This window comes from Paenibacillus sp. FJAT-27812, from assembly GCF_001273905.1.
GTDB lineage: Bacteria > Bacillota > Bacilli > Paenibacillales > Paenibacillaceae > Pristimantibacillus.
This window is the reverse complement of record NZ_LIGH01000001.1, coordinates 5,388,285-5,445,955: the sequence shown is the minus strand read 5'-3', so window position 1 is coordinate 5,445,955 and position 57,671 is coordinate 5,388,285. Positions and strand designations below refer to the sequence as shown.

Annotated in this window: 53 protein-coding genes, 1 pseudogene, 1 riboswitch and 1 other annotated feature (1 of these 56 only partly in view); of the genes and pseudogenes, 8 read left to right on the top strand and 46 right to left on the bottom strand. The window is 50.1% G+C overall.

Features of this window, described 5'->3' with window-relative positions; genetic code table 11:
- The 9 genes from ADU23_RS22975 to ADU23_RS22935 all read right to left on the bottom strand — a co-directional run.
- On the bottom strand, window positions 1-248 hold the 5' portion of the coding sequence (locus tag ADU23_RS22975) for an ABC transporter permease (protein WP_053375876.1). 682 nt of this gene lie to the left of the window's left edge; only the first 248 of its 930 coding nucleotides appear in the window; it begins with the start codon at window positions 246-248; the stop codon falls past the left edge of the window.
- A gap of 17 nt (window positions 249-265) precedes the next feature.
- The gene (locus tag ADU23_RS22970) at window positions 266-1,396 is read right to left on the bottom strand and encodes an ABC transporter permease (RefSeq protein ID WP_053375875.1); all 1,131 of its coding nucleotides are present in this window, start codon (window positions 1,394-1,396) and stop codon (window positions 266-268) included.
- Window positions 1,393-2,928: an ABC transporter ATP-binding protein gene (locus ADU23_RS22965; protein ID WP_053375874.1), complete on the bottom strand. Its 1,536-nt coding sequence runs from the start codon at window positions 2,926-2,928 to the stop codon at window positions 1,393-1,395. Before ADU23_RS22965 ends, ADU23_RS22970 begins: the two co-directional genes overlap by 4 nt.
- A 212-nt stretch (window positions 2,929-3,140) precedes the next feature.
- A complete protein-coding gene (locus ADU23_RS22960; protein WP_053375873.1) occupies window positions 3,141-4,298 on the bottom strand; it encodes a BMP family ABC transporter substrate-binding protein in 1,158 nt (385 codons plus the stop codon).
- Window positions 4,299-4,601: 303 nt separating this feature from the next.
- The gene (locus ADU23_RS22955; RefSeq protein ID WP_197286099.1) at window positions 4,602-5,210 is read right to left on the bottom strand and encodes an NTP transferase domain-containing protein; all 609 of its coding nucleotides are present in this window, start codon (window positions 5,208-5,210) and stop codon (window positions 4,602-4,604) included.
- Window positions 5,191-6,225, bottom strand: coding sequence for an XdhC family protein (locus tag ADU23_RS22950; protein WP_053375871.1), 1,035 nt, complete (start codon window positions 6,223-6,225; stop codon window positions 5,191-5,193). The genes ADU23_RS22955 and ADU23_RS22950 overlap by 20 nt, the downstream gene beginning before the upstream one ends.
- Before the next feature lie 46 nt (window positions 6,226-6,271).
- Complete coding sequence (locus ADU23_RS22945) at window positions 6,272-7,597, bottom strand: 5'-deoxyadenosine deaminase (protein ID WP_053375870.1); 1,326 nt, start codon at window positions 7,595-7,597, stop codon at window positions 6,272-6,274.
- Window positions 7,598-8,002: 405 nt separating this feature from the next.
- Complete coding sequence (locus ADU23_RS22940; protein ID WP_053375869.1) at window positions 8,003-8,956, bottom strand: serine hydrolase domain-containing protein; 954 nt, start codon at window positions 8,954-8,956, stop codon at window positions 8,003-8,005.
- 17 nt (window positions 8,957-8,973) lie between these two features.
- Window positions 8,974-10,377, bottom strand: coding sequence for an MDR family MFS transporter (locus tag ADU23_RS22935; RefSeq protein WP_053375868.1), 1,404 nt, complete (start codon window positions 10,375-10,377; stop codon window positions 8,974-8,976).
- 553 nt (window positions 10,378-10,930) lie between these two features.
- Between ADU23_RS22935 and ADU23_RS22925 the strand changes: the two genes are divergently transcribed.
- Window positions 10,931-11,548: a DedA family protein gene (locus ADU23_RS22925; protein WP_053375866.1), complete on the top strand. Its 618-nt coding sequence runs from the start codon at window positions 10,931-10,933 to the stop codon at window positions 11,546-11,548.
- A 267-nt stretch (window positions 11,549-11,815) separates the two neighbouring features.
- On the top strand, window positions 11,816-13,267 hold the full coding sequence (locus tag ADU23_RS22920; RefSeq protein ID WP_053375865.1) for a SulP family inorganic anion transporter: 1,452 nt from the start codon (window positions 11,816-11,818) through the stop codon (window positions 13,265-13,267).
- A gap of 67 nt (window positions 13,268-13,334) precedes the next feature.
- Here ADU23_RS22920 and ADU23_RS22915 read toward each other — a convergent pair whose 3' ends face one another.
- On the bottom strand, window positions 13,335-13,610 hold the full coding sequence (locus tag ADU23_RS22915; RefSeq protein WP_442950619.1) for a hypothetical protein: 276 nt from the start codon (window positions 13,608-13,610) through the stop codon (window positions 13,335-13,337).
- A 26-nt stretch (window positions 13,611-13,636) separates the two neighbouring features.
- Window positions 13,637-14,077 (bottom strand): DUF6376 family protein, encoded by a 441-nt coding sequence (locus ADU23_RS22910; RefSeq protein ID WP_053375864.1) that lies wholly within the window; start codon window positions 14,075-14,077, stop codon window positions 13,637-13,639.
- Window positions 14,078-14,199: 122 nt separating this feature from the next.
- Between ADU23_RS22910 and ADU23_RS22905 the strand changes: the two genes are divergently transcribed.
- Complete coding sequence (locus ADU23_RS22905; protein WP_053375863.1) at window positions 14,200-15,612, top strand: hypothetical protein; 1,413 nt, start codon at window positions 14,200-14,202, stop codon at window positions 15,610-15,612.
- Here ADU23_RS22905 and ADU23_RS22900 read toward each other — a convergent pair.
- Window positions 15,596-16,180, bottom strand: coding sequence for a hypothetical protein (locus tag ADU23_RS22900; RefSeq protein WP_053375862.1), 585 nt, complete (start codon window positions 16,178-16,180; stop codon window positions 15,596-15,598). The two genes, ADU23_RS22905 and ADU23_RS22900, sit on opposite strands and share 17 nt — an antisense overlap.
- Before the next feature lie 148 nt (window positions 16,181-16,328).
- Window positions 16,329-18,551 (bottom strand): MMPL family transporter, encoded by a 2,223-nt coding sequence (locus tag ADU23_RS22895; protein WP_053375861.1) that lies wholly within the window; start codon window positions 18,549-18,551, stop codon window positions 16,329-16,331.
- A 133-nt stretch (window positions 18,552-18,684) separates the two neighbouring features.
- Between ADU23_RS22895 and ADU23_RS22890 the strand changes: the two genes are divergently transcribed.
- Both ADU23_RS22890 and ADU23_RS22885 read left to right on the top strand, forming a co-directional pair.
- The gene (locus ADU23_RS22890) at window positions 18,685-19,311 is read left to right on the top strand and encodes a TetR/AcrR family transcriptional regulator (RefSeq protein ID WP_053375860.1); all 627 of its coding nucleotides are present in this window, start codon (window positions 18,685-18,687) and stop codon (window positions 19,309-19,311) included.
- 15 nt (window positions 19,312-19,326) lie between these two features.
- Window positions 19,327-19,620 (top strand): DUF3817 domain-containing protein, encoded by a 294-nt coding sequence (locus tag ADU23_RS22885; protein ID WP_053375859.1) that lies wholly within the window; start codon window positions 19,327-19,329, stop codon window positions 19,618-19,620.
- A gap of 61 nt (window positions 19,621-19,681) precedes the next feature.
- Here ADU23_RS22885 and cysI read toward each other — a convergent pair whose 3' ends face one another.
- From cysI to ADU23_RS22760, 25 genes are all read right to left on the bottom strand, one after another.
- Window positions 19,682-21,403 carry an assimilatory sulfite reductase (NADPH) hemoprotein subunit gene (cysI, locus tag ADU23_RS22880; RefSeq protein ID WP_053375858.1) on the bottom strand — a complete coding sequence of 574 codons (1,722 nt, stop codon included), beginning with the start codon at window positions 21,401-21,403 and terminating at the stop codon, window positions 19,682-19,684.
- A gap of 58 nt (window positions 21,404-21,461) precedes the next feature.
- A complete protein-coding gene (locus ADU23_RS22875) occupies window positions 21,462-23,324 on the bottom strand; it encodes an assimilatory sulfite reductase (NADPH) flavoprotein subunit (protein ID WP_053377782.1) in 1,863 nt (620 codons plus the stop codon).
- 312 nt (window positions 23,325-23,636) lie between these two features.
- Window positions 23,637-24,425, bottom strand: coding sequence for an undecaprenyl-diphosphate phosphatase (locus ADU23_RS22870; protein ID WP_053375857.1), 789 nt, complete (start codon window positions 24,423-24,425; stop codon window positions 23,637-23,639).
- Window positions 24,426-24,473: 48 nt separating this feature from the next.
- Entirely contained in the window at window positions 24,474-25,787 is a 1,314-nt protein-coding gene (locus ADU23_RS22865) for a hemolysin family protein (RefSeq protein WP_053375856.1), read from the bottom strand.
- Window positions 25,788-25,818: 31 nt separating this feature from the next.
- A complete protein-coding gene (locus ADU23_RS22860; protein WP_053375855.1) occupies window positions 25,819-26,178 on the bottom strand; it encodes a Lin0512 family protein in 360 nt (119 codons plus the stop codon).
- Window positions 26,179-26,225: 47 nt separating this feature from the next.
- Complete coding sequence (locus ADU23_RS22855; RefSeq protein WP_053375854.1) at window positions 26,226-27,374, bottom strand: DUF3900 domain-containing protein; 1,149 nt, start codon at window positions 27,372-27,374, stop codon at window positions 26,226-26,228.
- 432 nt (window positions 27,375-27,806) lie between these two features.
- The gene (locus tag ADU23_RS22845; RefSeq protein WP_053375852.1) at window positions 27,807-28,898 is read right to left on the bottom strand and encodes a nitric oxide synthase oxygenase; all 1,092 of its coding nucleotides are present in this window, start codon (window positions 28,896-28,898) and stop codon (window positions 27,807-27,809) included.
- Window positions 28,867-29,748: an EcsC family protein gene (locus ADU23_RS22840; protein WP_053375851.1), complete on the bottom strand. Its 882-nt coding sequence runs from the start codon at window positions 29,746-29,748 to the stop codon at window positions 28,867-28,869. Before ADU23_RS22840 ends, ADU23_RS22845 begins: the two co-directional genes overlap by 32 nt.
- 58 nt (window positions 29,749-29,806) lie before the next feature.
- Window positions 29,807-30,043 carry a hypothetical protein gene (locus ADU23_RS33300; RefSeq protein WP_053375850.1) on the bottom strand — a complete coding sequence of 79 codons (237 nt, stop codon included), beginning with the start codon at window positions 30,041-30,043 and terminating at the stop codon, window positions 29,807-29,809.
- Window positions 30,044-30,105: 62 nt separating this feature from the next.
- Window positions 30,106-32,187 (bottom strand): HelD family protein, encoded by a 2,082-nt coding sequence (locus tag ADU23_RS22830; RefSeq protein WP_053375849.1) that lies wholly within the window; start codon window positions 32,185-32,187, stop codon window positions 30,106-30,108.
- Window positions 32,188-32,268: 81 nt separating this feature from the next.
- Window positions 32,269-32,559: a DUF1294 domain-containing protein gene (locus ADU23_RS22825; RefSeq protein WP_053375848.1), complete on the bottom strand. Its 291-nt coding sequence runs from the start codon at window positions 32,557-32,559 to the stop codon at window positions 32,269-32,271.
- A gap of 66 nt (window positions 32,560-32,625) precedes the next feature.
- Window positions 32,626-35,157: an ATP-dependent helicase HrpB gene (gene hrpB, locus ADU23_RS22820; protein ID WP_197286098.1), complete on the bottom strand. Its 2,532-nt coding sequence runs from the start codon at window positions 35,155-35,157 to the stop codon at window positions 32,626-32,628.
- A gap of 27 nt (window positions 35,158-35,184) precedes the next feature.
- Complete coding sequence (locus ADU23_RS22815; protein WP_053375847.1) at window positions 35,185-36,009, bottom strand: hypothetical protein; 825 nt, start codon at window positions 36,007-36,009, stop codon at window positions 35,185-35,187.
- A gap of 26 nt (window positions 36,010-36,035) precedes the next feature.
- Complete coding sequence (gene corA / locus ADU23_RS22810; RefSeq protein WP_053375846.1) at window positions 36,036-36,986, bottom strand: magnesium/cobalt transporter CorA; 951 nt, start codon at window positions 36,984-36,986, stop codon at window positions 36,036-36,038.
- Window positions 36,987-37,259: 273 nt separating this feature from the next.
- Window positions 37,260-37,442: a GNAT family N-acetyltransferase gene (locus tag ADU23_RS32310; RefSeq protein WP_269433173.1), complete on the bottom strand. Its 183-nt coding sequence runs from the start codon at window positions 37,440-37,442 to the stop codon at window positions 37,260-37,262.
- Between the two features lie 99 nt (window positions 37,443-37,541).
- On the bottom strand, window positions 37,542-38,252 hold the full coding sequence (locus ADU23_RS22805) for an adenosylcobinamide amidohydrolase (protein WP_053375845.1): 711 nt from the start codon (window positions 38,250-38,252) through the stop codon (window positions 37,542-37,544).
- Window positions 38,249-39,862: a cobyric acid synthase gene (locus tag ADU23_RS22800; RefSeq protein ID WP_053375844.1), complete on the bottom strand. Its 1,614-nt coding sequence runs from the start codon at window positions 39,860-39,862 to the stop codon at window positions 38,249-38,251. Before ADU23_RS22800 ends, ADU23_RS22805 begins: the two co-directional genes overlap by 4 nt.
- Window positions 39,859-40,956 carry a threonine-phosphate decarboxylase CobD gene (gene cobD / locus ADU23_RS22795; protein WP_053375843.1) on the bottom strand — a complete coding sequence of 366 codons (1,098 nt, stop codon included), beginning with the start codon at window positions 40,954-40,956 and terminating at the stop codon, window positions 39,859-39,861. The genes ADU23_RS22800 and cobD overlap by 4 nt, the downstream gene beginning before the upstream one ends.
- Window positions 40,957-40,977: 21 nt before the next feature.
- A complete protein-coding gene (cobS, locus tag ADU23_RS22790) occupies window positions 40,978-41,790 on the bottom strand; it encodes an adenosylcobinamide-GDP ribazoletransferase (protein WP_053375842.1) in 813 nt (270 codons plus the stop codon).
- Complete coding sequence (cbiB, locus tag ADU23_RS22785) at window positions 41,772-42,752, bottom strand: adenosylcobinamide-phosphate synthase CbiB (protein ID WP_053375841.1); 981 nt, start codon at window positions 42,750-42,752, stop codon at window positions 41,772-41,774. Before cbiB ends, cobS begins: the two co-directional genes overlap by 19 nt.
- A complete protein-coding gene (cobU, locus tag ADU23_RS22780) occupies window positions 42,749-43,339 on the bottom strand; it encodes a bifunctional adenosylcobinamide kinase/adenosylcobinamide-phosphate guanylyltransferase (RefSeq protein ID WP_053375840.1) in 591 nt (196 codons plus the stop codon). The genes cbiB and cobU overlap by 4 nt, the downstream gene beginning before the upstream one ends.
- Window positions 43,340-43,349: 10 nt before the next feature.
- Entirely contained in the window at window positions 43,350-44,426 is a 1,077-nt protein-coding gene (gene cobT / locus ADU23_RS22775) for a nicotinate-nucleotide--dimethylbenzimidazole phosphoribosyltransferase (protein WP_053375839.1), read from the bottom strand.
- The gene (locus tag ADU23_RS22770) at window positions 44,426-45,241 is read right to left on the bottom strand and encodes a heme ABC transporter ATP-binding protein (protein WP_053375838.1); all 816 of its coding nucleotides are present in this window, start codon (window positions 45,239-45,241) and stop codon (window positions 44,426-44,428) included. Before ADU23_RS22770 ends, cobT begins: the two co-directional genes overlap by 1 nt.
- Complete coding sequence (locus tag ADU23_RS22765; RefSeq protein ID WP_231637508.1) at window positions 45,238-46,239, bottom strand: FecCD family ABC transporter permease; 1,002 nt, start codon at window positions 46,237-46,239, stop codon at window positions 45,238-45,240. Before ADU23_RS22765 ends, ADU23_RS22770 begins: the two co-directional genes overlap by 4 nt.
- 40 nt (window positions 46,240-46,279) lie before the next feature.
- On the bottom strand, window positions 46,280-47,266 hold the full coding sequence (locus ADU23_RS22760) for an ABC transporter substrate-binding protein (RefSeq protein ID WP_063846078.1): 987 nt from the start codon (window positions 47,264-47,266) through the stop codon (window positions 46,280-46,282).
- Between the two features lie 145 nt (window positions 47,267-47,411).
- Window positions 47,412-47,562: riboswitch (cobalamin riboswitch) on the bottom strand.
- A gap of 213 nt (window positions 47,563-47,775) precedes the next feature.
- On the opposite strand from ADU23_RS22760, the gene ADU23_RS22755 reads away from it, so the two are divergent.
- Window positions 47,776-48,219: a FixH family protein gene (locus ADU23_RS22755; protein WP_053375836.1), complete on the top strand. Its 444-nt coding sequence runs from the start codon at window positions 47,776-47,778 to the stop codon at window positions 48,217-48,219.
- Window positions 48,220-48,227: 8 nt separating this feature from the next.
- Here the strand turns inward: ADU23_RS22755 and ADU23_RS22750 are convergent, their stop codons facing one another.
- The 8 genes from ADU23_RS22750 to ADU23_RS22720 form a co-directional block, all read right to left on the bottom strand.
- Window positions 48,228-48,914 (bottom strand): sulfite exporter TauE/SafE family protein, encoded by a 687-nt coding sequence (locus ADU23_RS22750; RefSeq protein WP_053375835.1) that lies wholly within the window; start codon window positions 48,912-48,914, stop codon window positions 48,228-48,230.
- A complete protein-coding gene (locus tag ADU23_RS22745; protein ID WP_053375834.1) occupies window positions 48,911-51,211 on the bottom strand; it encodes a heavy metal translocating P-type ATPase in 2,301 nt (766 codons plus the stop codon). Before ADU23_RS22745 ends, ADU23_RS22750 begins: the two co-directional genes overlap by 4 nt.
- 66 nt (window positions 51,212-51,277) lie before the next feature.
- Window positions 51,278-53,152: an arginine--tRNA ligase gene (locus tag ADU23_RS22740; RefSeq protein WP_053375833.1), complete on the bottom strand. Its 1,875-nt coding sequence runs from the start codon at window positions 53,150-53,152 to the stop codon at window positions 51,278-51,280.
- Between the two features lie 49 nt (window positions 53,153-53,201).
- Window positions 53,202-53,437 (bottom strand) — a binding site (T-box leader).
- Between the two features lie 66 nt (window positions 53,438-53,503).
- Window positions 53,504-53,638: a hypothetical protein gene (locus tag ADU23_RS33965; protein ID WP_269433120.1), complete on the bottom strand. Its 135-nt coding sequence runs from the start codon at window positions 53,636-53,638 to the stop codon at window positions 53,504-53,506.
- 140 nt (window positions 53,639-53,778) lie between these two features.
- Entirely contained in the window at window positions 53,779-54,525 is a 747-nt protein-coding gene (map, locus tag ADU23_RS22735; protein WP_053375832.1) for a type I methionyl aminopeptidase, read from the bottom strand.
- 233 nt (window positions 54,526-54,758) lie between these two features.
- A complete protein-coding gene (locus tag ADU23_RS22730) occupies window positions 54,759-55,691 on the bottom strand; it encodes a phosphotransferase family protein (protein ID WP_053375831.1) in 933 nt (310 codons plus the stop codon).
- Between the two features lie 160 nt (window positions 55,692-55,851).
- Entirely contained in the window at window positions 55,852-56,079 is a 228-nt protein-coding gene (locus tag ADU23_RS22725) for a hypothetical protein (protein WP_053375830.1), read from the bottom strand.
- Window positions 56,080-56,286: 207 nt separating this feature from the next.
- The gene (locus tag ADU23_RS22720) at window positions 56,287-56,607 is read right to left on the bottom strand and encodes a rhodanese-like domain-containing protein (RefSeq protein WP_053375829.1); all 321 of its coding nucleotides are present in this window, start codon (window positions 56,605-56,607) and stop codon (window positions 56,287-56,289) included.
- A 166-nt stretch (window positions 56,608-56,773) separates the two neighbouring features.
- Between ADU23_RS22720 and ADU23_RS22715 the strand changes: the two genes are divergently transcribed.
- Together ADU23_RS22715 and ADU23_RS33695 are read left to right on the top strand one after the other, a co-directional pair.
- Window positions 56,774-57,412 carry a HutD/Ves family protein gene (locus ADU23_RS22715; RefSeq protein WP_053375828.1) on the top strand — a complete coding sequence of 213 codons (639 nt, stop codon included), beginning with the start codon at window positions 56,774-56,776 and terminating at the stop codon, window positions 57,410-57,412.
- A 126-nt stretch (window positions 57,413-57,538) separates the two neighbouring features.
- Window positions 57,539-57,671: pseudogene (locus ADU23_RS33695) on the top strand (IS3 family transposase); the annotation flags it as partial.

Sequence of the window (57,671 nt, the reverse complement as noted above, 5' to 3'; positions counted from 1 at the left end):
GATACGCTGAGAAAAGCGTGAATGCCGCCAAGCAGCATACTTATGCCGCAAACGGCAAGCAGCGTAATCGCCAAGCTTCCGGTTTGGAGGAAAGTGAGGCACGCCGTAACGGCGCCCATCAGCATAAGCCCTTCCGCCCCAAGCTGGATGATGCCTGAGCGTTCGATCAATATGCCGCCTAGCGTTGCGAACAAGAGCGGTGTACCAGAGGATATGGCGGCAAGCAGCATTTGATACACGATTTCCATCGCTTAAACGCCCCTTTTCAACGAATTCTGCGAAGGCGGAATTTACTGACCGTGCCGCCCGCAATCAGGAAAAACAAGATCGCTCCTTGGAGCATTTCGGAGATCGATGACGGCAAGCCGATCGTTTGTACGCTATAGCCCCCAACAATGAGTCCGCCGAATAAAAATGAGGATACGACAAGACCGATTGGATGCAACTTAGCGAGCCATGCCACGATAATAGCGGTGTATCCGTACCCCGGCGAGATGCCGTACATCAAGCGATGCGTCACGCCGGATACCTCAGCCATTCCCGCAAGACCAGCTAAGCCGCCGCTTATCAGCATAACCAGCAGGATATGCCGGCTTATCCGTATGCCCGCATTTTTGGCGGCTTCGGGATTGGCGCCAATCAGCCTCAGCTCATAGCCCCAGCGCGTGTATTTAATGAAAATGCCATACAGAACGATCGCGATGATGCCAAATAATAGTCCGAGATGAAGCCTTGTGTCACCTAGCACGGGTAGCGATTGCGCTTCCGTAAACATCGGCGTCCCCGGAAAATTCATCCCCTTCGGGTCCTTCCAAGGTCCAAACACAACATAATCCATCGCGAGCAAAGCAACGTAATTGAGCATCAGGGACGTGACCAGCTCATTGACTTGGAAATAAGTGCGCGGAATTGCCGTCAACAGCCCCCATATGCCGCCAGCAACGACGCTGAACACGATCATCGCAGGAATAATGAGAATGCCGGGCATATTCGGAAAATAAATCGTCACCGCAGTCGCGGCCATCGCCCCGGCTGCAAATTGTCCCTCTGCGCCGATGTTCCAGACGGATATGCGATAAGCAATCGCAACGCCAAGCCCGCAAAGCAGCAGCGGAATCGTCTTTACCAGCGTTTCGGTCAATCCGTAGGAAGTGCCGAAGGCGCCAGTGAACATTTTTTTATACACCGGAAAGGGATTCATTCCGTTCGCTGCAATAAAAATGCCGCATACTGCAAGTGCCAGCAGCACGGATACAAACGGAATCCACCACGAGCTGCCCTTCTTCGCGTTATCGATCTCTATTCGGTAGGATCGCCATTTCCATTTGCCAGAGGCTTGAACGGCTTCGATAGAAAGCGTCCCGCCTTTCGTTAGTACAGGCTTTTTCTCGCTCATCCCGCTTCCTCCTCCGCAGCGTGAACGCCTGCCATATACAGGCCGATCTTCTCCCGATCCGCTTCCTCCCTTGCCATTTCTCCTACGATTTGACCGTTAAAAATAACCAAAATACGGTCCGATAGCTGGATAACCTCATCCAAATCCTCCGAAATGAGCAAAACGCTTTTGCCGGAATCCCGCATCTCTGCCATGAGCCGATGTACGCCCTCCGTCGCTCCAACATCGAGGCCCTGCGTCGGATGCACAGCTACCATAAGCAAAGGCTCTTGATTCACCTCTCTGGCAAAAAGCAGCTTTTGCTGGTTTCCGCCCGATAATTGCTGAACAGGCGTATCAAGGCCAGCCGTTCTAACATCAAATTGTTTAACCAGCTCATTCGACCATGTGCGATTGGCGCCGATCCGCAGGAACCCAAAGCGTGAGCGCTCCGTGCTTCGATACGATTTAAACAATAAATTGTCGACGATGCCGAGGCTTCCCGCGAGACCGCTCTTCATCCGATTTTCAGGCACATGGGCGATGCCCATTTCGATCGCCGCCCTAACGGATCCATTTGTGAGCTCTTTGCCGTTAAAAAGAATCGTTCCGCGCTTCCACGGCCTCAGTCCCGTAAGCACCTCGGCAAGCTCCTTCTGCCCGTTCCCAGCCACTCCGGCAACTCCGACAATTTCGCCTTCTCTCATTTCCAGCGAGAAATGATCAAGCGATTTTCTGCCATGGTCGGCATACACATCAAGCTGCTGCACGGCGAGCAGCCGCTTCCCCCGCGGACGGGAGAGAAATGGACGGCTTTCGCCAAGCTCTTTGCCGACCATGAGCTTCGCAAGCTCGCGTTCATTGGTTTCGGTCTTAGCCATGGAATGAATCAGCTTGCCCTTGCGCATGACCGAGATATGATCCGAAGCAGCCATCACTTCCTTCAGCTTGTGGGTAGTCAGAATGACTGTTTTCCCTTCCGATTTCATGCGCTGCAGCGTCGCGAACAGCTGCTCGGCCTCGCCGGGCGTCAACACCGAGGTTGGCTCATCCAAAATAATAAGATCCGCGCCGCGGTACAACGTTTTGACGATCTCCACTCGCTGCTGCTCCCCAACCGAGAGCTGCCAGATCGGACGGTTAACCGGAAACGGCAAGCCGAAATGGTCTGCGATCTCTTCAATTTGCTGCTGTTTACGGCTCATCCATCTCGCACCTCGCCAAAACGACGATTTCTCGCCCAGCACGATATTTTCGGCTGCGGTTAACGTTTGAACGAGCCGGAAGTTTTGAAAGACCATGCCAACGCCAAGCTTCATGGCATCCTTCGGTGAACGAATCTTCGCAGGCTCCCCATGAATAAAAATGTCACCGCTGGTCGGACGGTATACACCGGATAACATGCACATCATCGTGCTTTTTCCCGCTCCGTTCTCTCCGAGGAGCGCATGAATTTCTCCGCGCTTCGCTCGGAAATCAACGAAGTCATTCGCCACGACCGAGCCAAAATGCTTTACGATTTGGCGCATTTCTACCGAATACTTTTCGTTCATTTTGACCCTCCTCCAAAGTTGCGTAGCAACCTACTTCGTAAGCATTGGCTTAAGGTTGCGTAGCAACCTACATCGTAAGCATAAGCTTAAGGTTGCGAAGCAACCTACATCGTAAGCATAAGCTTAAGGTTGCTTACCGAAATAGCTGTGAATAAATCAACAAATCCCTAAATTTCAGGGATTTGTTGACTTATCCATATGGCTAAAGCCGCTTATTTCGGGATCGTGCCCTCTACCCCTTTTACGAACCAGTCCATGACTAAAATATCCTCAAGCGTCAACGTTTTGCCTTCCTCAACCTTTACAGCGCCGGACGCATCCGTGATCGGACCGGTAAATACGCTAACTTCACCGCTAATGAGCTTCGCTTTTGCGTCGTTGACCAAAGTCTTAACGTCCTCTGGCACGCTTGGTCCAAGCGGCGCAATATCAACCATGCCGTCAGCGAGTGAGCCAGAATACTGTTCGCTCTTCCAAGTGCCGTCGATTACGGCTTGAACGGTCTTCGTATAATAAGGCCCCCAGTTCCAAATCGGGTTCGTTAAGTATGCTTCCGGCGCGAATCGCGTCATATCCGAATCATTGCCGCCAGCCATTGCGCCCCGCTCCGCCGCTGCTTGCAGCGTTGCCGGAGAATCCTGATAAGCGAGCAGCACATCCGCTCCTTTATCGAGCAAGCTTACCGCTGCTTGGCGCTCCGTCGTCGGATCATACCAGGTATTCGTCCATACGACGCTGACCTTCGCATCCTTGTTGACGCTTTGTACGCCAAGCGCAAAGGCGTTTATGTTATAAATCACTTCTGGGATAGGGAATGCGCCAACATAGCCGATGACGTTTTTCTTCGTCATTTTCCCGGCTGCAATGCCGCTTAAATAGCTGGCATCGAAGTTTTTACCGAAGAACGTGCCCATGTTGTCGTTTATTTTGTAGCCTGCGGTATGAAGAAATTTTACTTTTGGAAATTTTTTAGCGACGTTGAGGGTGTAATCCATATAGCCGAAGCTTGTCGTAAAAATGATGTCGTGGTTTTGCGCGAGCTCGGTAATGATCCGTTCCGCATCCGCGCTCTCCGGTACATTTTCGACCGTATCCGCTTTGATGCCCAGCTTCTCTTCCATGTACAATCTGCCCTTGTCGTGCTCGAAGGTCCAACCGCCATCACCCGGAGGCCCGATATAAACGAATGCGACTCGCGGCAGCTTCGCCGGTTCATCCGTTGCTGCTTCACCTGCTGGAGCTTCTGTAGCCGGGCTTGCTGTACCCGCATTCGAATCGTTTGTTTTGCTGCTTGAGCAGCCGCTAATGACGAAAACAAGTGCTAAGAGAATTGCCAAACTTGCCGACCATACTTTTTTGTGCTTTTTCATACCGTTCCTCCCCGACTCTCTATTTTTTTCTCGAAAGCTGACAAGGTACAAGTCTAGCAATTGTACGCTGTCGCTGACTCGGCACGAAATGACTGCGGCATGCCTTCTCTAAAAAAAAGCATCTGTCTATTTCGCTCGTTTTGGATTAAACCAATAACGTAATCTCAATATATATCCACGTTACCTTTACGTCAATATATATAACACAAATTAGTTAAATAGTGGAATATGCATAGCTTATCTCTTGAAATTTCGCTAAATATCTATATTATGTGTCATATATATTAACATTAAATTCATCTATCACTCCGTAAAAAAGCCTAAATAATGTTTTTTCGCTGTTTCAAAATCATCAGGAGTGTCAACATCTAACATCACTTTTTCATCTACAGCTAACAATCCATAACCTTTATAATTTGGATCGGTGAACAATTTCCGGGCACCCGCATCTCCCTCCAGCTTCAGAAGCGCTTCGAACATGGATGAAGACATAACAACAGGAGGCATCCACACAACCTTCCCGCCTTTTGCGTCCTGCAAGGCTGCAGCGACAAAGTCGAGCTCCGGCTGCGCAAGCCAATAAGCAATAAGCTCATCTACCATGGCAGACGTAATAAATGGCTGATCCGCGAGCGTAACCACAATAGCATCAAGCCCCTTTTCATGGCTCATAAGTTTTTGAACGCCATGACGGATCGAACGGCTCATCCCTTGCGAAGCGTCGGCACACGCTTCGATATAGACTGGCTTTGCAAGGGGAGCAGCTCCACGCAGATACTTCGGAAGCCACTCTAACGGATCCTCCGGATGCACGACGACCAGCACGCTCTTAAGACGGCTTCCCAAAAGAGCATGCAGTCCCATGCTTGCGATCGGTTTGTTTTTGCCCAGCTCAAGTGCCTGTTTCCTCATCCCCATCCGCTTGCTTAGACCTGCTGCTAAATAAAGGGCCGAAATAACCATTCCTCACCATCTCCCTCCTAGGAGCCGTTTTATTGCCCGCACGGATAGCGATCAGCTCTGCAGCGACACTAACAGCAATTTCAAGGGGACCATCCGCGCCAATTGAAAGTCCGATTGGCGCCCTCACATTCGATGGTATTAGAAACGTCTCAAACAGCATACGAATCCGCTTCTTCGAGCCCATAATACCGATATAAACTAGCTGGAGCGGCAGCGCGAGTCTAATCATTTCTTTGTCCTGCTGCAAATGGTGGCTGCACACGATTAAATAGTCAGAGGCTCGAAGCCCGATTTGCTCCGCGATTTGTCCCGGCGAACCAATAACGCATTGCGCTTCGGGAAACCGCTCCTTCGTGCATAAGGAGGGACGCCAATCCGCTGCCACGATATGGAAACCCAAGCTTTTGACAAGTGAATAAATCGCCTCAGCATCCTTGCCGGCTCCAAACAACACCAATCTTGGCTTTGGCTTAATCGAGATAGACAGATAATTGGTTTCGTCGCCTTCCGCACAAGAAGATTCGAGCTCTGTTTCCTCTTCATCAAGCAGCTCATAACGCATTGCTTGCTCATCCCAGCTTCGAATGAGCTTTACCGGCTTGCCCGCCTCGTTCTTTTCTTTTGCTTCCATTAGAACAGAAAACAAACGTCCAGTTACGGGCTCAACCAGCAATCGTATTTTTCCGCCGCAGCCGACAGCCTCCCCCCAAATCACATCCTCTTCCGAATTCAAGTTATAGTCGATAAATTCGAATTGGCCGGAAGCCGCAACAGTCGCAGCCCTCTCGAACAGATCATGCTCCAAGCAGCCAGGGCTTACCGTCCCAACTTGCTCACCGCTTTGCCTAAACAACATGGCCGCTCCCGCTTTTCGGTAAGAATGGCCTTCCACGCATACGATCGTCGCCAGCATGCCCTGCTCGCCGTCAGTCATTATCGCAGACAACACATCATGCATATCCATCCGTTATCCCTCCCCAAGCAATCGCCCAACAAGGTTGAAACGCCTATTAAAGTCTTTCAATTAATTTGCGCAAAGAACGATCCGCTTCCTTTAATACGACTTTCTTATCGACTGTTCTTACAAGCTTGCCCTCCATGACGATTTGGCCATCGATTAGGACGGTATCGACATCTCCTCTTGTGGCTGCATAGACGACTCTTGAATACCAGTCGGCATCAAATGACGGATACACGTGAAAGTCTTCAAGATCCAGAAGCTGCAAATCCGCAAGCTTGCCAATCTCGATGCTGCCGATCTCCTTCTCCAAACCAACGACCTTAGCGCCGCCCATCGTCGCCATCCGCAGCACTGTCTTGGCATTCATAACCGTCGGTCCATGCTTCACCTTTTGCATGTAGGCAGTCAATCGCATTTCTTGGAACATATCGAGATTGTTATTGCATGGAGCGCCATCCGCGCCGATCCCCACATCTATTCCTTGCTCCAGCAAGAGCGGAATTTCGGCTACGCCCGACGCAAGCTTCATGTTGGAGCCCGGGCAATGGGTTACTTTAACGCCCCGCTCTCGAATAATCCGTTTCTCCTCGTCATCAAGCCAGATACTGTGCGCGAGAATCAAATTTGGCTTTGCAAGCCCAATATGATCCAAATAAACAACGTTTCTCATCCCGCGTTCCGCTTCTACCATTGCGATCTCGCCTAAATTTTCCGAAGCGTGCGTGTGGACCATTACGCCGTATTCCGCGGACAGATCACGAACGCCAACAAGCAGCTCCTCTGTACACGAAACCACAAAACGCGGGCAAAACGCATACTGAATTCTTCCATTCTCCGCTCCATGCCATTTTTCCAATAAATCGACGCTGGCCTGAAGCGATTTTTCCGTATTTTCCTGCAAGGCAAGCGGCACCTCGGTACCATGATCCATCATCACTTTGCCTGAAAGAGCGCGAATGCCGCTTTCCTTAATCGCTTGAAAAGCAGACTCCGTATAATGCACCGTCTCCATATCCAAAATCGTCGTCGTTCCGCTCCGAATCAATTCCCCAATTCCGAGCATGGCGGAGTAATAAACAGAATCCTCGCTATGCGCCGCTTCGAGCGGCCATATTTTTTCTTTAAGCCATTCAATAAGCGACAAATCATCGGCTCTCCCGCGAAAAAGCGTTTGACAAAGATGGATATGCGTTTGTACAAAGCCAGGCAGCAGCACTTTGCCGCCCGCATCGATTATTCGATCAACCCCGCTCGTCTCCAGCCGCTCTCCCATTTGCGCAATTCGATTGCCTTCTATTAATACATCGCCAGTAAAAATGTGATCCTCCGCATTCATCGTCATCACTACGGCGTTTTGAATAAGTATCGTCGTCATAACTCTCTCCCCCTCATGCATATATCCATTCTGATTGCCCCATTAATTAACTTAATATTCTGACATTTAAATGGATTCATAAGATCTATTACTTATGGCACTACTCGAAAGCTACGCTCCATATCTATCTTTATGCGCCGATTTTCCGCTCAAATCGCTTAAAGCATCTGTTCACCAAGTGAAAGCCCATCCAGCCAAACAGAAAGGAAATGCGCGCTTTCGCTTTCGATGTGTAAGTTTATCTAACATCATAATGCAGAAAGATAAGTTAGGCAAGACGTTTCATGAAATATTTATATGCAAAAGCTTGTTTTTTGTCCATTCCTAACACATATATAACATTGAATACGCAAAAAAAGGCATCGATCATTGATCGATGCCTACGACTTTCAAGCTAGGCGTACTTTACGCTTGGCTTGGCTGCTTATTAGCCATGCTTGCAGGTATAATATGCTCGAACAAGAGCTGTCTCGACCATATCGCATCATTGCGCTTCGTCACTTGCTTTCGGATGACAACGACAAGCTCCTGCTCTGGGGCAATCAACAAATATTGACCGCCATGACCAAAAGCAAAATAACATTCGCACCGCCCATTATGGCTTTCAGGCGAATGCCACCAATGATAGCCGTATCCGCCATAAATCGGCGGCTCATAGTGCATCAAGCCGCGATGATGAAGCTTGGTCGATTTCTCTACCCAATCTGCGGACAGCAGCTGCTTGTTGTCAAAGCGACCTTTTTGCGCGAATAGGCTGCCAATACTTGCTAAATCCCTTCCATACAAGGAGAGTCCAGTCCCGCCTTCATTAACGCCGCCTCTCTCCATCCAGCGAGCGCTATGGAAGCCAAGCGGGCCAAACAAATAATCTTTGGCGAACGACAGCGCCGGCATGCCGACCGCTTTGGTCAAAATCGCCGACAGCAGGTGCGACCCCCCTGAGTTATAGGCAAACGCAGTCCCAGGCTCGGATATGAGCGGCTGCTCGAAGACGAATCTGATCGGGTCCTTAGCTTCCTTGAAAGCTTTATAAGGCTTATCAAAGTCCGGCCAGTCGAATCCAGGCGTCATCGTCAAAAGATGCTTAATCGTTACTTGGCTCAGCGCGCCGATAATTTCGGGAGGATGCTCCAAAAAATCCGTTATCGGCTCATCCACGCTCGCTATGAAACCCTTATCGATGGCAATACCGATTAACGCCGATAAAATGCTTTTGGTGCAGGAATAGAGCGGACCCATCGAATCCTTGCCGCTCTCATACCATTCGCCCAGAAGCCGCTCGCCTTTTAACACGATAACCGTCTTCATTTTCCACTCCGAAAGCTGCTTGCGGTAACCTTCCAAATCGATCGAATTCATAGCTGTAATCGACCTTTCTACGATGCATTTCTTTGCTGCTGTTCAGACTGTTTGAGCTTTGGCAGACCAAGGGAGACAAACACAACAAATACCGATAGAACGGCTACCCAGACGAAGATCGTATGCAAGCTTCCTGCGAGAACCGATGGTTCGATCGAATCGGCTTGCCCAGTATGCAGAAGCAAACCAAAAACGGTAATGCCGATCGTCTGCCCAAGCGTGCGAATAAAGTTATTGCTGGCAACAGCCGAGCCGCGAAGCTCCCAGCCTACAGCTGACGATACAGCAACGGTCAAGGAGGTCAATGACAAGCCGAACGATAGACCCGCCAAGAACGTATAAACGATAAACAAGACAATCGGAGTCGAGGCCGTCATAAATGCGAAGCCGATGCTGCTGGCGAGCAGGAAGAAAGCCCCAACAACGCCGATAAAGCGCAGCCCTTTTTTGGAAATCCAATTGCCAGCCAAAATCGAGCCAAGCGGCCAAGCAACCGAAAGCGGTATCATGGCAAGCCCTGAATAAGTTGCCGGTTTGCCGTATACGCCTTGTATCCACAATGGCAAGTAAAATATAACGACAACATTGATGACACATAGCAAAAAGCTGTCCAAATTCGCCATGCTGATAATCCGATTTCGAAATAGCTTAAACGGAATGATCGGTTCCGGTGAGCGCATCTCAATCCGGGCAAACAATGCAAAAAACAAGATGGAGACTATGATCAGCAAGCCAATCGTCCAAGCAGAGCCGCTCCCTGCCTCGCTTTCGCGAACGAGAGTCATCGCATAGAGCAAGCTGAACATGGCAATCGTGAAAGTAATAATGCCGGGGTAATCAATATGTTTTTTCTTCTTCTCAAGCTTCTCCCGCAGCGATGTCGACAATAAATAAATTGCCACGATGCCAAACGGAAGATTCATGTAAAAGATTGCTCGCCATGATATGTAATCGACCAATAGCCCGCCTAACAAGGGACCAGAGATGCCTGCAATGCCCCAAATGCTTGACATCCAGCCTTGTACTTTCGCGCGCTGCTCGAATGGATATAAATCCCCGATAATCGTATAGGGTATCGTCGTAAGCGCGCCAGCTCCCAAACCTTGCAGCGCACGGAACCATATGAGCTGATTCATCGTCTGCGCCACGCCCGATAACATCGAGCCTGCAAGAAAAATCAACGCTCCTACGATAAACATGTTCTTGCGTCCATACAGGTCGGATAACTTGCCGTATATCGGTGTCGTAATGACTGTAGCTAGTAAATAGATTGAAATAATCCAGCTGTACTGCTGAATGCCCTGAAGCTCCCCCGTAATGCTGGGCATTGCCGTACTGACGATCGTCCCCTCGATTGCGGCAAGGAATGTAGCGACAAAAAGGGCAATCGTTACTTTTTTGCGAGTTTGATTTACGTTCATTGTTCATCCTTTCCGTCATTCTGTGAGCAAGAATAAAATAAGTTATTATGATCCTTTCTATTATGATCGCTGTAAGCGTGAAATATCAACGTATATATTCAAAATTATGACGTTTGCAGCAAATTGACCCGTGTCCACTGCAAGCAGCCTCGTTTGCATAGTCGCAAAATATAGGACGGCCTTTCGGTTTCATTCATCAGCCAAAAATCTTGATCGCAAAATAGCTGGCACAGCGTTTCCTCAGCCATTTTGCAAGCAGCTTGTTCATCTATTAGTAAGGTAACGCATACCGTATAACATAATGATTCGTAACCCCTTAATATTTCAACCTTTTTCTGGAAATCAAGCATAACAATAGTCGCCCCTTCATACGCATTAAACCTACTCCCCTATTGTATCTGCTAGTTGTAACCAAGTTGTTACAGAATGGTAAAAGTTGAATCCTTCTCATTTGTCATACGTATGAATGATATCCTTTCAGATTTGAATGTGATAACATATTTGATGTGATTCAATCGAGATTCTATTTTTTGGAAAGTAAGGATGTTGGCTAATGTATGACTTATTATTGAATATAATAGATGAGATTGGTTATTTCGCACTCTTTCTCGTTTTATGCTTGGGCCTGATCGGTTTGCCCATTCCAAACGAAGCAGTTGTAATGACAGGAGGCGCATTAGGCGCATCCGGCATTTTATTGCCTATACCCGCTTTTATCATGACCTTCCTCGGCATTTGCTCGGCGATGACATTTGGATACAGCATCGGAAGGTTTGCGGGAAGCAAGCTGTCCGATTGGTTTAAAAGAAAAAAGAATATCGGCAAATTTGTCGCGAAGTCTGAACAGCTTAGCGAACGCTACGGCGGATATGCAATCAGCCTCAGCCTTTGCCTTCCTTTCTTGAGACATGTCACGCCTTATGTGATGGGCATGAACCGCATGCCCTACAAACGTTTTATCCTTTTCGCATATCCATCAGCATTGGTCTGGACGCTCATCTACTTCATTATCGGTTCCGTAGTTGGAGATCAAGTGCAGGATCTCTCCGATCACATATACCGCTACGGCATGTGGATCATATACGTTCTCGCGGCGGTCGTTGTCGGCTATATCGCTTATAGGTACATGAAGGGCAAAAACAAGAAGGATCAGATCGAACGGCCGATGTAGCCGCTCCTTATCAAGAACCATCGTAAATCGCGATGGTTCTTTTTGATTAGTTCAACATCTTATCCAAAGAGAAGCTATCGAGCGATAGAGGATGAAAGAATATGATGTAAGCGCTTAATTAGACATCCTACCTAAAATATCATACCTTCATTTGTTGTATAATTGTGCACAGTGTGCATCGGCCCTGACTTTCCTGAGAGTGGAACGTCAATATAAGCGAAATCAACTAAAGCTTTTCAAACAACAATCCAAGGAGGCTTCTTTGCTTTGCTCGAACAACTAAAAAAATCATGGTTTTCTAACGTGCGCGGCGACGTATTGGCTGGAATTACGGTTGCCTTGGCACTCATTCCCGAATCGATCTCGTTCTCGCTGATGGTTGGCGTAGGTCCGATGGTTGGCTTGTACGCATCCTTCTGTATCGCCGTCATTATCTCAATTGTTGGCGGAAGGCCCGGAATGATTTCTGCCGCAACAGGCGCGATGGCATTGCTCATGGTATCGCTTGTCAAAGACCATGGCATCGAGTACCTGTTTGCTGCTACGATACTCGCTGGCGTACTGCAATATGTAATGGGCGTTCTAAAGCTGGGGCAGCTCATTCAGTTCGTGCCGCAATCCGTTATGCTCGGCTTTGTAAATGCGCTTGGCATTCTCATCTTCACCACGCAGCTCGTTCACTTTGTAGGGGCGAGCTGGATCATGTACGCGCTCGTTGCGTTGACGCTTGTCATCATCTATACGCTTCCTAAGTTCACGAAGATCATCCCGTCGCCGCTCGCAGCAATTATTATCGTATCGCTCATTGCGGTCGCGATAGGCGCCGATCTTAAAACCGTTGGCGATAGGGGCTTAATCGAAAGTACATTGCCTTTGTTTCACATTCCTGATGTGCTGTTCTCGTTCAAAACGTTATGGATCATTTTACCGTACTCGTTCTCTCTATCGATCGTCGGCATTTTGGAGTCGCTGCTCACGGCTTCGGTGCTTGATGAAATGACGGATACGACCAGCAATAAAAATAAAGAAGTGCGGGGTCAAGGAATCGCCAATATCGCAACAGGCTTTTTTGGCGGAATGGCAGGCTGCGCTTTAATTGGACAATCGGTCATTAACACGAAATCCGGAGGCCGTTCAAGGCTATCCACTTTTGTGGCCGGCTCCTTCCTGCTCTTTCTCATTATGGTCTTAAGCGATGTCGTCAACAAAATCCCGATGGCAGCTTTGGTCGGCGTTATGATTATGGTCGCCATCAGCACCTTCGATTGGAAATCGGTGTATCAAATTCATAAAGTACCGCGCACGGATGCGCTGATTATGGTCGTAACGGTCGTGATCGTGCTGATCACGCATGATTTGTCCAAAGGCGTTTTTGCCGGCGTCGTGCTGAGCGCATTCGTTTTTGTTGGGAAGATGGCAAAAATACGCGTTTCTATCGCTGCAGACAAACCAAATGCTCGCACGTACCAAATAGCCGGCCAGTTGTTTTTTGGTACGACAAGCCGCTTCGTTTCCCTTTTCGATTATCAACAGGACCCTAGCAAGGTCACTCTTGATTTCAGCGGGTCGCATGTGTGGGACCAATCCGCTGTGACAGCCATTGCAAAGGTCAAGAGCAAATACGAGCAATTAAATAAGCAAGTTACGTTCATCGGTCTTAACGAAGAGAGCAAGCTCATTATCCGCAAGCTCGGCTTAACCTCTTCAAGCGGCCATTAAGCTCAAAAAAAGCTCATGCTTGTTCACCTCGAAGGTGTCCAAGCATGAGCTTTTTTCTTAGGGCATGTTATTCGTCTTTGACTAGCTTTTCTTTGGCTGTATCCACGAGGAAGTCAAACAGCTCGTCATCCTCTTCAAGCAAATCCTCTAAAGCCAGCAGTTGTTCTTCTTTGCCTGATTCATGCAGGAAAAACAAGCCATAACCCCACTCTTTGCCTTTCTTGCTGTGCAATGCGATTTCGTATTCATTTACATGTCCTTCTACTCCAAAATGAACCTTGCCTACGTAGCCGTCTTCCTTCGAATACGTCATGGATGCTTCTAATACATTGATGTTAATCACTGCTATTCTTCCTTCCTATCTGTTCGTTACGGCGTGAGCTGGTTGATTTGGCTTAACAGCTCGTTAATTTTGTTGATTGTATCCGGAATACCCGTTGATTCAAACACGGCTCTTCCTTGCTCTATATTCGTGAGAGCTTGATCGAGTCCCTTCTGAAGCGTCGTATTGTATTCGGCAATCGAATGATGAAGATCCTTGGCGTAGTCTGGCACCTGAAGCCCCTCATAATTCACGACCTGCTCCTTCAGAGCGAGCAGCCGCTCCTTCAAATCGGTTCTTGCATCAAGGTCAGTCATCGCCTTCTCCGCAAGTGCATTCATATCTTGTCCGAAGTCCGTTAACGATTGTAAGTAATCCGTCGTTTCTGTTGCAAAATTTACCGTTTGGCCTACTTCATTCATAATACCACAGCCGGCTGTAAGAAGCATTATCGATAGCATCAGCAGCGTTACGCTTCGTTTTATCATCCGAACCCTCCTTATTATCTGGCGGCGCCGCCGGGGGCGAACGCCTATCCCTGTTCATGCATACATTACAGTACGAAATGAGCTCATTCTGGTTTCGTGTATGTCACAAGGAGATGATCGGGATGGTTATTCAACTATCGGCGCTTCACTGGGTTTATTTAGGCTTTATCATCGCCATTATTGGATTTATGCTGATGCGGCGCGATACTACGCTTATTTGTATTGCGGGGATTTTAGGCATCGGCATACTTGCAACCACGTCGGCAAGCGGTTCTGTAAGCGGCATTTTTAACAGCTTTATTTTTGCCATAAAAGAATTGCTAGGCACAATCTTAATCATATCGATCATCGTTGCCATGAGCCGCGTGCTCATTCGGACCGGCATAAACGAAATTATGATATCACCCTTCACCCGTTTCCTCCGTACGCCTACGCTTGCCTTCTGGGGAATAGGGCTCATTATGATGGTCACCTCGTTCTTTTTCTGGCCTTCTCCGGCGGTTGCCCTCATTGGTGCCGTACTGCTGCCCGTTGCCATTAGAGTCGGCTTGCCGGCGCTTGGAGCCGCGGTAGCAATGAACTTGTTCGGTCACGGCATTGCCCTATCGGGCGATTATATTATTCAAGGAGCGTCAAAGCTTACAGCGGATGCCGCTGGCATACCTGTCAGCTCGGTCATGCAAGCCAGTATTCCACTAGTCATTGTAATGGGCGCCGTTACGACGGTAGCCGCTTTCTGGTTTATGCGGCGGGATCAAAAGCTAGGAACGTGGCGTGATGGGCTGATTGCGGCGGCGGATGTGAAAACAGGTGTCTCAGACAGCAGTGAAGAATCCGACCGCAATGCCTTGTCATTGGGAACCAAACGGCTGCTAGCTGCCATTATTCCCGTCCTGTTCGCGCTAGATGTGCTTGCCATGTTCATGCTAAATCTTCAAGGCGGTGATGCAACCGCTCTGATTGGCGGAACCGCTATTTTAATCATGCTTCTGATTACGATGATGACCCACAAAGGCAAAGGCTTCGAGAAAACGACCAGTTACTTGATAGAAGGTTTCCTATTCGGCTTTAAAGTGTTTGGCCCCGTCATTCCGATTGCGGCATTCTTTTATTTGGGCGACTCGGGATTTATCGCAATGTTCGGCGAGAAGCTGCCCGAAGCATCCCATGGTATCGTCAATGATTTAGGTCTCGCCCTTGCTCATGTCGTACCGGTAAACGGTGTCGTCGGCTCCATCACCTTAACAATCGTAGGCGCTGTCACCGGCCTTGACGGCTCCGGCTTCTCCGGCATATCGCTGGCGGGCTCTATCGCTCAGCTATTCGGGCATGCCATCGGATCAGGCTTAGCTACTTTAACCGCTCTTGGGCAGGTTGCGGCCATTTGGGTAGGCGGCGGCACCATTATCCCTTGGGCGCTTATTCCGGCAGCGGCAATTTGCGGAGTAGATCCTTTCGAGCTCGCGCGCCGCAATTTGAAGCCAGTGCTTATTGGACTTACGGTGACGACGATCGTCGCTATGTTCTTGATTTAGACCTTTTTTGCTTCCGATAATAAACGTACCCGACTAGGATCGCGGCAAGCCCTCCGATTACAAGATAGAGCTTCCAAGGCGATGACTGCTCCTGTTGCTGCATGTCTGAACCTGGCTGCGGCGGCAATGAACCGCTGCCTAGCCAAGTGATATGCTCATTCGCTTTGCTGTGCAGCATCGTGCCGCTGCAAAGGCTCACTTCCATCGACTTTCCAGTTGCAGCGGCGTAAACCAAATAACGCTCGCCTTCCTGGAATACAAAGCCGCAGGTGTCACTGCCGCTAGCTGTTAACACTTCGATCGTTGGCGTTACATGTCCCTTCCACACTTCGTTGACTTGAAAGCTTGCTTTCACCGCTTTCGCTGACGAGCGGAACAAGGCTATTGAGGAAGGTTTTACAGATTTGGCCGTTCCTTCAAATACGGCATCGCTTTTGTTTTTGGTCTCTTCAATCGAATCTGGGCGTACACAAGAGCATGCTGAAGCATCGTTTGGAAAAAACAGCATGCTGGCGGCAAATACAGCTGCAACGAGCCATATTCCGGTCCAACGCTTAATGCTTTTCATAAATAGTCCCCTGACTTTTATCTATAATAGGCGAAAGTAGCCTTTAAGCTTAGACGCATATTACTGGGAAAATGTTGCAAGGATGGGAGCGCGCAAAAAGGCTGTCTCTACAACAGCATACGCTGCGATAGAAACAGCCTTCCATTTGTTACCCTTTTGAGCTTTGCTTCGACTCTTCGATAAGTTCAACCTTAGCCGGCCAAAATGCTTTCTTGCCCAGCAAGGTCGTAATCGCCGGGACTAGAAATGGACGAACGATGAACGTATCCATTAAGACGCCGATCGCTGTAATTAAGCCAAACTGGACAAGCACTTGGATCGGCAGCGTGGCAAGCACGGAGAACGTGGCAGCAAGGATAAGCCCTGCCGACGTAATAACGCCTCCCGTTTCGCTTACGCCTTCCTTGATCGCTTGCTTCAAAGGCATGATTTTGCGCTTCTGCCAAATGCTTGAGATCATAAAGATATTATAATCCTCGCCGAGCGCGATTAGGAATACGAATGCGTAAAGCGGAATTGCGCCTTGAATGGCATCAACGCCCATGAAGTAGTGCAGGATGAACCAGCCTAGACCAAGCGCGGCCGCAAAGGATAGCAATACGGTGCCTATTAAGTAAAGCGTAGCTGTGATGGATCTTAAATACGCCAGCAGCAGTATCATAATAAGCCCAATAACAAGCGGGATGATCACGCTGTTATCATGATCTGTAAGCACCTTCGAATCATATTGCGTGGCGGTTTGTCCGCCAATCCATACCTTCTGATCGGCATCCGCTACATTCACGCCAGCTAGCGCCGCCTCCGCTGCCTCATGCAGCAGCGGAATCGTATCCATCGCTTCGGAAGAGTAAGGGTTCGTGTTCAAAATAACCTTGTAAGAAAGCAAGTTTGGATCATCGATGCTTGGCTGCGGTTCCTGAACATGGTCAACAAGCGGAACCTCGGCCAGCTTGCCTGCCAAGTCAGGCGCCGATCCCTCTGTTTGCGCGACAACCGTAATCGGCGCCAAGTCGCCTGGCGTGAATGATTTGGATATCAATTCAAAGCCTTCTCTAGATGGCATATCTTTCGGGAACGAAGAAAGCAAATCGTAAGTAAATTTAATTTGGCTGGAGAAGCTCGCTAAGATGCCTAAAACCACTACGGATGAGATGACAACCATCCATGGCTTTGCAATGACCAAATTGCCGATTTTGGAGCTGAACTTCTTCTCGGCATTTGGCTTGCGGTAAGGCTTTCCTTTTTTCCCTGCACGCGCCTGCTCCATAAATTCAGTGCGTGGAATGAACGGGAAGAAGGAAGCTCTTCCAATAATCGAAAGCAATGCCGGCACAAGCGTTAGGCTCGCAATGCCCATAACGAGAATCGATAAGCTAAACGGTACTGCAAAACGATCGTATGCGCCATATTTTGCCGCCAGCAAAGCTATTAAGGAAAGCACTACAGTAAAGCCGCTCATTGCGATTGCGCCGGATGCGTCTTTGAATGACCGTTTTAAAGCAGCCATTTTGTCGCTCTCGCGCGTGAGCTCTTGGCGGAAATGCGAGATGAAGAACAAGCAATAATCGGTGCCTGCTCCGAACAAAAGAACGGTCATAATCGAAATCGCCTGCGCATCTACTGTTATCCAGCCCTCGCCTGCCATCCAGCCAAGCAGCGGGCTTGTGACGGCATAAGCAAAGCCTACCCCGATTAAAGGAATGATCGCGAGAATTGGCGAGCGGTAAATGAGCAGCAATAGAATAAGCACGATCAGCACCGTCGCGATAAGCAGCGATACATCTGCGCCTTTGAACAGATCGGTCGCATCAACCGAGATGCCTACCGGACCGCTGACACGGACGCTAAGCGCCGACGAATCATCTACGGCAACCTCAAACGGATTTTGGCCAGAAGCATCATTTATAATCCCTTTGATCGTTTCAATGTTTTCCTTTAAGATCTCTGTTTCGGTCTGCTCGCCGAATGATATGGGCTGCACAAGCGTCGTACCATCTTCCGAAGCGAACTTTTGCAGGGCAGGCACAGGCATTTGATGGAGCGGTACGACCTCTCCCTGCTCTTTAAGCGGTTTGTCGATTAAAGTCTGCGTCGTTTTCTGAATGAGAGAAAAGTCTTCCTCGGTTAAGCCGCCATCACGGTGCCAGACGACCAGAGCTGGAATGCCCGATGAGCTTGGGAACTTGTCTTTAATAAGCTGTTCGGCGATGACGGATGGACTGTCTGACTCAAGGTTGGGAGCATTGCTTTCTTCTTTATCGCCAACCGCAGGAAGAAAGACGCTAAGCAGCGCTGCAATAACTATCCATGCTACTAATGTAATCCACTTGGTACGCGGTCCGGCGATGATCCCAGCTAATTTTTCGATCATTTGTCAAATCCTCCATTTCACTTCTTCACCTTTATCGTTTAAAATAAATGAATGCTACGAATTAATTATATATACCCAAAGGTTAATTAATCAATCCTTAATTTTTACAATTTGATGAATGGAGGGCTTGGCGATGAGCGACGAGCAAATAAAACGCAAACCAGGCCGGCCCAAAGGGACAGGCTCAGATCAGACGATGCAGCAGATTTTACGCACAGCGGCCTATCTTTTTATGGAACAAGGATTCGAGAAGGTGTCCCTGGAAGGCGTAGCTCAAGCCTGCGGCGTTACAAAGGCAAGCGTTTATTATTATTTCACAAACAAAAGCATCCTCTTTACCGAATGCCTGCAATTTGTTCTAAAGATGGCTTATGATCAAACGGCTAAGCTCGTACATGGACCAGGTACGCTCAAGGAAAGAATGCTAACCGTTGCCGAACGTCACATGAACAATGCTCATGTTGAATTCGAGACGATGATGCGGGAAGCTTCAACCGGCTTGACCGAGGAGCAAGTGACGCGAATTCGTGCCAGCGAGAACGCTATTCATGAGCTTGTCGCAAGCGTCTTCCAAAAGGCAATGGACGAGAGTGAAATCAAACGCGGCGATTCTTTATTGCTCGCGCATGTGTTCACAGCTATGCTCACCGTCCGAAATCGGAAAGAAATTATTAATTCGGAGAAAACAGTGGAACAAGCGGCCGCCGAAATCGTAGAACTATTGTGGACTGGCCTTGAGGCGCATTCGACAAAAACATAATTTGGAGGAAATGAAATGCTAAAAACCGTTATAGGCCGATTGCGTGTTATCGGTTTGTTTGAAGGATTATCCTTCCTTGTGCTGCTGCTCATCGCAATGCCGCTCAAATACTGGGCCGACATCCCGGAGGCGGTAGCGATCGTTGGCGGGCTACACGGGGCATTATTTGTACTTTATATGCTTGCTCTTCTTCACGTTTGGATCACTTACCGCTGGTCGATCTTCAAGGTAGCGGCAGCCTTTATTGCAGCGTTCCTCCCACTTGGAACGTTCGTACTCGACAAGAAGCTGCTTCGCGATCAAGCTTAAATAAGGGTAAAGAAAGAAGACCAGAGCGGAATGCTCTGGTCTTCTTTCTTTCTATATAAGATTAGTTGTGAAATTCCTGTCCGTCATGAACAGCTTTCACATAACCTGCCCGGATGACAAAATCTCCGAAGTGTTCACCCGTCTCACGTTCTTTCGCGTACTGATGGATAATCGGCTTTAACGTATCTAAAATCTCGGTTTCGTCGATATTTTCCCGGTACAGCTTATTCAGTCTCTCTCCGGCAAAACCCGCACCCATATACATATTATATTTGCCGACTGACTTGCCGATGAACGAGATCTCGCCTAATGCCGGCCTTGCGCACCCATTCGGGCATCCCGTCATTCGGATGTTAATCTCTTTGTCGCGAAGTCCAGCTTCATTAATGATTGGCTCAAGCTTGTCAATCAAAGTCGGCAGGTAACGTTCAGCCTCTGCCATCGCAAGGCCGCAAGTCGGCAAGGAAACGCATGACAAGGAGCTTCTGCGCAGTGCAGAATGCTGAGCGCCGTCATTAAGTCCGTATTGCTCGACCAATTCCGTAATTTTGCGTTTCTTCTGGCTGCTGACGTTGCCGATAATTAAATTTTGGTTCGGCGTAATGCGGAAGTCGCCGCTATGAGCCTTAGCGATTTCCCGAAGACCCGTCATCAGCAGATAACCGTCCTTGTCTTCAATACGTCCGCTTTGGATGTACAACGTCAAATTCCATTTGCCGTTGCTGCCCTTCAACCAGCCATAACGGTCGCCATTGTTCTCGAATTGGTACGGGCGCACAGCCTCAAGCTGCCAGCCGAGTCTGTTTTGCAGCTCGGTTTTGAACCAGTCGATGCCATGACGGTCGATCGTATACTTAAAACGTGCATTTTTGCGAACCGAACGATTTCCGTAATCCCGTTGGATCGTAACCGTCTTCTCTGCCAAATCAACAATGCGCTCCGGCGGGCAGAATCCGATAACCTTGCCCAGCTGCGGGTACGTTGCCGTATCGCCATGAGACATCCCCATGCCTCCGCCAACGGAGATATTGAAGCCCTTCAGCTTGCCGTCTTCAACGACAGCAATATATCCGATATCCTGCGAGAAGACGTCTACGTCGTTATGCGGCGGAATCGCAAAACCGATTTTGAATTTGCGCGGCAAATATACAGGTCCATAAATAGGCTCTACTTCGCCTTCTTGTTGACCGTCAACAACCTTCTCTCCGTCCAGCCAAATTTCATGATAAGCGCGCGTACGCGGTGCAAGGTGATCATTCACCTTGCGCGCCCAGTGGCTTACCTCGCCGTGAAGATCGGATTGAAACGGATTCGGGCTGCACATGACATTGCGGTTGACGTCGCCGCAGGCTGCCAATGTAGTCATCAGCTCGCTGTTGATTTTTTGAAGCGTCGGCTTCAAATTCCATTTTAAAATACCGTGCATCTGGAAGGTCTGGCGAGTTGTCAGGCGCAATGTTTCATTGCCGTATTTATGTGCCAGACTGTCCATCGCAAGCCACTGCTCGGACGTAGCTACGCCGCTAGGAAGCACTACGCGAATCATGAATTGAAAAGCTGGCTCCAGCTTCTGTTTTTCACGCTCGTTGCGCAAATCCCGATCATCTTGCATGTAGCTCCCGTGAAATTTCAACAACCGATTGTCGTCCTCAGGCAACCCGCCCGTAATCGGATTTCTTAACGTTTCGACAAGCGCACCGCGCAGGTAATTACTTTCGATCTTGATATGCTCTACCTCGCTTGGCGGCCCGCCGATAGGCTTAACCAATTGCTCTTTCGCCATTGCTGCTGTCTCCTCTCGCAATCATTCACATACTCATGTTGTTTTTTAAAACGATCTATTAATACACGTCGCGCTGATAGCGCTGCTGCTGCTGCAAATCGTCCAAATAAGCGGCCGCTTCTTCTTGGCTCTTGCCGCCTTCTTGCTCAATTACTGTAATCAGCGCAGCATGCACATCATGTGCCATATGCTTCTCGTCGCCGCAAATATACACATATGCGCCTTCCTGCAGCCACTGGAACAGTTCACGGCTCTTCTCCAGCAAGCGATGCTGCACGTATACCTTCTCTTCCGTATCACGGGAGAATGCAACATCGAGCTTTGTGAGTACGCCATCCTTAAGCATTCTCTGCCAATCGGTCTGGTACAAGAAATCCGTGACAAAATGGCGGTCGCCATAGAAGAGCCATGATTTCCCGTCTGCACCGAGCTCCTCGCGTTCCTCAAGGAATGCGCGGAAAGGCGCTACGCCCGTACCCGGACCAACCATAATGATCGGCGCGTCCGGATCAGCCGGCAGCTTGAAATTCGGATTTTGCTGAATATAGATCGGCAGGCTGTCGCCCGCTTCAACTCGCTCTGCACAATGCACGGAACAAACGCCGTACCGCTCGCGGCCATGCGCTTCGTAACGAACCGCTCTTACCGTGAGATGAACCTCATCCTCATTCGCTTTGAAGCTGCTCGCTATAGAATATAAGCGTGCCGGAAGCTTCCGCAAAATAGCGACAAAGCTGCTAGGCGTTAACTGCCAAGGTGCGAAATCTTGAACCAAATCAAGCAGGTCGCGCCCATTGATATAGCTCTTAAGCGCTTGCTCTTGCCCTGGAGCCAGCAGCTCTTGAAGAGCTGTGTTCGAGGTGAGCTGAGCGGCTTGCGTTAGCAATGGTTTCGTTAAAGCTGTAATTTCGTAATGCTTTAGCAGTGCCTCGCGCAAAGACTTTTGCTCGCCATTCTTATTAATAGCAACGGAATCGGTAGGCGCAAAGCCTAATTCATGAATAATGGCATCTACTAGAGCCGGATGGTTCTCCGGGTATATGCCAAGGCTGTCGCCGGGCTCATACTGCAAGCCTGAGCCTTCAAGGGAAAGCTCCAAATGGCGTGTTTCCCGGTCAGAGCCGCGGCCGTTCAAATTGATGTTAGCAAGCACTTCGGCTTTAAACGGATTAGTCCGTGAATACACAGAAGCCTCTGGCGCTGAGCTGCTGCTCGACTCTTTAGCAGAATCACCGGATCCAGCAGCTGCTGAGCCAGCGCCTTCATTTAGTGAGCTAATAATCTGTGCGATCCAGCCAGCAACCGGCTCATCGTAATCCAGATCACAATCAACGCGCGGAGCTAGCCGCTTGCCGCCAAGCTCCTCAAGACGCTGGTCAAAATCCTTGCCCGTCTGACAGAAAAACTCGTAGGACGTGTCTCCAAGAGACAGCACGGAGAAACGCAGATTCTCAAGCTGTGGCGCTCTCTTGCTATAAACAAACTCATGGAAAGCCCGCGCATTATCCGGCGGCTCGCCTTCGCCATGCGTACTGACGACCAAAAACAGGTTTTCTACTTTTTTCAAGCCATTTGTCTTGAACTTGTTCATCGCAGCTAGCGTGACTTGGAATCCTTGCTCTTCCAGCTTTCGTGACAAGCTTGTTGCGATTCTTTGGCAATTGCCGGTTTGGGAGCCAAAGAGCACCGTTACCTCGCGGGAAACGGGAGCTTGACTTGCTATAGAGATGACCTCCGCTGCGTTTGACTCTCCCGGAACAGCTTGCAGCTCCGTGCTTGCTGTCGATAAAGCTGTTGTTTGGCGGGCGAACAAATAGCCTGTAAGCCATATTTGCTGAGACTCGGTTAGGGATGGCAGAAGGCGATTAAGAAGCTCGACTTGCTCTTGACTAAAAGGACTGTTCGTTACCTGAAGTTGCAACAATATCCACCTCTCATAAACATAAAATCATCTTCTATTTTAATAGTCAGATAAAAAAAGCATTATAATATTACTTAACCTAACATAATCAGACAAAACCTTCAACGATGTTGTACGCCGCTCCATTTCCCATATTTATGCAATTCGACTCAATTACCCGTTAAAATAAAGAAATCAGGGCTATTTGCCCTGATTTTCGTTAGTTTATTAGAAAAAATGATGGTTTGGATATAAAAAAGTGATAGTTAAACGATTTATTCTTCCACTAAAATGGCGTCTAAATGAAAATCGTTCTCGTTATTTTCGCTTTATTTAAAAAATTATAAAATAAAAAAGGGCTGCCAATGCAAACCGATAATAGGCGAACCATGAAAGCCTGATTTTTTTCATCATATTAATGAAGGTAACTACAGCTATCATTCCGACGATGAAAGCGGCAATGAGACCGATCAAGAACAACGGCAAATCCGCCATCGTGAGGAATTCGCGGCTCTTGAAAAGATCGATCCCGCTCGCGCCGGCCATTATGGGAACGGAGACGATAAACGTAAACTCTGCAGCAGCCTTCTGGCTGGTGCCAAACAGCATGCCGCCGGAAATCGTCGAGCCTGAACGCGAGAAGCCCGGCCACAAAGCGAGCACCTGGAAGCAGCCTATCGCAAAGGCTTGCTTATATGTAATATCGTCGAGCTCCTCTGCGCTAGGCTTCCTCCTCACCCGATCCGCGATAATCATGAGTATCCCGCCTGCAACAAGTCCGATCAGAACCTTTTGCGCGACAAACAGCTCCCCTTTAATAAAGGAATGAAGGAGGACAGCACAGATTCCGGCAGGAGCCATCGCAATAATAACGTGAAAAGCGTTTAATCCCGATTTTTTGCCGATATTAAAATTGAGCAAGCTTGCAAACCGCTTTCGATATAAGACCAGCACAGCAAGAACAGCCCCGAATTGGATGACCACCTCAAAGGTTTTGGCTTTGTCACCCGTAAAATTCAGCAGCTCTCCAGCCAAAATCAAGTGGCCGGTTGACGATACGGGCAAAAATTCCGTCAACCCTTCTATGATGCCCATAATAATGGCATTAATTAAATCACCCAACGCCCGATTCCCCCTCAAAAAAATGATTCACAACCGCTTTATACAAGCTTATGCATGTCCGTATGCGTCCATCTCATTTTCTGTCAAATCGGTGACAATTTCTATTTTGCGGATACGGTTATCGTCTCGCTCGCGTATGATAAACGTCATATTGCCATACGTCCACGGTTCTCCTACCGGCAGCTCCGGCTTCTGATTAAACAGCCAGCCCCCGATCGAATCCACCTCTTCGCTTTCCAGATCCGTACCAGCGGCATCGTTCAAATCGCTGATCAACGCTTTTCCGTTAACCAGATACCGCTGCTTCTCAATGAATTCGATTTCCTTCACTTCGTCTGCATCAAATTCATCACGAATTTCCCCAACAATCTCTTCAATGATGTCCTCGATCGTAATTAAGCCGGCCGTTCCGCCGTACTCATCGAGCAAAATCGCAATATGAACGCGTTCCAGCTGCATTCTACGAAGCAATTTGTTGATCGGCATGACCTCTGGGATGGACATAACGGGCTGAAGCAGCTCATGAACATCGACATCCCGATCAGTGTCATATCGCAGAAAAAACTTTTTTGTGTTAAGAATGCCTATAATATTATCCTTGCTGCCCTTGGCAACAGGAAACCGTGTATATTGCTCCTTCTTGATCGTAGCTAAATTTTCTTCCGAGGTTTGATCCACATACAAACAGATCATATCGGTTCGCGGAACCATGATTTCGCGTGCGAGCCTTTCATCAAAGGCAAAAATCCGGTTCACATAACCGAATTCGCTTTGGTTGATTTTCCCGCTTTCATAGCTTTCCGACAAAATGATCCGGATCTCCTCTTCGGAATGCGCTTCGTGCTCATTTGCGGGCTTTAGTCCAAGCAGTCGAACCAATCCATTCGCCGAGCCGTTAAGCAGCCATATGAACGGAAACATCACCTTGTAAAAAATGATGATGATCGGAGCCGTCCATTGACTGACCTCCTCCGATTTGATGATCGCCAGCGTCTTCGGAGCAAGCTCGCCTAGCACGACATGCAAATACGTGACAATTACAAAAGATATAACGAACGATAGAACCGAGCTTAGCTCGCCTTCTATATGGAGCCGGTCAAATAACGGATGCAACATTTGCTCAACCGTCGGCTCGCCTAACCAACCAAGCCCGAGCGCCGTAATCGTAATGCCAAGCTGGCAGGCGGATAAATATCCGTCAAGCTTGCTCGTGACCTGCTCTACCGCTCTAGCATTTTTCATGCCTTCCGCTACCATTTGATTGACCCGGCTAGCGCGCACTCGAATAATTGCGAACTCCGTCGCGACAAAAAACGCAGTAAATACGAGCAATAACGCGAATATTAAAAGTTTTAAAACCATAGTTATCTCCCTTTTCTAGCTGGAGATGCTATTAATAGCCTACCTCAACCGATGCATTAACGATATAAATCAAATCGTTTTTATCATCTTTATCCGGCAGGACTATACCGCTGGTTGTCAGCATGCCGCCATCCATCAGCTCAACGGTCACCTGACCGTATGGCAGCACCGCTTTTACCTGCTCAATATCAAGCAGCTCATGGTCGCATGGAAGCGCTAGCCTGACTCGCACCTTCATGTTATCGAGCGACCCGCCAGGCAGAACAGACCGCAGTCCGGGCATCGAATTGTGGTGAATCGCGTTTTGGACCGCACGCACCGATGCCTTCGTAATATTTTGACCGTGAAGATCGCATCCCATGCCAATTTCTATAAAAAATAAGTTGTCCACTTAAATATCCTCTCCCTTATTTATGCATTTGATACATGCTTGCTCCATTACCACGGCACATCATCATTCGGACTAGTTCCCTCGCCTGCCGGAGTGTAGCTGTAACCGGAATCAGCGTCCTCGGAAGGCTTTTTGCTTCCAATGCGCGGCATGACATCGACCAAATCCAGCGGCTGAACGAGCTCCACCGGCGACATGCCCTTCTCAAACTGGAAGGCGTCTCCTTCGATGACAACGACATAACGGCCGTTATGTTTGGCAAAATGAATGGCAGCGCCAAAATCAGCCAGCAGCCCCTTCACCGTTACGCTGTCCAATTTAAACGAAAACGGCAAATCCGGCTTTTGCTCGACTAACGCGGCGGCAGCTACCTCCACTTGCTCCGGCGTCCACCACTCCTGCAGGTCACGCTTCTCGCTCGCCGCCCATACCTCAACCGCATTTTCCTCCTCACGGCGCTCGGAGCTCTCATCCTCCTGCCATTTGTCGGCAATGTATTGATGTACCATTTCTACGACCTGCTCACCCATAACCTCTGGCAACGGCTTCTCATAGGATACATATTTAAGGAAGTCCTCAAAATAACGGGCATGCGACGCCTGATGAATTTTGAGCTCCCAGTGCTCCAGCATTCCCTCCTCCGGCATATGCGGATATTGGATGGACTTGATGCTGCGAGCGCTTATCGCCATTTCCACTTGCGAAATCAAGTTTTTCTCATCGGAAATCCGGGCGATCTTCGGCTCGAAATCACATTTGAGCAAAAACAAAAACGGCTCATCGAAATACGTATTCAGCTTGGACAAGGCAATAATAAACGCTCCGCCCCTTACTGCGCTCGTATCCATATAAATGCGAACAAGCTCGTCCGCGATGCCGATAAACCGCTCCTTCGAGTCCGCGTCACGCAGCCTCTGAAATAAATTGTAGTTTTGGTTGCTTCCCAGCTCATAACCCGGCTCCACCATGAATCGGCCGATTTTGGTAGGAGCGCCCGCAGAGTTCGGATTGCGCTCTACTTTCCTTTTGACGATACGCTTAAATTCATCATCCAAAAACTTCTGAATTTCGCTATCCTCGTAGGTGTCCCCTTCGAGCGTTTGATAATGCTTGAATCGCTTGCCTGATGAGGCAGCGCTCTCCTCACCATCGGTATGAATGACGAAAAATGATAAGTACTGCATATTAAAATCCACGTTGATAATTCCTCCAAGCTAACTAATGTCATCTCCTTAGGATAGCATATCTCTCCTCTTCGCGACATCAGACGGGAGAACCTCGCAAGCAGACTTCGTCATTGCAGCGTGCTCTTAGGCGGACATAGGCAGCATGATGCATAGGGCTAAAGAGTGGCTGGTGCAAGCATGTAATGCAATAAGGTATGCCATTATTTTCAACCAATTTTACAATTTTAAATCAGAAGGGTTATTCACGTTGAACGGAAAGGCTGGCTTTGCAGGGTGTAGGAAAGAAAACAATTCCATCCTAAATAAAGACGCAAGCCGGGGGTGTTTTGTAACAATCTGTTAGAGGAATGTCGGAGTGTGAAGATCCATCTCAAACGGCGGCTGCGATAAACAGATTCATAACCGCCGATTTGAAACGCGTGGATGTATGAATAAGAATGCTTAATAAGGTGCGGCTTGGTAACGGTAAGCTGGCGTCCGCTCCGTATCATCAAAGCTGCGATGCCAAATGCCGGTAGTAGCGGGTGACATCGGCGGGATTAGCCATGACCATCGCCCGGTAACCGCTCTCCCATGATCCAGCTCTTGCTTCTCGAAGCGAAGGAACTGCTCGGCAGCCGTATGATGATCAACAATGCTGACGCCCTGTTTTTTGAAAGAATGAAGCACCGCTGCATTCAGCTCTACTAACGCGCGGTCCTTCCAAAGCGAAGTATTCGTCGCCGTATCGAACCGGAACAGCTTTGCAACGGTTGGCAATTGATTATAGCGATCGGTATCCGATAAATTTCTTGCGCCGATTTCCGTACCCATATACCAGCCGTTAAACGGGGCTGCTGCATAGGAAATGCCTCCGATCTCCAGCGCCATATCGGATATAAAAGGAACGGCGTACCATTGCAGCTTTAATTGCTCGAATTCACTATTTTCCGGATGCGACAGAGGTACCTCAAGCACTGTTTCTTGCGGCAACGGAAACCACTTCGGCGCTTTCCCCTCCAGCTGAATGACAAGCGGCAGCACGTCGAATCTAGTACCCGCTCCACGCCAGCCTAGCTTCTGGCAAGCATCGGTGAAGGCAAGCGATGCTGAATCGCCAACGATTTCGTTTTCCTTGCGATAGCCTGCATAACGAACTAGCTGATGATTCCATATTCTTAAGCGGTTATCCGAATGGCTCGCGGGAAAAATCGTAATCGCCGGCCGAATCCTTCCGCTGTTGGTTGCATAGCTCATATGGTTGAATATGCGTTCTGCTGCGCCAAGCTCATCGCGAACATCGCGAGCATCAAACACTTCAAGCGTCTGCCAAAACAAACGTCCGATGCAGCGGTTATTGTTCCGCCAAGCCATCTTTGCGCCATGCTTCAGCTCTTCATAGGTATGAATGTATGCACCAGTCTGCTCAATTTGCTCCAAAACCTCTTGAATCCTTCGTTTCGCATCCTCTTCGCTCTTGCCAAGCTCAAAGTAAGCTTCTCCCAAAAAAGCGGTTGCTTGCTCAGCTATCTTTCTTCTCGTGGTTGTTGTCATCCTCATTCGCCTCGTTCTCCGCTAGCTTTAACAATACTCTGCGTTTTCTATATAACATCGTCGCCGCTTCTGACACATCGTTCAGCATGCCTCGATTAATTATAGCTCCAAATAGCATACCTGCTACCGGAATCATTTGAAATAGCTTCTTCCAGCCAAAATTATCCCGATAAACCGTTATAACCTCTCGCCAGCCCTGCAGCTGCGATATCATTTGATTGCTGCGGCTCGTTTTGTCGTAAGCGCTGAGCTCCTCCAGAATCGCTTTTTTTCCTACGATATCAGACGATGCGAATTGCATGACCTTAACCGCAAAGACGCGCTCCTCTTTTATTTTCGGATCGAAGCCATAACAGATCGCAATCTCTTGAATAATTTTTAGCGACAGGCCAAGAACAGCCGGAATATCGACCGCCAGCGTAAAAATGCCGCCAATGCCGGTTGTCGCTCCCTGGAGCGTCGCAAGCGTCGAGCGGCTTGTTGATAATTGCTCCGCGCTTCTATTCATAACGAGCAGCGGCATTTCGGCAACATCTTCAATCGTAAGCCGGTCTTCTTCCTCATTGGAAAATACAGCTGCCGGATCAGCGTTGCGCTGCATCCGTTCGATGACCGAGCGTTCGGAAATGAGATATTTCCCTCCCGTTTGAATATAGCTGCCGATCTCGTCGACCGCTTGTCCGATCTTCTCTTGGATGAACTTTGGCGTCACTTTATCGAGCAGCATAAACGGCAATCGCCCAAGCTTCTCCCAAAACCATAAATCCTTCTGGCTGCTCTCCCAAGCCGCGATCTCGCGCAGCGCTAATTGCAAATTCTCCTCTGTATCTAGTGCACCAGACAACGCCATCACTCTCCTTGTTTGCAAGTAATACGCAATCAGCCCGCAATCGGATTCGTCTTTCACATTATTGTTCCAATTTGCGGCTCATAAACAGCGTCATCACGAAGGAAAAGCGATTATTGCGATCGTCTAGCGCAGCACATGCAGCCCGCTGCCCCCTGCGGAGCGGGAATGCAACAAGGACCGCCGCGATAACCGCGGCGATCCTTGAGAAGACGTCAGGCTGATCAAATAACCATTCGTAAGCATGCACTGCCCAGCTTCTTAGCCATATAAGCAGAGCAACACAGGTGGCAGCCATACGTCCCCGTTCTTATCGAAAACCTCCGGTTGGACGTTATAATGCTCCCTATTATATCGGAGTTAAGCTTCTTCGCCCAGCAATGATGTGAGATTTCCACGGTAAAACAGCTTTAGCATATGCAAAGCACGCGTACAGCCGACGTAGAGCAGCTTCGCATCAAGCGGCGCATACGCCTCCTCGCTAGCATCTGCTACCAGCACGGCATCAAACTCCAAGCCTTTGGATAAATAGACAGGCACGACCGACAACCCGCCGCCATAAGCTGGCTGCTTGCTTTGCACAAGCGATGCTTCCAAGCCGCGATCGATCAAATGCTTATGGATTTCCTCGCATTCAAGCGCCGTGCGGCCGATGACGGAAATCGTCTCGTATTCGCCCTTCGCTTGCCATTCCCGAACGGTCGTCTCAAGCGCCTCAAGCCACTTGTCATTGGATACAGGCTCCGTGGCAACGGCATCACCGCTCCGGAATACAGGAACCGCTGGTTTGACGCCGCCAGTCATGCTTCCCAATATTTTGTTCGCGAACTCAATAATTTCCATCGTCGAGCGATAGCTTCGGTTCAGCTCATAGAAGCCGATCTGCTCCTCTTCGAATAACGCGGTCAGCTCCGACCAGCTTTGCACGCCGGTGTATGCATGGATCCCCTGCTGCAAATCGCCTAATACGGTCATCGACGCTGTTCTTTGGCACAGACGGAGCACCTCGAGCTGGAAGGGTGAATAATCCTGCGCTTCGTCAATGACGATATGGTCGAATGCCTGCTTCGGCAAGCCGAAGAGCTGAAGCTGGATATAAGCAAGCGGAGCCAAGTCCTCGGCGGCTGCGACTCCCTTTTTCAACCGATCCGCGGTAGCTGCTGCGATCGCCTTCGGAATGCCTGCCGCGAGCTGCTTGCCGCTGAATAGGGACGCATAAAGCTGCACGGATGTATAGGCCGGAATTTTTTTCGTAAAGCTGTTAAACTTCGTGAGCGCCTTTGCCCGAACTTTCTTATCGGCGATTCCCTTCATCTTCAGCTCAGACTCGAACCAGCGGCGAATACGGCTAACGAGTCGATCCCTCTTCTTCATTAGCGTCTCGTCGCCGTAGTCGGTTTCATACCATTCGCGCATTTGCGCCGGAGACAGCTCAAGGCCGTCAATCGGCACAAACGGCGTCGCCGGTACGATCCGCTGTTCAAAATCAGCTATACGCTCGTCGACAATCGCCTTGAAAGCCAAATGGCCTTTAAAACGGCCGGACGCATGCTCGATCTCATCCGCGGTTCGCCTCTCTTCAAACCAATAAGCCATCGTATCGGACGGATCGCTGACGGCTATCGTCTTCTCTAGCAGCTCTAGCGACCAATCGCTAAAGGTGGTCTGCTGGATATCTCCAGCGCCAAGCTCCGGCAGAACGCCGGATATGTAGTCTAGAAACATACGGTTTGGCGCGAAAATAATCATCCGCTCCGCCCGCATCCGATCGGCGTATTGGTAGAGCAGGAAGGCAAGGCGGTGCAGCGCTACGGTCGTTTTACCGCTTCCCGCTACCCCTTGAATAAACAAAGCCTTGTTGCGGTCCGCACGAATAATCCGGTCCTGCTCGCCTTGAATCGTCGAGACGATATCCCGCAGCTTATTATCCTTGTTCTCGCCAAGCCGGTATAATAGAAATTCGTCAGTGACCGAGCCTTCCTCCTGGCCGCGTACGTAGCTGTCGACCAAACGGACAATCTCTCCCTGACGAATCATGAAATTCCGCTTTAAATGCACATAACCTTCGATTTCACCATCAGGCGATTCGTAGGAAGCTGGCGCCTCGCCGCCTGTGAAGGAATAGAATACGCTGGCGGCCGGTGCGCGCCAATCGATGACCAGCAGCTCGTTGCTGCCTTGCTTTGCGACGCCTGCTTTTCCAATATATAAAGGTTTCTGCTCGCCTATAGGCAGCTCCTGAAAGTCAATGCGGCCGAAATAAGGCTCGCGCTTGGAAATTTCAAGTCTCAATCTCCGTTCCTCTTGCTGCAAATCGAGCATTTGCTCCGTAAAATCGTCGCCCTTATAGCGCGGGCCAATAGCTTGCAGCTGGGCGAGAATGTCTTGTAATGACGCCGTTAATCGTTCTTGCTCTTCTTGATAGGCACTTTGAACGGTCATGTCAGTTACCTCCTAAGTTTTATGTGCTGGAAAATAAAAAAGAGAAGCCCCAATATACCATAGGACGGCTTCCCAAAGCAATCAGGAGTTTGCAGTCATGCCTATGAGCCAGACGGCTCCGATTATAAGCAATAAATTAAGCCCGAACAGAAACGGAATGCCTACTGTAAACGAACGATGCTTCGTTTTGTGACGCCACGTATTCATAGCAAGCCAAGTGCCTCCCGCTCCGCCAATCGCGCTCAGCAAGAACAAACGCTTCTCAGGAACGCGCCTGCGATTTTTTTTCGCACTCTTTTTATCATAGCCCATCAACACAAAGGTATAGCAGTTAAGGAGTACGAAATAAATGATTAAAACATATAAGGCCATAACGACATGCCCACATCCTCTCTTCAAAAAAAGCTTGCTGGCCATAATCGGGCCGGCCGAGCAAAATTACGTATTTCTCGGCTTCGCCCGATTTGTCGGTGCAGCAGAATAGGGATCATCCGGCCAATAATGCTTCGGATACCGCCCCTTTAAATCCTTCTTCACTTCAAAATAAGCGTTCTCCCAGAAGCTTCTTAAATCTCTCGTTACTTGGACGGGCCGCTGGGACGGCGACAATAAATGAAGCGTAACCGGCAGCCTTCCTCTCGCAAGCAGCGGAGTGTCCTTTAGGCCAAACAGCTCCTGTAGCCGGACGGCAAGCACGGGCGACTCGGGATCGCTGTAATCAACCGGGATTCGCGAGCCGCTTGGCACGACGATATGGGTCGGCACCTGCTCATCCAGCTCTTGCTTCTGCTTCCAGCTAAGCTTGCCTTCCAGCAGCTGCAGCATCGATAGCTTTTGCAAATCCGAACGGCTTTTCATTCCGAAAATATGCGGCTTTAACCATTCCCCAACCGATTCCAGCAGCGCCTCATCGGAAGCCTCCGGCCAATCCTCGCCCGCAAGAGCCATCAGCTTCATCCTTGCCTTCAGCTGCTGCGCCTGCTTGCTCATTGGCAGCATAACAAAACCAGCCTGCTTAATCGCGGTTATTAAGGTGTCTGCGACCTGCTCTTCATCAGGCTTCTGCAGGATGGACTCCTTCATTACGATGGAGCCAAGCCGAGTACGCTTCCTCGCCCTCACTGCCTGCGCTTGGGAATCCCATTCCACTACATCCTCGTTCGTTATGTAGCTTGCCATATATTGCTCGATCATAGGCAGACTTAGCTCTGCTGCAAGCCGCATACGGCTTTCTGTACCGGCATCATCCAGCTCGCAAGCAGCTAGATAAGGCGATCGCGATAGCGGCTGCAGCTCTGGCAGCACCGCGCCTCTTCCATTTGCCAGCAAATAACGCCCGTCGCTGCGGCGCTGGGCGATACGGTCGGGATAAGCAAACCCAAGCAGAACACCGAGCGGGAGCTTTAGGTTATGAGCCACTTCATTCACAGCCGATGCCCGCTTCGGAACAAGCCGCTCCCATTGGTCCGCTTGTGCCATTATGCGATAAGCGGCTCCACTGCTTGGATGCTCTGCGCTTCCGCTGTTCGAACCTTTGCGTTCCGTGCGTCCGGCCAATCGGTATAGAAGCTCAAGCCGCAGCTGAATATCAACATTACGCTCTTGCGGAAGCAAATCGCGTTCGCTTAATAAGGCAGCAACCTCGCATGCCACTCGCGTCTCTCCTATTTCTGCAGCCTGCAAAATCATCGCGCCAAGCCGGGGATGCAGCCCGAACTGCGCCATCCTCGCTCCTGCAGCTGTCGGTTTGCCGCTGTTATCAATCGCATTCAGCTGTTGCAGCAGCGATTTAGCTTGCTCGTAAGCAGCAGCGGGCGGCGGCGTTAGCCAATCCAGCTCTGATGGATCTTGGATGCCCCAAATCGCTAGCTCCAGTACAAGTGAGGCAAGATCCGCCTCAAGCAGCTCAGGCGTGCTTTGTTCAGGCAAATAGGGATGCTGAATTTCCGTCCAGAGCCGGTAGCAGCTTCCAGGTGCCAGACGTCCCGCCCTGCCGCGGCGCTGATCGGCTGACGCTGTGGAGACAGCCACCGTTTCCAGCCGCGTCATGCCTGTTCTTGGCGAAAAGCGCGGAACGCGCATTAGCCCGCTGTCTACTACAATCTTAACGCCTTCAACCGTCAAGCTGGATTCCGCAATCGAAGTCGCAAGCACGATTTTGCGCTCTCCGGCTGAGCATGGCGCAACGGCTGCATCCTGCTTCTCCAGCGGCAAGCTGCCATGCAGCTCCTCGATCCGAACACCGGATGGAAGGCCGGCTTCATATAACCGCCTTGCCGTCCGGCGTATTTCCGCGACTCCCGGCAAAAATGCAAGCACATCTCCATCATGTAGACGCAGCGCTTCGACAATCGTACGAGCCATATGCGGCTCAATTGGTCCAGAAAGCTTCGCTTTCGCATAATGCGTCGCAACCGGGAATACCCGTCCTTCGCTCCGAATAACAGGCGCTCCGCCAAGCAGCTCGGCAATCGGCTCCGCAGCAAGCGTCGCGGACATGACAATGAGGCGCAAATCCTCGCGCAGAAGAAGCTGCGACTGCAAGCATAACACAAGTCCAAGATCACCGTGCAAATGACGCTCGTGGAACTCATCGAACAGGATCGCTCCGACCTCTTCGAGCGCCGGGTCCTCCTGAAACATCCGAGTGAGCACGCCCTCCGTGACGACCTCAATGCGCGTGCGCGGACCAACCCGCGAGTCAAGCCTAACGCGGTAGCCGACCGTCTCGCCCGGCTGCTCGCCCAGTGATTTAGCCATGAACTGGGCAGCAGAGCGTGCCGCAAGCCTGCGCGGCTCAAGCATGATGATCTTTTTGCCGTGAAGCCATGGCTGATCCAGCAGCGCAAGCGGAACGCGCGTCGTCTTCCCTGCTCCCGGTTCCGCCACAAGCACAGCATTAACGCCGCTTCGGAGCGACTCAAGCAGCTCGGGCAGCACCGCATCAATCGGCAATTGCAGTTGATTCATGCTGATTACTCCTTTACCATCTGCCATCTATTTCACGATTCGCAGCATTTGGACGACTGGCCTGTTGTCGCCGGGCAAGGCAGCCTCGCTGCTGAACAGCTGGGAGGAGCCATCACCATCGAGAAAAATCCCGTCAACAAGCTTGCCGTCGCCGATGCTGGCAACAATCGCTTCCCGAAACACGGCTAACGATCCCTTCGTTTCGCTCACAATTAAGTACAAAGCACCCGCATTGTCGTATACGGCTGCCGAACGCAGCCGATTATCATCTGGGAAAGGGGCATTTTCCTTAATCGTTTGCTGAATCCATTCGTCGTCATTCCCAAGGCTCATACTAATGCCGCCCTGCGCCCAGAATCGAGTATGGTCCTTCACTCTCAGCTCGGAAGCATGACGGGCAACCTGTACGCTCAAAGCATCCGAAGCGCCGTCCCACACCAGCGTTCCGCGAGCATACTTTACGTTCTCATTTCCCGTTCCAAAATTACCGATCTCTTTGTTAACCGGCAGACTGTCCACCATGCCGATGCTCAGCAGCTGATTGCCATAAAAAAATCCGCCGTTAATGCCTACTTTGCCTGCAAGCGTAACGTTGTTATTGATCGTCTCCAGCGTTACGTACGCTGGTTTCGTCTGGAGCACATGAAGCTTCATTCCGTTAAAGGAAGTTTCTAAAAAATAAGTATAGTGCAGCCCTTTCTCAGCAGCTAAAGGGTCGGAAGCCGATTTATTGCCAAGCGACATGATCATAAAATAGAGCATGATTGCTAGAATTGCGACGATGCCCACCAAAATACTGATAATGGCAACCAGCTGCTTTTTGCTCATCCGAGCAGGCTCTTTCATTTCCATCTCTCATGACTCTCCTTGCCTTGTTATCATTTAAACCAACCTTTCGTTCGGAACCAAGCGTACATGCCAATACCAATGACGAGCATGACCGTTATGACGGCAAAATAGCCCCAGTCCCACTCCAGCTCCGGCATATAGTGAAAATTCATGCCATATATGCCCGCTAGAAAAGTGAGCGGCATAAAGATCGTCGTAATAACGGTGAGCGTCTTCATAATCGAATTCATCCGGTTTGAATTAAACGAGATGTAGCTGTCTCGCAAATCTGCCGTCATTTCTCTGCTTGAATCCATCATTTCGGACAGCTTAAGCAAATGGTCATAAATATCATGATAAAAAGCCAAATACGGCTTCAGCCCATCAATGCGATCCGAATTCGTCAGGCGGTACAGCAAATCCCGCATCGGCACGATTGTTTTGCGAAGGCGAAGCAAGCGAGACCGAATGTTGAAAATATCGCTCATCGCCGTCTTGCTTTGCATTTCGTCGCCGCCGATTTCCATATCAAGCAGCTGGTCCTCCAGCTCATGAACGGCAGGGAAATATTGGTCGACCAGCTTGTCCATCACGAGATAAGCCGCATAGATCTGGCCTCTCTCGCCTATTTTGGAACTAGCCATAAGCTTGGCCATCGCTTCGTCAATTTCAGGCGACCGCTCATAATGGAATGTTACGATAAACTGCGGTCCCAGAAAAAGATTAATTTCATTTACCGTCAACGTCTTCCCCTCAACCTCATGCAGCACAAAAAAATGAACATCATCGTAATGATCCATTTTGGGCCGCTGAAGCAAATGGTAGCAATCCTCGATCGCCAGCGGATGAAAGTGGAAAAACGTATCGAGCAGCCTGCATTCCTCTTCCTTCGGATCGTTGAAATCAACCCAATACCATTCGAGATCAGCCGTCTTCAGCTCTTCAATCGTCAAATCCGTCAACCATTCTTTTTGTTTCGTATAGCCAATAATCCGTATCACGGGATTCGTCCTCCCATTCACCACGTTAGATAGTCGATAACTGATCGTTCAACTTATCCATTTTACATGAAATACTAGCCGCTGTAATGTCATTCCGCTATTTTTGGCGTATCGGCCGCTTCTTTTACGACTCAAGTCTATGGCATGAATAACGTTTTAACATTAGTTTTGCCAACTAATCGCTGTGGTTATCTAATGCCGCATGAAAAAAACCGCTTGAAACAAGCGGCCTTGAGCACGATCAAGCAACATGAGGCAGCATATGACGCGGCATTACGTGTTCAGCCTCATATGCGTATAGTATGGTTCGAAGCCGAACTTTGCCCAAAAGCCTTGTCCTCGCGGATTGGATTGCAGCACATCTATCCTCACTTTGGCGCCAAGAGGAAACGAGCCGTTAATTAACTGCTGCAGCACCATGCTGCCATACCCCTTGCTCCGATGCTCGTTCCCTATTTAAAACTGCCTAAGGTACACAAACGATTCTTCTGGAAAATATTCATCGATGTATCAAAATATCCATCGCTCTCGCCGTCCAATCCTCGATCGCCTGCCTTACTCCTCCTGCTGCGTTCGGGTTGCCTCAAGCACCGTCTCGTAAACCGCTTCACCGATAGCGCAGCCTATTGTAGTCGCAGTCCCTGCATAGGCATGCACCGCATTCCAGCTAGCCGCTTGACTGACTCCAATGACGATCGCATCCGTCGTCGTGCCGGTCGCACAATTGCCGGTCGCTTTTTCGACGATGCCTAGCTGCTGGAGGGCGGCCGTTTTTGCTTCTGTGGCCGTTATGATGGCATTCACCATAGCGGATTCAGACATTTGGCCGTCGACGAGCAGTATCGTATTAATCGTACCCGGCGTATAAGCTGAGAAGGTGCTGCGCGGCAAGCCTGCCCTCGCCGCATTCCGCGTGCCGACAGTCGTGCAGCATAGCAGCTTGAACTTGTCGCCTTCCAACTCGGTTACCGCCGCATGCGTCAGCTTCGCCGCTGTAATCAAACCAATCGTGTGAGCGGGGTCGCTGCCCCACACCGCGCATTGCCGAACGAGATCTCGCACAGGATCATCACATTGATAGGTAAGCGGCACCTTCCAGTTAATAATCCGATTCGCATAAGAGAAACCTCCCGGATGAACGGCGCTGCTCAGCGCATGCAGCTGATCCTTAGTGCTTACTTCAATCCGATCCGCTAGCAGCTGCAGGCTAACTCCGCTCCAAATGGCTGAATCAAAACGATAGCCTTGGCGAAATGGTTGCGTCATAGCGCCTCCTCCTTCTGCTGACCAAGCAGCTCATAAATGAGCGGCATGTTGAGGTATTTGCGCGCATGCTCCGCCAACCGATCGAACGCTGCTTCTCGTCTTTCTTGAAAGCGGAGCTCTGCGGGAAGGCCTGGCAATCCCTTGGATTCACGCAACCCATTCAACCAATGCCTCCGAAAATCATCATTATGCAGAATGCCGTGAATAAACGTTCCCCACAGCTTGCCATCAGCCTTGCTAGCTCCTTCAGCGACATACGCGGAGGAAGCTCCTATCGCTAGATTCGCTTGATGCTCCCTAACTTCAAACGGCTGGTAATCGGTCTCATCCTCGCGAGACCATATGACTTCACCCATATGGATCTCGTAACCCTCGATCAAAGCAGGCAAGTCATGCCCGCGGAATCGGCTGATCCCCTCGACACGAACCGTTCTTTTTTGCTCCGCAAAACGGACCTCGAATGGAAAAAAACCAAGTCCATCCGTTTCCTCTATAGCCGATTCCACGTGCAGCGGATCATACAGCCGCGTGCCGAGCATCTCATAACCGCCGCAAATGCCGACTAAAGCTCCACCGCCGGACACATGTTTCTGGATCAACTCGTCTAGCCCTATTTCCTTCAGCCATATCAAATCTGCGATTGTATTTTTGCTGCCGGGAACAATAACCGCGTCGGGATTGCCCCATTGCTCCGCATGTTCAATATAACGAAGCTGAACGTCTTTCTCGAAGCGCAGCGGGTCCATATCGGTAAAATTCGAAATCCGAGGCAGCCGTATAACCGCTATATCCAGCTCCCGCTGCTCGGCATTCCCTTCCTTATGGAAGTGTGTATGATGCTTGCTAAGCGATAACGAATCCTCGTCCTCCAGCTCTAGTCCCGGCATATACGGCATAACGCCAAGCACCGGTTTTCCCGTTCGCGCTTCCAGCCAATCCAGTCCAGGCTGCAGCAGCGATACATCGCCTCTAAATTTATTGATAATAAATCCGCCAACGCGGTCGCGTTCATCCTGCTCAAGCAGCTCAAGCGTGCCTACAATGGATGCGAATACGCCGCCCCGATCAATATCGGAAACTAGAATGACAGGGGCATCCGCCCACGCCGCCATCCGCATATTGACGATATCGCGGTCCTTCAAATTAATTTCGGCCGGGCTGCCCGCCCCTTCCAGCACTACGATATCGTAATCCTCTCTCAAACGCCGAAGCGAAGCTTGTACAATGCTGCCGGCTGTCGGTAAATATTTTTCGCGGTATTCCGCTGCATCATAATCACGCAGCGGCTTGCCGTGCACGACAACCTGAGAGACCATTTCTCCCGTCGGCTTCAGCAAAATCGGATTCATGTCCGTCGTCGCCAAAATGACGCAAGCATCCGCCTGCATCCCTTGCGCGCGCCCGATTTCTTTGCCGTCCCAAGTTACATAGGAGTTGAGCGACATATTTTGCGATTTGAAGGGAGCGGTGCGCCAGCCGTCCGTTTTGAAAACCCGGCAGAGCGCAGCCGTGATCAAACTTTTCCCCACATCCGATGCCGTGCCCTGAACCATAATCGTCCGACCACGCTTTGTATCTATGCTGTACACCTTTTCTTCAGATGGACTCATTTGACACCGCGTCTTTGAAGCAAGCATTGCTTTAATGCCGCTACCAGCTGCTCATTTTGCTCGCGAAGCTTAACGGCAACCCGGATATACGTGTGATCTAGGCCAGCAAATCTTGACGCATCACGAATTAGGACGCCCAGCTTGCCCATCTCCAGCTGGAGCATGCTGGCGCTAAGCTCCGCATCCTTCGGGATACGGACGAGCAAATAGTTAGCCGCGCTTGGGTTAACTTCAAAACCGATTGCTTGCAGCTCCTTCGTCAGCAAAGGACGTTCCTCTAGCAGCCACGCCATCGTCCGTTCGGAATAATCCGTCTCGTTCAGCACCGATTCGCCGATCAGCTGCGCCAACGAATTAACGCTCCATGGCACCTGCAAACGCCTAAGCCCGCTTAATGTTCGTGGCATGCCTACAATATAACCGAGCCTGATGCCGGGAATGGAATAAAACTTAGTCATCGAGCGGATGACGAACAATTTTTCATGTCTTGTCGCCTCCTGCACGAGGCTGTAACGCGATTCCTCAGGCACAAAGTCCATAAACGCTTCATCAACTACGACATAAGCCCCTTTTTTCAACAACGTGCGAATGAGCTCTGGATCAACAAGCTGTCCGGTTGGATTATTGGGTGAGCCGAGCATAAATAAAGAACCGGTCGCAGCTGCTTCGCATAGATGCTCCAATTCCAAATGCAATTCGAATTGATTTTCGGATGACAGCTTAATCTCATATACCGCCCCGCCGATTTTGCGGACCGCATCGCCATATTCATCGAAACAAGGGATAGCCAGTGTCGTTAATTTAGGCTGCAGCGCGCGAACGATCAGATCGATCAGTTCCGCTGCGCCATTGCCGACGACTATCGATTGCTCATCGATTTGGTGATGCTCAGCAAGCTTCCGTCTAAGTCCTCGTACGGCTGGATCAGGGTATTGACCGATAGTATCCGCATACGCCATCAGTGCTTGTTTTACACTTTCCGGGGGACCAAGCGGGTTCATGTTCGAGCTGAAATCAACAAATTTTTCCGCAGCAATCCCGAACGCTTCCTCGGCTGTCCGCAAATCGCCGCCATGACCGTATCTCTCCAACATCTTCAAACCCAACTCCTTAATTTAGTAAGCGTGCAGCCAAATAACAGCTGCAAAAAGCAGCACGGCTTCAATCGCTTCGTTCATTGCTCCATATGTATCGCCAGTCAGGCCGCCAAGCTTCCGATTAAGCCAAGCCGCAAGCAATCCGCCGCAGCAGATTGTAATGCCGGCTGCAACCAGCAGATAGACCAGCGCCGTGCCCGAATTTATTCCTGCAAGAAACAAAATGAGCCACGTGCTGGCTCCTGCCACTACAATCGAAGCAGTCGCCTGCAAACCTTTAACCTCATTAAATAAAACGGCAATTCCTTCACCCGAACGGGCAAATGGCCAGAAAGCGATTGCTGCGCCCATCCAAGCCCTGCTCCATATCGGTCCGATCACGAGCAAAGGCCAATACCGATTGGGTTGTTCTGCAACAAAAAGTTCAGCCAATAAGGAAGCTTTGAACAGCAGCAGCAGCACAGCGGCAAGCACGCCCATCGCCCCTACCCGGCTATCCTTCATAATTTCGAGCATGCGCTCGCGGGAACGGTGACTTAGCACGCCGTCAGCCGTGTCCATCCAGCCGTCAAGATGCAGCCCGCCGCTTAATGCGGTCCAAATGGCAAGTACGATCACGGCGCTTGGAAATGCGGGCACAACTAAATGAAGCAGCCAAGAGAAAACAGCTAAAAAAAGGCCAATAAGCGCTCCTGCAAGCGGAAAATAGGGAACACTGCGCGAGAGCACCGGTCCTTGAAACGGCACGGTGAGCGGTACCGGAAACCGTGTCAAAAATTGAAAAGCAGCGATTAGAGCCTGAGCCTGCAGCTTCACCTCACGACGAACCATACTGCAATCACTCCTATAAACAAAATAAAGCTAACGCTATACAATAAGCGGACGGTAAGGACAATATCATTAGGCTGTAAAGGCCGCGTCGGCCAGCCCATTCTCGCTCGTTCGCTCGGGACGCCAAAGTACATATTCGTGCCGCCAAGCTCAATGCCAAGCGCGCCTGCCACCGCAGATTCCGGTATGCCGCTGTTCGGGCTGGGATGAAGATGCGCGAAGGATCTAATGGCACGCAGAGACTGCCCAGCCTTCATTTGCGGCAAGCAAAAGGCCGAGATCGTAAGCATTACGCCTGTTAGCCGAGCCGGAATAAAATTCAGCACATCGTCCGTCCGTGCCGAGCACCAGCCAAAATAAGTATACTTCTCGTTGCGATAACCGACCATGGAATCCAGCGTATTCGCCGCACGGTAGAGCATAGCAAGCGGAGCGCCGCCGAGTAAGGCGAATAAGAGCGGGGATACAAGCGCGTCCACCGTATTTTCCGCAACCGTCTCAACCGCAGCCCGCGATGATTCCCTCTCGTCAAGCTTCGTGGTATCTCGTCCAACAATGTAACCGACATATTTGCGCGCTTCATCCAGCCTGCCTTCTATCAGAGGCTGATAAACCAGCATTGCCGCTTCCTTTAAGCCTTTTACTGCTATTGTAGTTGAAATAAACCAAGCGCTAACCGCATAACCAAGCCACGGATGCACCGCATCCGCTGCCCAAACGAGCAGCCACATCGAACCACAGCTAATTACAAGCGTTACAACGGTTAAAACAACGCCTAATGCCCTAACAACAGACGGTTGGCTTACGAACCGATCTGGGGCAAGAAGACGCTCCAACTGCCGAATGAGTCTTCCGATCCAAATGACAGGATGAGTCGGCCATTTGGGATCACCGACGATCCAGTCAATCGCGATGGCTGCCGCTGCAAGCAGAAGCAGCTCCTTCATGGAATAAAAAATCATAGTTGCTCCCATCTGAAAGCCTGCGATTTCAGCTCGATCGGAATGCCTGCCGTCACTAGGAAAACCCGGTCGCACACCGCCGCTGCCTTCTGATTCAGACGTCCCGCCTCGTCTCGAAACCGCCTGCCAAGCGGATAAGCAGGAACGATGCCGTCACCGACTTCATTGGTGACGATTAGAAGCGGATGAGGATAACGCGCAATCGCTTCCAGCAGCTTGTCCATTTCAAACTCAAGACGGTGCTCATCGATCAATTGTTGCTCAAGCTCCATCAGCCAGTTCGTCAGCCATAAGGTTAAGCAATCTAACAGCACAACAGGCGGCTCCATGCCGCTATGCAGTTCATCTGTAAATTGCTTCCCCCATCGGTTAAGCAAATCCGCCGCATCATAAGCATCCTCTGCCGTTTCCCAGCTAAATCCGGTCAAGTCACGATCCGTTCGGTGTTTTGTTATCCGCTCTCTCATTTCGTCATCATAAGGCTGACACGTTGCGAGATATAAACCGCGTGAAGCAGTCCGCATCGCATATTGCTCAGCGAAGCCGCTCTTGCCGCTGCGCGCTCCGCCGGTTACCAGTATTGCCATCTTCCATCACCTAGCCTTTGGATACGCCTGCGCTCTCGAACGTCGCCATCTCCTGCATAAGAAGAAGCGCAGCGTCAATAAAATGAAAACATAATACGGCGCCCGTACCTTCGCCAAGGCGCATCTCCAGCTGCATCATTGGCAGTAAGCCAATCGATTCAAGCAATTTCAAATGACCTTGCTCCTGCGAAAGATGCGATGCAATCATATATGGCATCGTCTGCTCAGCAATTCGCGATGCGACAAGCGCCGCAGCCGATGAAATATAGCCGTCAATGATGACGGGACAACCATTCGCCGCAGCTCCGATAATAACGCCAACAAGCCCGGCGATTTCCGCGCCGCCTACCTTGGCAAGCACATCAATGGGATCAGCATCATCAGCAACAGCTTTAAGCCCATTAACGGCAATCGCGCGCTTCACGACCTCCACCTTGTTCAACCAACTTGCATCATTGATGCCGGTTCCGCGGCCAACCGATTCCTCTGGCGAGAGTCCCGTCAACACCGTAGTAAGCGCGGCGCTTGCCGTCGTATTGCCTATGCCCATTTCGCCTGTCGCAAATAAACGACAGCCTTGTTGGTACTGCTCGCTCACGACCTCTATGCCAACCATAATGGCCCCAATCGCTTCCTCGCGCGTCATTGCCGCCTGCTTTGCCATATTCGCCGTTCCTCGCATGACTTTGCGGCTTACGAGCCGTTCATGCTCCAAATCCGCATTCACGCCAATATCGACACATACGACTTCCGCGCCCGCTTGTCTAGCCAATACGTTTACCGCCGCCCCGCCGTTTAGAAAATTTAGTACCATCTGCGGCGTGACGGCTTGCGGAAACGCGCTAACCCCTTCGTCGCATACACCATGGTCGCCAGCCATCACAATGACGGCTTTACGCGACAAATCGGGCCATAACTGACCTGTGATGCCTGCGAGCTGACTAGCGAGCGCTTCGAGCTTGCCAAGGCTGCCCGGCGGCTTCGTCAATGAATCAGAATGCTGCAAAGCAAGTGCGGCAGCCTCTTCATGAAACGGTTTAATTTGCTTAACCGTCTTCTTTAGTTCTATGTACGCTTCGTTTTCCATCACTTTAGCTCCTTCAAGCCCATACTAAATGCATAGTTATTTCCATTTGGTTGAAGCATAATTTGCGGCACTCCCGTTACAGGGTGGGCGATGACGGCTGTTGTTGTTTCATATACCTGCTCGATCAGTGAAGCAGTCAGCACATGATGCGGATTGCCGGCAGCAGCAACCTTGCCTTGATGAAGCACGACAAGCTCATCGCAGTAGAGGGAAGCCAAATTCAAGTCATGGAGCACGGCGATAACCGTAAGATCGCGCTCTCTCTGCCATGCCCTTACCGTATCCAGCAGCTGCACCTGAAAGCCAATATCCAAATAGGTAGTCGGCTCGTCCAGCAAAATAATAGAAGGCTCTTGCGCCATCAGCTTTGCGAGTGCTACGCGCTGCCTTTCTCCGCCGCTTAGCTGATCCATCTTGCGATGCTCAAGCTCCTTAAGACCCATTGCGGTTAAAGCCCTGTCAATGATCGACTCGCTGTCCTGCTCTTCGCCCCCAAGCCAGTTTTGAAAAGGAAATCTCCCCATCCCGACGACCTCGCGCACTGAGAATCCAACGGGCGGCAGCCCGCTTTGCTCCAGCACCGCCATCTTCTTAGCCAGCTGTTTGCGGGGATATGATGCTATATTTTGCCCTGCAAGCAGCACTTCCCCTTGCTTAGGCTGATCAACGCCCGAGAGCAGCTGCAGCAGCGTCGATTTGCCTACCCCGTTGGGACCAATAATGCCGTACATGCGTCCTTTTTGAAAGGAACAGGAAAGCCCGTTCAGCACGATCCTTCCTTGTACGGTTTGTATGATGTTATGTGCCTCGATCATCTCATCCCTCCTTGCTTCAGCTTCCGTCTATGCAGCAAATAAGCGAAGAATGGGGCGCCGATCAGAGCCGTAACGACTCCAAGCGGAATTTCTTTTGGCGTCAACGCCATTCTTGCCAGCGTATCCGCCCAGAGGACGAACACGCCGCCGCCGATGGCAGACAAAGGCGTTATCAAGCGATAGTCGGGGCCTACCAGCAGACGGATCAAATGCGGTACCACAAGCCCCACGAAGCCAATAACGCCGGAAACGGAAACCGCTGCCGCGGTTAGCAGCGTCGAGCTGATTAACACGATCAGTTTCGTTCGCTCGACGCGTACGCCTAGATGGGCAGCATGCCGCTCGCCAAGCACGAACAAATTAAGAGGCTGGCCATAGGCGAGCAGCAGAGGAAATCCAACGAGCAGAAACGGAATTAGCATATAGACATTTTCCCAGCTCCGCATCGCAAGCGAGCCCATCAACCAGAACAAAATCTGGTTGACAACCCCCTCCGACATCGAAACCATAAACGAAACGAAAGCGCCAAGAAAAGATTGAATAATGACACCTGAGAGGATAAGCGTTTCAATATGCATGACACCTTTGCTGCGCGACAGCCAAAAGACGCCAAGCAGCGTGACCGTTCCGGTACCGAAGGCCACAAGCGGGATCGACCATATGCCAAGCACCGTTTGCAGTCCGAACAAAATGATAAATGCGGCGCCCACCGAGCTTCCGGAAGCGACGCCTAACGTATATGGATCGGCTAACGGATTGCGCAGCACGCCTTGAAAGCCGGTCCCTGCAAGCGCAAGGCATGCGCCTACGAGGACAGCAAGCAGAACGCGCGAGAGCCTTATTTGGGTAACGATTGCTATTTGACCGGGCGTGTAAGAAACCGGCTTATCCGCAAGCCATGGCAGCTGATGAACGAGGATGCCCCACACGTCACCGAGCGAAATGCCGGCCGAGCCAATTGATAAACTTACAACGATAGAAACAGCAAGAAGGAGCATAGCTGCTCCTCCATACCAAACTAATTTATAGGTCATTTGATTATTTTACGAGATCCGGGTGAATGACTTTAGCAAGCTCAAGCAAGCCCTCGGCAAGGCGAGGCCCAACACGTACGAGCGGGTCCTCAGTTACCGCGTGCATGTGTTTATTTTTCACCGCATCGATGACATCCCAGCCTGGGCGGCTTTCAATGCCAACGACGATCGGATTCGGCTCCTCCTTCAAAGCAGGATAGATGATGAGCTCAGGATTTTGTTTAACGACTTCCTCTGCGCTAATTTCATACCAGCCCGGCGACCCGGCGGCAATGTTTTTGCCTCCTGCAAGCGTCAGCAGCTCATCGAGGAAAGTGCCGGAACCTACTGTCCAGCCTACGGAAAACTCCAAATATACATTCTTTTTGTCAGCGTCTTTCACTGCATCCGTTACCTGCTGCTTAACTGCGCGCATATGCTCAGCGACAGCAGCCGCTTCCGTTTGTTTATTCATAATATGACCTAAATTTTCGATTTTGGCAATAACGGCATCATAGGTAAGCGGATCAGACGCGAACACCGGAATTTTCAATTCGCGAAGCTTCGTGATGGCTTCCGTATTCATCGATGATGAAGCCAGCACAAGATCAGGATCAAGCGCGGCTACCGCTTCGATATTAGTCGTCATGTCGCCTACTTTAGGCTTAGATGCTGCTTCCTCCGGATAATTGCTATATTGATCGACGCCTACGACCTGCTCGCCAGAGCCAATCGCGTAAATGGCTTCCGTTTCACTAGGCACGAGCGTAACAACCTTAGTCGGCGCTTGCGCGAACGTGATCTCCGTTCCCGTATCGTCTTTTAATGTAAGCGGATATGCGGTAGTGTTATCCGATGGCGCCGGCGTAGCCGTTTGCTCCGTATTGGCCGGTGAATTGCTAGGCTTGTTCTCCTTGTCGCTGCTCGCTCCGCAAGCTGCTGTAAAAACTAGCAGCATCGCTAACAGCAAACCAAACAGAATCTTCGTCATATTGCGTTTTTTTTCATTCATTTTAACGTTACTCCCCTATATGTTTTTTTCGTATAAAATAAAAAAAGCATCTCTGACAATAGTGCCAGAAATGCTCTCATACGCGCTCTACTCAATCATCCAAGCGGCAAGCTTCCAAAGCACTCTCCCCAAGTCCACGTAGGTATAAGCGTTATGTAAATAGGCAGATTTTCTGACTCGGACATCACAGCATGCTGCTTGCTGCTATTCCTTACAGTGGCGGGTCCGTGCCGGTATCTCACCGGTCTTCCCTATTAAGCTTCATGCGATTTCCGACCTTCGAACTTTGTTTGTCAGAATACTTCGCATCAGCACCTATTTATACAATATAAAATTATCCGTAGTTAATATACACCGTCTCTTAAAATTTGTCCAACATCGCTCATGTCGCTCTGATGACCGATGCCGCGCGTTCTGCTCCTGACTTTTGCCGCATAGGTAACGTAATAAGCCTCTTCATTATTAGTGGCAACGACCAAATCCATTGGATCAAAGGAGGTACAATCTTCATGCAGCCTAATGCCAAATCAACCTCGCCTCTATATAAATTCCTCTTCCTGCTCATTGGGGCAGCTCTTCTTGTCGCAGCAGCATTCACTTTGCTTAGCGAGCCAAGCGATGCAGCCCCGCCTATTACGGAGCACGCCCTCGGGAGCGGCCATGCCATTTGGTCGATCAATCCGTATCCGGCTAAGGTGCTGCGCGGCAATCGCTTTTTGATCGACCTTACCGACGAATCCGGCGCTGCGTTGCAGGGTGCAAGCTTATCCGTCAACCTTGAGATGATGGATATGGTGTGCGGTGATTATGCGTTCAAAATGACCGAAGCGTCACCCGGACAATATTCGGGTGACGGCGTCCCGTTGATGGCTGGTACGTGGAAGGCAACGGTCACGGTTCAAACAGGCGATCAAACGTATACGATCGTAAGGATGCTGAAGGCAATCCATTGAACGGCAGATCACCAAAGCCAAGGATTGATCGATGGGATGATGCCATTAACGGCTAACCCGCGCAAAATCGAAATGACGCCTACGGCAATTGCCGTTGCAACGCTCGCTTTGCGCATGAACCGCCGCCACTTTTTATTTGCGAAGGCAGCAATGTACGCAGCTGCAGCTAATGCCGGAAAAGTGGAGAGGCCAAACAAAGCCATGACTGCTGCGCCTTCAAGGCCTGAGCCGGTAGCGGCGGCTGTCATTTGCATCGCATAAGTCAAGCCGCAGGGCAAGAAGCCAAATGCGATGCCCGTAGCGAGCAAATGCCCGGTTTCTTGACCCGCTGAGCGCTGCGCCCCTCCAACCAATCGCTTGTGGAGAAAGGCCGACAATCGGTTCATAAAGGGCAGCTGGAACCTGCGCCAAAGCCAGAGCAGCAAGAAGCATCCGCCGATAATGGACGCTAGTCCCTGCACGCCTGCCAGCTTGCCTGCTACATCAACAAACGAGCCGACCGTTCCCATGACAGCTCCTAATAGCGAATAAGACAAGATTCGTCCCGCATTATAAAGCAGCATCGATTTCTGGGCTGATGCAGTAGAATTCAGCGACACGGCGGACACGATCCCCCCGCACATCCCGATGCAATGCGGAGCGCTGAACAATCCGGTCAAAATAATAAAGCCAACCTGCTGCCATGTGATCGTCATTCGTTTGTCCCAGCCTTGCGCCGAAGCTGGCCAGTCAGCCGAAGCGCATTGGCGACAACCGACACGGAGCTAAGCGCCATAGCCGTTCCCGCCATCCAAGGCTCCAGCAGACCAAAAGCTGCAAAAGGAATGATGATTACATTGTAGATAAAGGCAAAGGTTAAGTTTTGCCTTACATTTCGAATCGTTAATCGGCTTATTTTGATCGCTTCAGGGATGGCTTGCAGTCGTGAGAATAACAAGGTCATGTGACCTGCGCTCAGCGCGGCGTCCGTCCCTTCTCCCATCGCGAGCCCCACATCCGCAGCGGCGAGCGCGGGCGCGTCATTCCAGCCGTCGCCTGCCATAGCGACCCGCTTGCCTCGGCGCTTCAACTTCTCCACTAGCTCAACCTTATGCTCCGGCAGCATGGAAGCATGCACGCTAGCGATGCCAACGGCTTTGGCCGCCGCAAGCGCAGGCGCCTCATGATCGCCCGTTGCAAGCATCGATGAAACGCCAAGCGCCTTAAGCGCTTTGATCGTATTTTTCGCATTGGCTTTGATCGTATCGCTAAATGCGATTACGCCAACGCAATGTCCATCCGAAGCGGCATAAAGCACCGTTTCACCGGATTTCTCGCGCTGCTTGGCGAATGCGGCAGCGGCACCGCTCACAACCCAATTCCGCTCAGCCGCAAATCTGGCATTGCCTATTGCAAAGCGCCGATCCAGAACGACCGCTTCGACACCTCCGCCTGGCGTAAACGCAAACTCGCTTGCTTCAGGAATAACAAGCCCAAGCTTGTTAGCTTCGCGTATTATAGCGATCGCAAGCGGATGAACAGCGTCCGCCTCGGCGGCAGCGGCAATCCGCAGCAGCGAAGCCCGGCTCCCTTCGAGTGCCAGCATAGCGCTAACATGCGGCTTGCCCTCGGTTAACGTCCCCGTCTTATCAAAAATAATCGTCTGGATTCTCGCCAATCGCTCAAGCGCCCCTGCTTCCTTCGCAATGATCCCTTGCTTTGCCAGCCTGCCGGAGGCGATGACCAGCGAGATCGGAGCCGCTAGCCCTAGCGCACAGGGGCATGCTGCCAATAAGACCGCAATGGCGCAGACGAAGGCTTTGCTCCAATTGCCAGGCTCGAGGAAAGCTCCCCACATGACGACCGTGGCGAGCGCGAAGACGAGCATGGCCGGAACAAACAAGCCCGCAGCCGCATCGACATTGCGCTGGATCGCCGATTTCGAGCGCTGCGCTTGCCGGACAAGCTCCTGAATCCGGTTAAGCATCGTATCATGTCCGGCTGCCTTCGTGCGGATGCGAAGCGGCGCACTTTCATTTCGTGTGCCTGCCCACACCGCATCGCCTTCGCGCTTGGCGATCGGCAGACTCTCCCCGGTGAGCAAGGACTCATCCGCCGCTGACTGTCCGCCGCACACGACACCATCGACCGGCACGACCTCGCCTGCCTGTACGATAACGATGTCGCCAGCCCTTACGAACTCCGTCTGAATATGAACGACTTCGCCTGCCCGTTCAACCGCAGCCGTCTGGCTTTGAAGCTTGCCGTAGCCCTCCGAGCCCTGCTGCGCTCGAAGCGAGGCGGAGACCTCAATGTATTTGCCGAGCAGCACAGCTGTAATGACAACGGCGGACGTTTCAAAATACAACGGAGGCGAATGGGCAATTGAGGTTGCAATCGGACGGAGCAAGCCGTTCTGGAACACCGCATAATGGCTGTATAAATAAGCGACAGTCGTTCCGATGACGACAAGCACATCCATATTGGCGCTTCGCTCGCGCACAGCATGATAAGCGCCAAAATAAAACGGCAAACCGATTACGAATTGGATAATCGTTGCCAAAGCAAGCTGCAGCCAAGGCAGCATGAGCCAAGTCGGCAAACTTGTCAGCAGCGGCTCAAGCAGCGGAATATGCTGGGCCATTCCCGTCAGAAGGGGCAGCGTAAGAATGGCAGATACGATTAGCCTCAGCTTAAGCGTCTTATGCTCCTTATGCAGCCCTTCCTTGGCCGTTTCATTCAAAAGCGCCATAAATCCAAGCTGCTTGACGCGCTCGGCAATTTGGACAGCACCAAGCCGTCCTGGCTTAAACTGCACCCATGCCGTGCGGAGCGGAAAGCTTACGGCCGCCATTTGGACGCCGTCCATTTTGCCGACAGCCTTCTCTATCCTAGCCGCACAGGCCGAGCAGCTCATCCCCTGCACCGCAAAATCTATCGTGACATCATGCTCTATATCATGATTCGGAATAACCTGCTCCAATTTCTGCACCCGCCTTCCATTCATCGCCATTCGATGCCTGTACCTCTGCGTTAAACTATATGACGGGCAATCGAATTGCATGAATGGAACATGCGGCTACATTTTGGCAGGCGCGGGCAAACCTAGTATTTCTAATGCGTCCTGCATCGTTTGCTTGTAACGCTCCGTAAGCCATAGGCGGAGGCATCTTGCCTGTCCTTCCGACTTGAGTATCGGGCAGGTTGCGTAGAAGTGATTAAATAAAGCGGAAAGCTCATACACATAGGTGCACAAATGGTTTGGCGCAAGCTCCTTGACAGCTGCTTGCAGCGTCTCCGGCCAATAGGCAAGCTGCCTAAGCAGGCTTCGTTCCTGGACTTCCAGCTCCCCGTTCGACAATGATTCATGTGGGACTGCGCTGCCTGAAACGCCGGATTTTTTCAAAATGCTGCTGGAGCGAGCGTAGGAATACATCAAATAGACGCCGGTATTTCCGGTTACCTCAGTCGCTTGGTCCAGATCAAATACGACCTCCGTCTGCAAGTGGAAACGCAGCAAGTAGTAACGGATCGACGCTGCCGCTATAGCGCTGCTCGCAAGCCCAGCCTTACGCGAACGGTTTGCATCTATAATTTGCTCCATGTGTGCCAAGAAATCAGCGATTTTGACGCCGATTCCCTGCCTGCCAGACATGGCATAAGCTTGCTTCCCGTCAGTGGTATTAATGCCCAGCCCCTTTGCCGTTTGAGGGCTTAACGAAACAACGCCGTAGCTGACATGTCTAAGCTGCTCCGCTTGCTTGTGGTAGCCTAAAGCAAGCAGCGCTTGCTTTACCATCGCTTGCGGATATTCCTGTCGCAGGTCAATGACATTAATGACCATATCGGCATGGCCGATCTTCTTCCTTACACCGCTCGAATGCGTGGACCATAATTTTTCCGAAAATTTCTTATAGCGAAAATCTTTATCCAGCAAACCAAACTTCCAAAGATGATAAGCAATATCCTTAGCGGTATAAGTCAATATGCCATTCGACCGAACGAGCACTTTATCCGCATGGAACTCAGACTGCTCCTTCGGCTCGCCCTCGTTCTCCGGCTGCTTGAGCACCCAGCAGCCCTTCAGCTTCCCTTCCTCTTCTTGGCGGAAAATGTCTGTTCGCTGCAGAAGCTCGAACGAGCGCAACCAAAAGCCTTCGCGAACGAGGCTGCTCTCCCATACAAGCACATCATAGCCGATGCCGAACTGCTTCATTTCCTCGACATGCTCACGCACAATACGCTCCGCAATAAGCAGGCCCATCCATGCCACATTGGAGCGGCCCTCCTCGAGCTTGCTTAATACGTTCGTACGCTGCTCAAGCAAAGCCGGCTGCTCCTTGTAAGCTTTATTGATCCTGGAATAAGTTTCCCAGCAAAAATCTCCAAAACGCTCATAAGGCTGCTCGGTCGTCGTCTGTAAAATGCCTACCACCGTATCGGCCAGCTGATTGCCTAAATCATCGATATAGTTGTGCACCTCTACCTGATGACCTGTTCTTTTGAGCATCCTTGCTAACGTATCGCCTATGCAGGAATTGCGCAAATGACCGATATGAGCCGATTTATTCGGATTGATTGACGTATGCTCAATAAGCACTTTGGTGCTCTTTTCAATGTTCAAAGACGCCGGCTGTTCTAACGAATCAGCCCAATTGGACCAATTGACATAGAAGTTAAGAAAGCCTGGCGGGGCTACCTCGATTTGCGAAATGGAAGCGGACAAAACCGAGTTGGCAAGCAGCTGCTCTTTGAAGTCGCCCGCTATTTGCGAGGGTGCGCGCTTTAAAAGCTTTGCGAGCTGCATCGCAATATTGCTGCTGTACTCGCCGTGCTCCAAATTTACGGGATGCTCCACTGCAATCTTTAGATTTGCAGGCCGCTGCAGCCCAGCCTCCGATAGAATGCGCTGCGTTGTTTCCTCAATCGCCGCTATGATTTGTTCATGAATCATTCCAATTCCTCCATTCGTCTAAAAATGCAAAAAGGCCCCCGTCTCTAAAATAAGAGACGAGAGCCGTGAAGATCCCGTGGTACCACTCTAAGTGCCAAGCCTGCTAGCTGCTTGACCCCTCGTTTTCGTAACGGTCCATGACCGGATTTGCCTACTGCTCCGCAAGTGCTGCTTCGGCAAACCATTTCCTGGGTCCGCTTCGCCTAAGGCTTCCGTACCGGCTTCCACTGACCCGGCTCGCTGCAACTATCCGCCAAAGATTACTGTCCCATTCACCAATGTTCTTTTTTCCAATTGATTGCTTAGAAGTATTTATACAGGATAGAGATAACTGTGTCAAGACAATAGTCATCACGTCAGCTGCCGCAGCCCCGCTTCAATCGCATCGCCTATTTCGTTTTGTTCCTTGCTATTGCTCCAGTATATAACGAGTACATTTCCTCTCTCATAGAGAAATGGATACGATGTGTATTTGGCATTTTTCATCTGCTTATTGAAGTCTCTAACTCCCTATATATAATTCGCTTAATAAGCTTTTAATGTTTCAGACCGCAAGAAAAAGACCCCCGTCGAATGACGGAAGCCTTAGACTGCCCAGCTTGCTAAAAACCTTCTCACACCTACTGTTATTGCTCTGTCAGAATAATCGGGCCATCATCGGTAATGGCCAGCGTATGCTCATATTGAGCTGACAGGCTGCCGTCTACCGTTCTAGCCGTCCACCCGTCCGCATCGATTTTGCTATGGTATTTGCCCGTATTTAACATCGGCTCAATGGTCAGCACCATGCCTGCCTTAAGGCGCGTACCTCTATGCGGAGGCCCGTAATGAGGAACCTGCGGCTCTTCATGCATATCTTGGCCGATGCCATGTCCAATAAAATCTCTGACGACCGAGAAGCCTTGCGCTTCCGCATATGCTTGAATGGCATGCGAAATATCACCGATTCGGTTGCCTACTACGGCCTGTTCAATGCCTTTATAAAGCGATTCCTTCGTAACATCAAGCAGCCTCTGCGCCTCAGCCGACACATTTCCAACCGTATATGACCAAGCCGAATCCGCGAGCCAGCCATCTAACCTAACGACCATATCCACTGTGACGATATCGCCTTCCACGAGGACGGTATGACTGGGAAAGCCGTGACAAATGACGTCGTTAATCGAAGCGCAAGTAGCGAACGGGTAACCATGAAACCCTTTTTGCTCCGGCGTCGCCCCGTTTTTTTCCAAGAAAGCTTCAACAAATTGGTCGATTTCGAGTGTCGTTATGCCAGCACGAATGAAAGCGCGCAATTCCCGATGGCAGGCTGCTAATACTTCGCCCGCCTTTTTCATTTTCATAATTTCTTCCTGCGTTTTGATTATAATCATCTCAATCACCCAATCCTTTACTTCATTTACGCCGCTGCCTGAAGTTTTTCTCTAAGTTATAGTCTTTCTAAAAATAACCCAATTAACGCCAAAAAAATATTCCATAGAGCGAATTCGCGGGCAGCGCTCCTGAACGCACGTATGGTGTAGTATATGATGCAATAGCCCAACCGTTAATAGGCTGTTGCCAAAATTCTGTTGTCTAAGCTTGCTTTACTGCGGCCCAAATAGCTCTAAATCGCTCCCTTAGGGAGCAGCAGCAGGCGATCGCGTAATTGTTCATAAGCGTCATTCCAGCCCATTTTCGCATAAAAACGGAGCGCATCCAGCCCTTTGAAATAACGCGCCCCCAGCAATCGCTCTTCAAAATGCACGATCGGCTTACCCGATTCTTCATAGTAAACCCGGAATGCCTCGGCTACATCTTCTCCTGGAACGGCATCCTCGAACGAAGCAATATCGATCATGAAGTCGCCATAAAGGAAGCCGGCGTCAATAATTCCCGTAATGCGATATCCGTCTGAGATGATATTCCATGGATGGCAATCGTTATGCACGAAATGCCGGTGTGACTCGTTATAAGCGCTACATGCAATCATGCGGGTGTAAATTTCCTCAAAAACATCCCGCTCCAAGCACGTGGAATGGAACAGCTCATGCCAATTTTCCCAAAAGGTGCCCCTCTGATCCTCGCCGTAAAATGATGTAACGAATTGCTCCCAAGACGCAAATTCGCCATTGTATCTTCCGATCATCGGACCAAAACCGGTTGTTTCTCCTAATTCAATCTGGTTCATTTTTGTAATGACATGTATGATTTCAGGGAGCAGCGCTGCTTTACGCTCTGGCTGCAGGTCGGCAAATACAATGCCTTCTGCCCGTTCAGAAACGCAATAAGTAAAGTCACCCGCTTTGCCTATTCCCCATATTTTCGGATACGGAATCTCTTGCGAGGTAAGAAGCGCCGCTATTTGCTGCTCCCGATCGAACGCATCCTCTAATGAGCTGAAGCGTATAACATATCTTTTCCCATCCACTGCAAAAAAATAGACACTGCTCATATTGCCGCCTTCAGCCGCAACAATATCCTGCGCCTTTTTGCCCCAAAAACGATGCAATACTTCATTCACTTCCGCTAATGATACATTCGGCTTTAGCTGTGACATAAGACCAACCTCCCACAATTTGGATCAAATATAGCTTTTTTGGCACCTAAGCTACAAGGGATTAAATAGCTATATTCATTTTTAACGCCATGCCGGGCAATCCATGTGGAGGTCGTATGAATAGCTTAAAAGAATGGACCGTACTGCTTGTGTAATCTCGTTAAGGCGTTGATTTTTTGATAAGCTCCTTTTTCCAAAAATCAATTACGGTATGGTCTGCCAGCTCCATTGAGGCCCATGATACCTTGTATTTAAATCCATGTTTTTCCATCATTTTGATTGTATTCTCAACGTCTGCATTGCTTACTCTCAGCTCCATCGACAACGAATTTTTCACAATCGTCATCAACTCGCTAATTTCTTCAGCGGTATGCTCTTGAATCATCATGCTCCATTCATCCTTCCCTGCTTCTTTATTCTTCCTATTGCTTTTTCTGTTATAAATAGTTGGCAAACGGGCTGCTGTAGCAGCAGTCAATAATCAGATATGATTTTGCCCGATGATCAGCGCATCTATCCCAGATACTAGCACACAAACAAAAAAAGTCCTTGGGAGGACTTTTTTTGAAAATACAGCTTTATCAAAATGGCTCCATTATACGCCAGTAGCAACCGCGCCTGGCCATTGAAGCATGCCGCCGGTTACATTGACGACTTTATAGCCTTGAGCATGCAGGAAGTCGCAGGCTTTGCCGCTGCGGCCGCCGCTGCGGCAAATCAATACGATTTCTTGCTCGCCCTGCTGAAGCTCATCCAAGCGCTCTTGAAGCTCCGACAAAGGAATGCTGCGTGCCTCTTGAATATGGCCTTCTTGCCATTCGTCGGGTTCACGGACATCCACTAGATTTAAGGTTTTGCCTGCTTTTAGCTGTTCATCCAGCTCAGCTGCCGTCATTTCCGGATACATCGTACTCATCCCTTCAAGTCTTGCTTATTATTTATTTGTCTCTAAGTATTGTAGCGCGAAGGCAAGTTCATGTCCATCTTGCCATACTGAGCTCTTTATCACGCTCGCCCCATTTCAGACGGCTATTCATATGTTATAATTGTTCACATGCAAGTCCATATAAGTACGAGAGGCGATGGTCATCATATCTCTTTCCTATCACATATGCCGAAAAGAACAGCAGCGCACTTCAACATGGTCAGGCGGAACGACAACCGAGGTCGCGATTTATCCTCCAGATGCCGTTTATTCGAAGCGTAATTTTGCATGGCGAATCAGTACGGCTACTGTCGAAGTAAAACAATCTACCTTCAGCCCGCTTCCCGGCATATGGCGTTTAACGATGGTCACCGAGGGCGAAATGCTCCTTAGGCATGAAGGGTATCATCAAGCCGTCTTGAAGCCTTACGAGCAGGATAGCTATAGCGGAGAATGGACAACCCAAAGCTTCGGCAAAGTCAAAGATTTTAATCTCATGCTGACCGAAGGAAACAAAGGTGAGCTGCAAGCGTTGTTTATCGATGAACATCCGCAATCGATGCTGCTTGGCCCCTATTTGACCGTCGAACAACTTTCGCCTATATTCGAAGCCTTCTATTGTGTTGACGGAACGATCGACTTCAGCGTAGATGGCGGTACAGCTGAAAAGCTTTATGCTGGCGATATGCTGCTTCTTTCGGGAATCGATTCCCGGCAGCAGCTGCAAGTTCAGTTAACAAGCGACGATAAACAGAAATCTTCTGTCATTCAAGCAACCCTATTCGCTTCATCGTAAAGATAAAGAAAACCCCTTCCGCTCAAACACTGGGACTGACCCCATAACGTGAGACAAATCAAAACACCTTCAAGAAAATGCAACCATGTCGTAAGATATGGAGACAACCTTGGAGGTGTTTTTACGTTGGCAACAAGAGTAAGTTACCCAGTGGATATAAAGACAAAAGCAATTGAAATGAGAATAGCAGGCATTCCGGTCAAGGAGGTAATGGAGCAACTCAACATACGAAATGAAACGCAAGTGAAAACTTGGATGC

Bases quoted from the DNA above. Each gene is read 5' to 3' on its own strand.
- ADU23_RS22935 (WP_053375868.1), bottom strand. From the start codon at position 10,377: ATGAACGTAAATCAAACTCGCAAAAAAGTAACGATTGCCCTTTTTGTC.
- ADU23_RS22970 (WP_053375875.1), bottom strand. From the start codon at position 1,396: ATGAGCGAGAAAAAGCCTGTACTAACGAAAGGCGGGACGCTTTCTATC.
- cbiB (WP_053375841.1), bottom strand. From the start codon at position 42,752: ATGATTTTTTATTCCATGAAGGAGCTGCTTCTGCTTGCAGCGGCAGCC.
- ADU23_RS22825 (WP_053375848.1), bottom strand. From the start codon at position 32,559: ATGGCCTTATATGTTTTAATCATTTATTTCGTACTCCTTAACTGCTAT.
- ADU23_RS22745 (WP_053375834.1), bottom strand. From the start codon at position 51,211: ATGGCGATGAATGGAAGGCGGGTGCAGAAATTGGAGCAGGTTATTCCG.
- ADU23_RS22750 (WP_053375835.1), bottom strand. From the start codon at position 48,914: ATGACGATCACATGGCAGCAGGTTGGCTTTATTATTTTGACCGGATTG.
- ADU23_RS22895 (WP_053375861.1), bottom strand. From the start codon at position 18,551: ATGATCGAAAAATTAGCTGGGATCATCGCCGGACCGCGTACCAAGTGG.
- ADU23_RS22925 (WP_053375866.1), top strand. From the start codon at position 10,931: ATGTATGACTTATTATTGAATATAATAGATGAGATTGGTTATTTCGCA.
- ADU23_RS22910 (WP_053375864.1), bottom strand. From the start codon at position 14,077: ATGATAAAACGAAGCGTAACGCTGCTGATGCTATCGATAATGCTTCTT.
- ADU23_RS22900 (WP_053375862.1), bottom strand. From the start codon at position 16,180: ATGAAAAGCATTAAGCGTTGGACCGGAATATGGCTCGTTGCAGCTGTA.
- ADU23_RS22940 (WP_053375869.1), bottom strand. From the start codon at position 8,956: ATGAATTCGATCGATTTGGAAGGTTACCGCAAGCAGCTTTCGGAGTGG.
- ADU23_RS22805 (WP_053375845.1), bottom strand. From the start codon at position 38,252: ATGACGCAACCATTTCGCCAAGGCTATCGTTTTGATTCAGCCATTTGG.
- cobT (WP_053375839.1), bottom strand. From the start codon at position 44,426: ATGGAAAACGAAGCGTACATAGAACTAAAGAAGACGGTTAAGCAAATT.
- ADU23_RS22740 (WP_053375833.1), bottom strand. From the start codon at position 53,152: ATGATTCATGAACAAATCATAGCGGCGATTGAGGAAACAACGCAGCGC.
- ADU23_RS33965 (WP_269433120.1), bottom strand. From the start codon at position 53,638: ATGAAAAATGCCAAATACACATCGTATCCATTTCTCTATGAGAGAGGA.
- ADU23_RS22725 (WP_053375830.1), bottom strand. From the start codon at position 56,079: ATGATGATTCAAGAGCATACCGCTGAAGAAATTAGCGAGTTGATGACG.
- ADU23_RS22865 (WP_053375856.1), bottom strand. From the start codon at position 25,787: ATGGTTTTAAAACTTTTAATATTCGCGTTATTGCTCGTATTTACTGCG.
- ADU23_RS22755 (WP_053375836.1), top strand. From the start codon at position 47,776: ATGCAGCCTAATGCCAAATCAACCTCGCCTCTATATAAATTCCTCTTC.
- ADU23_RS22720 (WP_053375829.1), bottom strand. From the start codon at position 56,607: ATGAGTACGATGTATCCGGAAATGACGGCAGCTGAGCTGGATGAACAG.
- ADU23_RS22770 (WP_053375838.1), bottom strand. From the start codon at position 45,241: ATGATCGAGGCACATAACATCATACAAACCGTACAAGGAAGGATCGTG.
- ADU23_RS22845 (WP_053375852.1), bottom strand. From the start codon at position 28,898: ATGACAACAACCACGAGAAGAAAGATAGCTGAGCAAGCAACCGCTTTT.
- map (WP_053375832.1), bottom strand. From the start codon at position 54,525: ATGATTATAATCAAAACGCAGGAAGAAATTATGAAAATGAAAAAGGCG.
- ADU23_RS22950 (WP_053375871.1), bottom strand. From the start codon at position 6,225: ATGGATATGCATGATGTGTTGTCTGCGATAATGACTGACGGCGAGCAG.
- ADU23_RS22890 (WP_053375860.1), top strand. From the start codon at position 18,685: ATGAGCGACGAGCAAATAAAACGCAAACCAGGCCGGCCCAAAGGGACA.
- ADU23_RS33300 (WP_053375850.1), bottom strand. From the start codon at position 30,043: ATGGCTGCCACCTGTGTTGCTCTGCTTATATGGCTAAGAAGCTGGGCA.
- ADU23_RS22885 (WP_053375859.1), top strand. From the start codon at position 19,327: ATGCTAAAAACCGTTATAGGCCGATTGCGTGTTATCGGTTTGTTTGAA.
- ADU23_RS22965 (WP_053375874.1), bottom strand. From the start codon at position 2,928: ATGAACGAAAAGTATTCGGTAGAAATGCGCCAAATCGTAAAGCATTTT.
- ADU23_RS22715 (WP_053375828.1), top strand. From the start codon at position 56,774: ATGGTCATCATATCTCTTTCCTATCACATATGCCGAAAAGAACAGCAG.
- cobS (WP_053375842.1), bottom strand. From the start codon at position 41,790: ATGGTTCGTCGTGAGGTGAAGCTGCAGGCTCAGGCTCTAATCGCTGCT.
- ADU23_RS22945 (WP_053375870.1), bottom strand. From the start codon at position 7,597: ATGACGACGATACTTATTCAAAACGCCGTAGTGATGACGATGAATGCG.
- ADU23_RS22905 (WP_053375863.1), top strand. From the start codon at position 14,200: ATGGTTATTCAACTATCGGCGCTTCACTGGGTTTATTTAGGCTTTATC.
- ADU23_RS22760 (WP_063846078.1), bottom strand. From the start codon at position 47,266: ATGAATGAAAAAAAACGCAATATGACGAAGATTCTGTTTGGTTTGCTG.
- ADU23_RS22955 (WP_197286099.1), bottom strand. From the start codon at position 5,210: ATGAGGAAACAGGCACTTGAGCTGGGCAAAAACAAACCGATCGCAAGC.
- ADU23_RS22830 (WP_053375849.1), bottom strand. From the start codon at position 32,187: ATGACCGTTCAAAGTGCCTATCAAGAAGAGCAAGAACGATTAACGGCG.
- hrpB (WP_197286098.1), bottom strand. From the start codon at position 35,157: ATGAATCAACTGCAATTGCCGATTGATGCGGTGCTGCCCGAGCTGCTT.
- cobU (WP_053375840.1), bottom strand. From the start codon at position 43,339: ATGGCAATACTGGTAACCGGCGGAGCGCGCAGCGGCAAGAGCGGCTTC.
- ADU23_RS22960 (WP_053375873.1), bottom strand. From the start codon at position 4,298: ATGAAAAAGCACAAAAAAGTATGGTCGGCAAGTTTGGCAATTCTCTTA.
- ADU23_RS22765 (WP_231637508.1), bottom strand. From the start codon at position 46,239: ATGCTCCTTCTTGCTGTTTCTATCGTTGTAAGTTTATCAATTGGCTCG.
- cysI (WP_053375858.1), bottom strand. From the start codon at position 21,403: ATGGCGAAAGAGCAATTGGTTAAGCCTATCGGCGGGCCGCCAAGCGAG.
- ADU23_RS22730 (WP_053375831.1), bottom strand. From the start codon at position 55,691: ATGTCACAGCTAAAGCCGAATGTATCATTAGCGGAAGTGAATGAAGTA.
- cobD (WP_053375843.1), bottom strand. From the start codon at position 40,956: ATGTTGGAGAGATACGGTCATGGCGGCGATTTGCGGACAGCCGAGGAA.
- ADU23_RS22840 (WP_053375851.1), bottom strand. From the start codon at position 29,748: ATGGCGTTGTCTGGTGCACTAGATACAGAGGAGAATTTGCAATTAGCG.
- ADU23_RS22800 (WP_053375844.1), bottom strand. From the start codon at position 39,862: ATGAGTCCATCTGAAGAAAAGGTGTACAGCATAGATACAAAGCGTGGT.
- ADU23_RS22815 (WP_053375847.1), bottom strand. From the start codon at position 36,009: ATGGAAATGAAAGAGCCTGCTCGGATGAGCAAAAAGCAGCTGGTTGCC.